General features: G+C 65.0%; 56 protein-coding genes and 1 pseudogene (2 of these 57 only partly in view). 30 read left to right on the top strand and 27 right to left on the bottom strand.

The window, feature by feature from the left end:
- From IPM20_10375 to IPM20_10345, 7 genes and pseudogenes are all read right to left on the bottom strand, one after another.
- Window positions 1-309, bottom strand: partial view of a diacylglycerol kinase gene (locus IPM20_10375; protein MBK9132021.1) — the 5' portion only. The gene continues 54 nt to the left of window position 1, outside the view; 309 of the gene's 363 nt are visible here — the first part of the coding sequence; it begins with the start codon at window positions 307-309; its stop codon lies off the left edge, out of view.
- A gap of 4 nt (window positions 310-313) precedes the next feature.
- Window positions 314-1,780, bottom strand: a complete 1,467-nt coding sequence (gcvPB, locus tag IPM20_10370) for an aminomethyl-transferring glycine dehydrogenase subunit GcvPB (GenBank protein ID MBK9132020.1) — start codon at window positions 1,778-1,780, stop codon at window positions 314-316.
- Window positions 1,781-1,813: 33 nt separating this feature from the next.
- Window positions 1,814-2,311, bottom strand: a complete 498-nt coding sequence (gene tpx / locus IPM20_10365; protein MBK9132019.1) for a thiol peroxidase — start codon at window positions 2,309-2,311, stop codon at window positions 1,814-1,816.
- A gap of 23 nt (window positions 2,312-2,334) precedes the next feature.
- Window positions 2,335-3,695 (bottom strand): annotated as a pseudogene (gcvPA, locus tag IPM20_10360) (aminomethyl-transferring glycine dehydrogenase subunit GcvPA).
- A 93-nt stretch (window positions 3,696-3,788) separates the two neighbouring features.
- Complete coding sequence (gene gcvH, locus IPM20_10355) at window positions 3,789-4,181, bottom strand: glycine cleavage system protein GcvH (protein MBK9132018.1); 393 nt, start codon at window positions 4,179-4,181, stop codon at window positions 3,789-3,791.
- A 54-nt stretch (window positions 4,182-4,235) separates the two neighbouring features.
- Complete coding sequence (gcvT, locus tag IPM20_10350; protein MBK9132017.1) at window positions 4,236-5,333, bottom strand: glycine cleavage system aminomethyltransferase GcvT; 1,098 nt, start codon at window positions 5,331-5,333, stop codon at window positions 4,236-4,238.
- Between the two features lie 229 nt (window positions 5,334-5,562).
- Window positions 5,563-6,570: a class 1 fructose-bisphosphatase gene (locus IPM20_10345; protein ID MBK9132016.1), complete on the bottom strand. Its 1,008-nt coding sequence runs from the start codon at window positions 6,568-6,570 to the stop codon at window positions 5,563-5,565.
- A gap of 158 nt (window positions 6,571-6,728) precedes the next feature.
- On the opposite strand from IPM20_10345, the gene IPM20_10340 reads away from it, so the two are divergent.
- The 4 genes from IPM20_10340 to folA are packed head-to-tail and all read left to right on the top strand — an operon-like array spanning window position 6,729 to window position 10,060.
- Window positions 6,729-7,919, top strand: a complete 1,191-nt coding sequence (locus tag IPM20_10340) for a class I SAM-dependent rRNA methyltransferase (protein ID MBK9132015.1) — start codon at window positions 6,729-6,731, stop codon at window positions 7,917-7,919.
- Between the two features lie 22 nt (window positions 7,920-7,941).
- Window positions 7,942-8,748: a prolipoprotein diacylglyceryl transferase gene (locus IPM20_10335; GenBank protein ID MBK9132014.1), complete on the top strand. Its 807-nt coding sequence runs from the start codon at window positions 7,942-7,944 to the stop codon at window positions 8,746-8,748.
- Window positions 8,745-9,539, top strand: coding sequence for a thymidylate synthase (locus IPM20_10330; GenBank protein ID MBK9132013.1), 795 nt, complete (start codon window positions 8,745-8,747; stop codon window positions 9,537-9,539). Before IPM20_10335 ends, IPM20_10330 begins: the two co-directional genes overlap by 4 nt.
- Window positions 9,540-9,541: 2 nt before the next feature.
- Window positions 9,542-10,060 carry a type 3 dihydrofolate reductase gene (gene folA / locus IPM20_10325; GenBank protein ID MBK9132012.1) on the top strand — a complete coding sequence of 173 codons (519 nt, stop codon included), beginning with the start codon at window positions 9,542-9,544 and terminating at the stop codon, window positions 10,058-10,060.
- On the opposite strand, the gene IPM20_10320 is transcribed toward folA, so the two are convergent.
- On the bottom strand, window positions 10,054-10,530 hold the full coding sequence (locus IPM20_10320; GenBank protein ID MBK9132011.1) for a DUF1043 family protein: 477 nt from the start codon (window positions 10,528-10,530) through the stop codon (window positions 10,054-10,056). The two genes, folA and IPM20_10320, sit on opposite strands and share 7 nt — an antisense overlap.
- 184 nt (window positions 10,531-10,714) lie before the next feature.
- On the opposite strand from IPM20_10320, the gene pgl reads away from it, so the two are divergent.
- Together pgl and IPM20_10310 are read left to right on the top strand one after the other, a co-directional pair.
- Window positions 10,715-11,458: a 6-phosphogluconolactonase gene (gene pgl, locus IPM20_10315; GenBank protein MBK9132010.1), complete on the top strand. Its 744-nt coding sequence runs from the start codon at window positions 10,715-10,717 to the stop codon at window positions 11,456-11,458.
- 1 nt (window position 11,459) lies between these two features.
- Window positions 11,460-12,464, top strand: coding sequence for a glucokinase (locus IPM20_10310; GenBank protein MBK9132009.1), 1,005 nt, complete (start codon window positions 11,460-11,462; stop codon window positions 12,462-12,464).
- Window positions 12,465-12,480: 16 nt separating this feature from the next.
- Here IPM20_10310 and IPM20_10305 read toward each other — a convergent pair whose 3' ends face one another.
- The 5 genes from IPM20_10305 to IPM20_10285 form a co-directional block, all read right to left on the bottom strand.
- Window positions 12,481-12,843 carry a hypothetical protein gene (locus IPM20_10305; protein ID MBK9132008.1) on the bottom strand — a complete coding sequence of 121 codons (363 nt, stop codon included), beginning with the start codon at window positions 12,841-12,843 and terminating at the stop codon, window positions 12,481-12,483.
- A gap of 110 nt (window positions 12,844-12,953) precedes the next feature.
- Window positions 12,954-14,183 carry a class II fructose-bisphosphate aldolase gene (locus IPM20_10300; protein MBK9132007.1) on the bottom strand — a complete coding sequence of 410 codons (1,230 nt, stop codon included), beginning with the start codon at window positions 14,181-14,183 and terminating at the stop codon, window positions 12,954-12,956.
- A gap of 81 nt (window positions 14,184-14,264) precedes the next feature.
- Window positions 14,265-15,200, bottom strand: a complete 936-nt coding sequence (gene cbbX, locus IPM20_10295; GenBank protein ID MBK9132006.1) for a CbbX protein — start codon at window positions 15,198-15,200, stop codon at window positions 14,265-14,267.
- 77 nt (window positions 15,201-15,277) lie between these two features.
- Window positions 15,278-15,712 carry a ribulose bisphosphate carboxylase small subunit gene (locus tag IPM20_10290; GenBank protein MBK9132005.1) on the bottom strand — a complete coding sequence of 145 codons (435 nt, stop codon included), beginning with the start codon at window positions 15,710-15,712 and terminating at the stop codon, window positions 15,278-15,280.
- 20 nt (window positions 15,713-15,732) lie between these two features.
- A complete protein-coding gene (locus IPM20_10285; GenBank protein ID MBK9132004.1) occupies window positions 15,733-17,211 on the bottom strand; it encodes a ribulose-bisphosphate carboxylase large subunit in 1,479 nt (492 codons plus the stop codon).
- Window positions 17,212-17,357: 146 nt separating this feature from the next.
- Here IPM20_10285 and IPM20_10280 point away from each other — a divergent pair, with 146 nt between their 5' ends.
- On the top strand, window positions 17,358-18,329 hold the full coding sequence (locus IPM20_10280) for a LysR family transcriptional regulator (GenBank protein ID MBK9132003.1): 972 nt from the start codon (window positions 17,358-17,360) through the stop codon (window positions 18,327-18,329).
- Window positions 18,330-18,360: 31 nt separating this feature from the next.
- Here IPM20_10280 and gyrB read toward each other — a convergent pair whose 3' ends face one another.
- The 4 genes from gyrB to dnaA all read right to left on the bottom strand — a co-directional run bounded on the left by gyrB (window position 18,361) and on the right by dnaA (window position 24,693).
- Window positions 18,361-20,778, bottom strand: a complete 2,418-nt coding sequence (gyrB, locus tag IPM20_10275) for a DNA topoisomerase (ATP-hydrolyzing) subunit B (GenBank protein ID MBK9132002.1) — start codon at window positions 20,776-20,778, stop codon at window positions 18,361-18,363.
- A gap of 34 nt (window positions 20,779-20,812) precedes the next feature.
- On the bottom strand, window positions 20,813-21,892 hold the full coding sequence (recF, locus tag IPM20_10270) for a DNA replication/repair protein RecF (protein ID MBK9132001.1): 1,080 nt from the start codon (window positions 21,890-21,892) through the stop codon (window positions 20,813-20,815).
- Between the two features lie 106 nt (window positions 21,893-21,998).
- Complete coding sequence (gene dnaN / locus IPM20_10265; GenBank protein MBK9132000.1) at window positions 21,999-23,099, bottom strand: DNA polymerase III subunit beta; 1,101 nt, start codon at window positions 23,097-23,099, stop codon at window positions 21,999-22,001.
- Between the two features lie 202 nt (window positions 23,100-23,301).
- Window positions 23,302-24,693, bottom strand: coding sequence for a chromosomal replication initiator protein DnaA (gene dnaA / locus IPM20_10260; protein MBK9131999.1), 1,392 nt, complete (start codon window positions 24,691-24,693; stop codon window positions 23,302-23,304).
- Between the two features lie 227 nt (window positions 24,694-24,920).
- On the opposite strand from dnaA, the gene rpmH reads away from it, so the two are divergent.
- The 21 genes from rpmH to IPM20_10155 all read left to right on the top strand — a co-directional run bounded on the left by rpmH (window position 24,921) and on the right by IPM20_10155 (window position 46,195).
- A complete protein-coding gene (gene rpmH, locus IPM20_10255; protein MBK9131998.1) occupies window positions 24,921-25,055 on the top strand; it encodes a 50S ribosomal protein L34 in 135 nt (44 codons plus the stop codon).
- Window positions 25,056-25,074: 19 nt separating this feature from the next.
- Window positions 25,075-25,437 carry a ribonuclease P protein component gene (gene rnpA, locus IPM20_10250; protein ID MBK9131997.1) on the top strand — a complete coding sequence of 121 codons (363 nt, stop codon included), beginning with the start codon at window positions 25,075-25,077 and terminating at the stop codon, window positions 25,435-25,437.
- Window positions 25,422-25,649: a membrane protein insertion efficiency factor YidD gene (gene yidD / locus IPM20_10245; protein MBK9131996.1), complete on the top strand. Its 228-nt coding sequence runs from the start codon at window positions 25,422-25,424 to the stop codon at window positions 25,647-25,649. Before rnpA ends, yidD begins: the two co-directional genes overlap by 16 nt.
- Window positions 25,650-25,661: 12 nt before the next feature.
- The gene (gene yidC, locus IPM20_10240; protein MBK9131995.1) at window positions 25,662-27,323 is read left to right on the top strand and encodes a membrane protein insertase YidC; all 1,662 of its coding nucleotides are present in this window, start codon (window positions 25,662-25,664) and stop codon (window positions 27,321-27,323) included.
- Window positions 27,324-27,366: 43 nt separating this feature from the next.
- Entirely contained in the window at window positions 27,367-28,725 is a 1,359-nt protein-coding gene (gene mnmE / locus IPM20_10235) for a tRNA uridine-5-carboxymethylaminomethyl(34) synthesis GTPase MnmE (protein MBK9131994.1), read from the top strand.
- Between the two features lie 194 nt (window positions 28,726-28,919).
- A complete protein-coding gene (locus IPM20_10230) occupies window positions 28,920-29,945 on the top strand; it encodes a GGDEF domain-containing protein (GenBank protein ID MBK9131993.1) in 1,026 nt (341 codons plus the stop codon).
- 144 nt (window positions 29,946-30,089) lie between these two features.
- Entirely contained in the window at window positions 30,090-30,482 is a 393-nt protein-coding gene (gene cheY, locus IPM20_10225; protein MBK9131992.1) for a chemotaxis response regulator CheY, read from the top strand.
- A 7-nt stretch (window positions 30,483-30,489) separates the two neighbouring features.
- A complete protein-coding gene (locus IPM20_10220; GenBank protein MBK9131991.1) occupies window positions 30,490-31,245 on the top strand; it encodes a protein phosphatase CheZ in 756 nt (251 codons plus the stop codon).
- Window positions 31,246-31,689: 444 nt separating this feature from the next.
- A complete protein-coding gene (locus tag IPM20_10215; GenBank protein MBK9131990.1) occupies window positions 31,690-32,046 on the top strand; it encodes an STAS domain-containing protein in 357 nt (118 codons plus the stop codon).
- Window positions 32,043-34,196: a chemotaxis protein CheA gene (locus tag IPM20_10210; protein ID MBK9131989.1), complete on the top strand. Its 2,154-nt coding sequence runs from the start codon at window positions 32,043-32,045 to the stop codon at window positions 34,194-34,196. Before IPM20_10215 ends, IPM20_10210 begins: the two co-directional genes overlap by 4 nt.
- A 63-nt stretch (window positions 34,197-34,259) precedes the next feature.
- Window positions 34,260-34,757, top strand: coding sequence for a purine-binding chemotaxis protein CheW (locus IPM20_10205; GenBank protein ID MBK9131988.1), 498 nt, complete (start codon window positions 34,260-34,262; stop codon window positions 34,755-34,757).
- 32 nt (window positions 34,758-34,789) lie between these two features.
- Entirely contained in the window at window positions 34,790-36,451 is a 1,662-nt protein-coding gene (locus tag IPM20_10200; GenBank protein MBK9131987.1) for a HAMP domain-containing protein, read from the top strand.
- Between the two features lie 75 nt (window positions 36,452-36,526).
- Window positions 36,527-38,158 carry a HAMP domain-containing protein gene (locus tag IPM20_10195; GenBank protein ID MBK9131986.1) on the top strand — a complete coding sequence of 544 codons (1,632 nt, stop codon included), beginning with the start codon at window positions 36,527-36,529 and terminating at the stop codon, window positions 38,156-38,158.
- A gap of 33 nt (window positions 38,159-38,191) precedes the next feature.
- The gene (locus IPM20_10190) at window positions 38,192-38,554 is read left to right on the top strand and encodes a response regulator (GenBank protein MBK9131985.1); all 363 of its coding nucleotides are present in this window, start codon (window positions 38,192-38,194) and stop codon (window positions 38,552-38,554) included.
- A 98-nt stretch (window positions 38,555-38,652) separates the two neighbouring features.
- Window positions 38,653-39,159, top strand: coding sequence for a chemotaxis protein CheW (locus IPM20_10185; GenBank protein ID MBK9131984.1), 507 nt, complete (start codon window positions 38,653-38,655; stop codon window positions 39,157-39,159).
- A gap of 58 nt (window positions 39,160-39,217) precedes the next feature.
- Window positions 39,218-40,996 carry a Tar ligand binding domain-containing protein gene (locus IPM20_10180; protein ID MBK9131983.1) on the top strand — a complete coding sequence of 593 codons (1,779 nt, stop codon included), beginning with the start codon at window positions 39,218-39,220 and terminating at the stop codon, window positions 40,994-40,996.
- A gap of 70 nt (window positions 40,997-41,066) precedes the next feature.
- On the top strand, window positions 41,067-42,770 hold the full coding sequence (locus tag IPM20_10175; GenBank protein MBK9131982.1) for a PAS domain-containing protein: 1,704 nt from the start codon (window positions 41,067-41,069) through the stop codon (window positions 42,768-42,770).
- Between the two features lie 55 nt (window positions 42,771-42,825).
- Complete coding sequence (locus tag IPM20_10170) at window positions 42,826-43,683, top strand: protein-glutamate O-methyltransferase CheR (protein MBK9131981.1); 858 nt, start codon at window positions 42,826-42,828, stop codon at window positions 43,681-43,683.
- A gap of 20 nt (window positions 43,684-43,703) precedes the next feature.
- Window positions 43,704-44,360, top strand: coding sequence for a chemoreceptor glutamine deamidase CheD (cheD, locus tag IPM20_10165; GenBank protein ID MBK9131980.1), 657 nt, complete (start codon window positions 43,704-43,706; stop codon window positions 44,358-44,360).
- Between the two features lie 57 nt (window positions 44,361-44,417).
- Window positions 44,418-45,518 (top strand): chemotaxis response regulator protein-glutamate methylesterase, encoded by a 1,101-nt coding sequence (locus tag IPM20_10160; protein ID MBK9131979.1) that lies wholly within the window; start codon window positions 44,418-44,420, stop codon window positions 45,516-45,518.
- Window positions 45,515-46,195 (top strand): hypothetical protein, encoded by a 681-nt coding sequence (locus tag IPM20_10155; protein ID MBK9131978.1) that lies wholly within the window; start codon window positions 45,515-45,517, stop codon window positions 46,193-46,195. Before IPM20_10160 ends, IPM20_10155 begins: the two co-directional genes overlap by 4 nt.
- Here the strand turns inward: IPM20_10155 and IPM20_10150 are convergent.
- From IPM20_10150 to IPM20_10130, 5 genes are all read right to left on the bottom strand, one after another.
- Complete coding sequence (locus IPM20_10150; protein MBK9131977.1) at window positions 46,192-46,458, bottom strand: cytochrome b/b6 domain-containing protein; 267 nt, start codon at window positions 46,456-46,458, stop codon at window positions 46,192-46,194. The two genes, IPM20_10155 and IPM20_10150, sit on opposite strands and share 4 nt — an antisense overlap.
- The gene (locus IPM20_10145) at window positions 46,425-46,712 is read right to left on the bottom strand and encodes a cytochrome b/b6 domain-containing protein (GenBank protein MBK9131976.1); all 288 of its coding nucleotides are present in this window, start codon (window positions 46,710-46,712) and stop codon (window positions 46,425-46,427) included. The genes IPM20_10150 and IPM20_10145 overlap by 34 nt, the downstream gene beginning before the upstream one ends.
- A gap of 26 nt (window positions 46,713-46,738) precedes the next feature.
- Window positions 46,739-47,404, bottom strand: a complete 666-nt coding sequence (locus tag IPM20_10140) for a class I SAM-dependent methyltransferase (GenBank protein ID MBK9131975.1) — start codon at window positions 47,402-47,404, stop codon at window positions 46,739-46,741.
- Window positions 47,405-47,473: 69 nt separating this feature from the next.
- Window positions 47,474-48,040, bottom strand: a complete 567-nt coding sequence (locus tag IPM20_10135; protein MBK9131974.1) for a polyisoprenoid-binding protein — start codon at window positions 48,038-48,040, stop codon at window positions 47,474-47,476.
- Between the two features lie 45 nt (window positions 48,041-48,085).
- The gene (locus IPM20_10130; protein MBK9131973.1) at window positions 48,086-48,910 is read right to left on the bottom strand and encodes a hypothetical protein; all 825 of its coding nucleotides are present in this window, start codon (window positions 48,908-48,910) and stop codon (window positions 48,086-48,088) included.
- 126 nt (window positions 48,911-49,036) lie between these two features.
- Between IPM20_10130 and IPM20_10125 the strand changes: the two genes are divergently transcribed.
- Window positions 49,037-49,924, top strand: a complete 888-nt coding sequence (locus IPM20_10125; GenBank protein ID MBK9131972.1) for a LysR family transcriptional regulator — start codon at window positions 49,037-49,039, stop codon at window positions 49,922-49,924.
- 196 nt (window positions 49,925-50,120) lie between these two features.
- Here the strand turns inward: IPM20_10125 and IPM20_10120 are convergent, their stop codons facing one another.
- From IPM20_10120 to IPM20_10105, 4 genes are read right to left on the bottom strand one after another with little or no spacing between them, the layout of a single operon-like run.
- Window positions 50,121-50,576, bottom strand: a complete 456-nt coding sequence (locus tag IPM20_10120) for a cyclic nucleotide-binding domain-containing protein (protein MBK9131971.1) — start codon at window positions 50,574-50,576, stop codon at window positions 50,121-50,123.
- A 57-nt stretch (window positions 50,577-50,633) separates the two neighbouring features.
- Window positions 50,634-52,616, bottom strand: a complete 1,983-nt coding sequence (locus tag IPM20_10115; GenBank protein ID MBK9131970.1) for a DUF3488 domain-containing transglutaminase family protein — start codon at window positions 52,614-52,616, stop codon at window positions 50,634-50,636.
- On the bottom strand, window positions 52,613-53,581 hold the full coding sequence (locus tag IPM20_10110) for a DUF58 domain-containing protein (protein ID MBK9131969.1): 969 nt from the start codon (window positions 53,579-53,581) through the stop codon (window positions 52,613-52,615). The genes IPM20_10115 and IPM20_10110 overlap by 4 nt, the downstream gene beginning before the upstream one ends.
- Window positions 53,582-53,599: 18 nt before the next feature.
- Complete coding sequence (locus IPM20_10105; protein ID MBK9131968.1) at window positions 53,600-54,553, bottom strand: MoxR family ATPase; 954 nt, start codon at window positions 54,551-54,553, stop codon at window positions 53,600-53,602.
- Window positions 54,554-54,724: 171 nt separating this feature from the next.
- On the opposite strand from IPM20_10105, the gene mnmG reads away from it, so the two are divergent.
- A complete protein-coding gene (mnmG, locus tag IPM20_10100) occupies window positions 54,725-56,620 on the top strand; it encodes a tRNA uridine-5-carboxymethylaminomethyl(34) synthesis enzyme MnmG (protein MBK9131967.1) in 1,896 nt (631 codons plus the stop codon).
- Window positions 56,621-56,635: 15 nt separating this feature from the next.
- On the opposite strand, the gene IPM20_10095 is transcribed toward mnmG, so the two are convergent.
- A protein-coding gene (locus IPM20_10095; protein MBK9131966.1) for a class I adenylate cyclase crosses the window boundary here: on the bottom strand, window positions 56,636-56,759 show its final stretch. Its footprint extends 2,717 nt past the window's final position; 124 of the gene's 2,841 nt are visible here — the last part of the coding sequence; its start codon lies off the right edge, out of view — the gene reads right to left on this strand; its stop codon occupies window positions 56,636-56,638.

Genomic DNA, 56,759 nt, shown 5'->3' with positions numbered 1-56,759 from the left:
CACCGCGGCGGAGCCGATGTCCTTGGCGCGGCCCGAGAGGGCGTGTTCCTCGTCGCTGATGCGATCGATCGCGGCCTCGACCGCGGAATTGAGCAGCTCCACCACCAGCACCAGCAGCACGCTGCCGATCAGCAGGGCACGCTCGACGCCGGTGTCGCCCAGCCACCACGCGAGCGGCGTGGTAATGATGAACAGCGCGACCTCCTGGCGGAAGGCCGATTCGAAACGCCAGGCCGCCACCAGCCCCTTGAAGGAAAAGCCGGTGGCATGGAACAGGCGCGTGAGCCCGGTGTAGCCGCGTTTGCCCATAAACTCAGCGCTTCCCGCCGACCGGTTTCCAGGCGAGATCGAGCTCGCGCGCGGCGCGCACGTCGTCGAGACGCCGCACCGGCATGGTGTGCGGGGCGCCCGTCACCGTGTCCGGCGTCGCCTCCGCCTCGGCGCGGATATCGCTCAGGGCATCGATGAAGGCATCCAGCGTGGCCTTGTCCTCGCTCTCCGTCGGCTCGATGAGCAGGCACTCGGGCACCAGCAGCGGAAAATAGGTGGTCGGCGCATGGAAGCCGTAATCGAGCAGACGCTTGGCGAAGTCCATCGCACTGACGTGCAATGTCTTGGCCTCGCGCCGCAGGGTGACGATGAATTCGTGGGTGGCGCGGCGCTGCGGGAAGGCCAGCTCGAAACCGCGTTCGCGCAGGCGCACGGCCATGTAATTGGCGTTCAGCGTGGCGTACTCCGCGACCCGCTTCATGCCCTCGCGGCCGAGCAGGCGCGCGTAGATATAGGCGCGCATCAGGATGCCGGCGTTGCCGGCGAAGGCGGACAGGCGGCCGATGGTCTGCGGACAGTCCTGTTCGGTGATCCAGTGGTAGCGGCCGTTCGTGAGCCCCACCATCGGCACCGGCAGAAACGGTTTCAGCTTCTCGCCCACGCCGACCGGACCCGCGCCGGGTCCGCCGCCGCCGTGCGGCGTGGAAAAGGTCTTGTGCAGGTTGAGGTGGATGACGTCGAATCCCATATCGCCCGGACGCACCTTGCCCAGGATCGCGTTCAGGTTGGCGCCGTCGTAGTACAGCAGTCCGCCCGCGGCGTGGACGATGCCGGCGATCTCCTTGATGCGGCGCTCGAACACGCCGAGCGTGGACGGGTTGGTGAGCATCAGGCCCGCGGTGCGCGGACCGACCGCCGCGCGCAGCGCCTCGATGTCGACGTCACCCTCGGCGTTGGTCGGGATCTCGCGCGCCTTGTAGCCGCACATCACGGCGGTGGCGGGATTGGTGCCATGCGCGGCGTCCGGCACCAGGATCTCGTCGCGGGCGAGATCGCCGCGCGCGGTGTGATAGGCGCGGATCATGGCGACGCCGGCGAACTCGCCCTGCGATCCCGCCATCGGCGTCAGCGACACCGCGCGCATGCCGGTCACCTCCTTCAGCATCTCCTGCAGCTCGTGCATGCAGGCGAGGAAGCCCTGGCTGAAGCGTTCCGGCGCGTGCGGGTGCCGGCGCAGGAAGCCCGGCAGGCTGGCCAGCGTGTTGCAGGCGCGCGGGTTGTACTTCATGGTGCAGGAGCCGAGCGGGTAGAAATGCGTGTCGATGGAGAAGTTCTTCTGCGACAGCCGGGTGTAGTGGCGCACCACCTGCAGTTCGGACACCTCGGGCAACAGCGGCGGCTCGGTGCGCAGCAGCGCGGCGGGGATGTCGGTGACGGCCGCGGGGTCCGCCGCCGGCGCCTGCAGCGCGGCGCGGCGCGCGGGGGCGGAGTGTTCGAATATCAGGTTCATGGTCGTCTTCGTGGTTGGGTGGGAATTCCGCGCTCAGCGCAGGGCCGCGACCGCCTTGTCGTAATCGGGATGCTGGGCGATCTCGGGCACGAGTTCGGTGTACAGGACGCGATTCTCCTCGTCCAGCACCAGCACCGCGCGCGCGGTCACGCCCGCCAGCGGTCCGTCCGTAATCAGCACGCCGTAATCCTCGGCGAACTTGCGCGAGCGCATCAGCGAGAGCGTGGTGATGTTCTTGAGATCCTCGGCATCGCAGAAGCGCTTGTGCGCGAAGGGGAGATCCGCCGAGATCATCAGCAGCACGGCATTGTTGCCGGTGGCCAGTTCGTTGAAGCGCCGCGTCGAGGCCGCGCACACCGAGGTGTCGATGCTGGGAAAGATGTAGAGCAGCTTCTTCTTGCCGGCGAACTCCGCCAGCGAGCGGTCGCGCAGCGCGGTGTCGGTCAGCGTGAACTCCGGCGCGCGACTGTCCCGCGCCGGCAACTCGCCGCTGGTATGCACTTCGGATCCTTTCAAGGTCACGGTCGCCATGGTCCCCTCCTCCCGCCGTCGGCTCAGCCCCGGGCGAACGCCCGCGCGCAGGCCTCCGCGTAACGCTGCAGATCCTCGGGCGACTTGGTCTCGGTGGCGCACACCAGCAGGGCTTCGCCGAGCTCCGGATAGTCGCGCTTCAGACTGTAACCGCCCAGGATGCCGTCCTCCGCCAGACGCGCGAGCACCGTGTCCACGTCGGCATCGAAGCGCAGCACGGCTTCGTGGAAGAACGGCCGCGTGAACACGGGCGTGACGCCCTTGATCGCGCACAGCGCGTCACGCAGACGGCGCGTGTTCGCGTGCGAGGCGCTCGCGACGCGGCGCAGTCCTCGGCGCCCAGCAAGGACATGAATATGGTGGCCGCGGTGACCAGCAGGCCCTGGTTGGTGCAGATGTTCGAGGTCGCCTTGGAGCGGCGGATATGCTGCTCGCGCGCCTGCAGGGTCAGCGCGAAGCCGGGCTTGCCGTCGAGATCGACGGTGCGCCCGATGATGCGGCCCGGCATCTGCCGCACGTGCTCCGATTTGCAGCACATGAAACCGAAATACGGCCCGCCCGAGGCGAGCGGCACGCCGAGCGGCTGGCCTTCGCCGCAGGCGATGTCGGCACCCTGCGCGCCCCAGGCGCCCGGCGGCTTGAGCAGGGCGAGCGACATCGGGTTGTTCAGGGCGATCACCAGCGCGCCGTGCGCGTGCGCCCAGTCGCACAGCGCGTCGGCCTCTTCCAGCACGCCGAAGAAGTTCGGCTGCGGGACCACCAGCGCGGCGAAGTCGCCGGGATTCGCCGGCAGCGCGGCGGGATCGATCGCGCCGCTGCGGGCGTCGAAATCGAGGGTTTCGATGACGATGCCCTGGTTGGACACGATGGCCTGCACCACGCGGCGATAGTCCGGATGCACCGTGCGCGGGATCAGCACGCGCTTCGAGTGCGCGCGGCGATTCGCCCGCACCGCCATCAGCACCGCCTCGGCCAGCGCCGAGGCGCCGTCGTAGAGCGAGGCGTTGGAGACGTCGAGCGCGGTCAGCCCGGTCATCATGGTCTGGTATTCGTACAGCAGCTGCAGCGTGCCCTGGCTCGCCTCCGCCTGGTACGGCGTGTAGGCGGAGTAGAACTCGCCGCGCGTGGCGATCTCCCACACCGCGGCCGGAATATGATGCTCGTAGGCGCCGGCGCCGATGAAGCAGAGCGGCGCGCCGTTGGCCGCGGCGCGCTCGGACAGCAGGCGCGCCGTCGCCATCTCATTCAGACCGGGCGGAACCGCCGCGATGTCGGGCGCGCGCAATCCGGCCGGGATCTCGTCGAACAGGGCGTCGATCGTGCCGATGCCGATGGCCTCGAGCATGGCGGCGGTCTCGCTTTCCGTATGCGGAATGAATGGCATAGATATCCTGAGAAGTGACTGTCGGTATGGAACGCCGGGAAAACCGGACGGTCCGGCCCGGACGCGCACACGCGCGTCCGGGCCGGTATGGCCTTATTCTTCTTCCTCGGTAATGAACGCGCCGTAATCCTCGGCATCAAGCAGGTTCGCGCCGAGGTCGCCGTCGAGCTGAATACGCATGATCCAGCCTTCGCCGTAGGGGTCCTTGTTGACCAGATCCGGGTTGTCCGCCAGCAGCTCATTCACCTCGACCACCTCGCCGGCGACCGGGCTGTAGACGTCGGAGGCCGCCTTCACGGACTCGACCACGGCGCACTCCTGCCCCGCCGTTACCGCACTGCCGACCTCGGGCAGCTCGACGAACACCATGTCGCCGAGCAGGTCCTGGGCGTGGTCGGTGATGCCGATCTTGACCGTGCCGTCGCCCTCGTCCTCGACCCACTCGTGGGTCTTGGTGTATTTCAATTCCGCGGGTATTTCACTCATGAGACCAACCTCTTGTTTATCTGCTGCTACACAATCCGGAAACTGTCTTCTGCGTCATGCCTGGAGCCCATCGATGCAGCTCTTGCCGTGACGCACGAAGGGCGGCGTCACCACCCGTACGGGCAGGCGGCGGCCGCGCACGTCCACCGCGCACTCGCCCGTGGTATTGCCGTCCACGCGCGCGAGCGCGACGGAGCATTGCAGGAACGGCGAGAAACTGCCGCTGGTGATCTCGCCGACCGCGCGGTCGCCGGCGTAGACCTGCTGGTGGGCGCGCAGCACGCCGCCCTCGCGCAGCACCAGGCCGATCATCTTGCGCGGCGGATGCGCGCGCTGCGCCTCGAGGACGGCGCGTCCGATGAAATCGCGCTCGGGCGGATTCCAGGCCACGGTCCAGGTCAGCCCGCATTCCAGCGGTGAAACCGCCTCGTCCATGTCCGAGCCGTAGAGCGCCATGCCGGCCTCCAGCCGCAGCGTGTCGCGCGCGCCGAGCCCGATGGGCCGGACGCCAGCCGCGTGCAGCGAGGCCCAGAACGCCGGCGCCTGCGCGGCGGGCACCAGGATCTCGTAGCCGTCCTCGCCGGTGTAACCGGTGCGCGAGACGAACACCGCCCCGATCTGGGTCGAACGAAATACCCCGAGCCCCGCGACCGCGGCGCGCGCGGTCTCATCCTTCAACACGGCGTGCACCTTGTCGCGCGCCTGCGGACCCTGCACGGCGATCAGGGCATAGTCCTTGTGCGCGTCCAATGTCACGCCGAAGTCGGCGGCGTGACGCATCAGCCAGGCCAGATCCTTGTCGCGCGTGGCGGCGTTGGTGATGAGGCGGAAGTGCTGCGTGTTCAGGCGATAGACGATGAGGTCGTCGATGACGCCGCCGCTCTCGTTCAGCATGCAGGTGTAGAGCGCCTTGCCGGCGTCCAGCCGCGCCACGTCGTTGGCGAACATGTGGCGCAGGAAATCGAGCGCGCGCGCGCCGCCGACGTCGCTGACGGTCATGTGCGAGACGTCGAACATGCCCGCGTCGGTGCGCACCTGGCGATGTTCCTCGAGCTGGGATCCGTAGTGCAAGGGCATGTCCCAGCCGGCGAAATCGACGATCTTCGCGCCGTGCCGCACGTGCTCGTTATAGAGAGGCGTCCTGTGACCCATGGAGATGGCTTCGCTTGCTGGATACCGCGCGGCCCCAACCGTCCCGCGCGCGTTTCAAAGAAATCATACTATACCCGGACTGCCCGTTCCGACAAAGCGCCCGCCGCGAGGAAATACGCGCGAAACCTGTACCCCGCGGCGCGGCGATGACCGGAATTTTTCTGGGGGTGAAGGCCCCTCCCGCCGCGGGCCGACGGTTCGCGCCGGCCCACGCGGGAGGCGGCGGGATTCAGGACATCTCTTTGTGGTAGGAGGCCACGCGCTCGACTTCCTGGCGGGAGCCGAGGATGACCGGGACGCGCTGGTGCAGGTCGCGCGGCTGGATATCCATGATGCGCGCGCGGCCGGTGGTGCTGACGCCGCCGGCCTGCTCGACGATGAAGGACATCGGGTTGGCCTCGTACATCAGGCGCAGGCGGCCTTCCTTGCCCGGATCCTTGGTGTCCTTCGGATACAGGAAGATGCCGCCGCGGGTCAGGATGCGGTGCACCTCGGCCACCATGGAGGCGACCCAGCGCATGTTGAAGTTCTCCTTGCGCGGGCCTTCCTTGCCGGCCAGGCATTCGTCGATGTAGCGCTTGACCGGCGGCTCCCAGAAACGGCCGTTGGAGGCATTGATGGCGAACTCCCGCGTGCTCTCCGGGATGCGCATATTGGTGTGGGTGAGGATGAACTCGCCGACGTTGCGGTCGAGCGTGAAACCGTTGACGCCCTGGCCGGTGGTCATCACCAGCATGGTGGCGGGCCCGTACAGGGCATAGCCGGCGCAGACCTGGCGCGTGCCCGGCTGGAGGAAGTCCTTCGCCGTCGGCTTGCTCACGCCCTCCGGACAGCGCAGGATCGAGAAGATCGTGCCGACCGAGATGTTGACGTCGATGTTGGAGGAGCCGTCCAGGGGGTCAAACACCAGCAGGTACTTGCCGACCGGATAGCCGTCCGGGATCGGATAGACGTCGTCCATCTCCTCCGAGGCCATGCCGGCGAGATGGCCGCCCCACTCGTTGCTCTTGATCATCATCATATTGGAGATGACGTCGAGCTTCTTCTGGGTCTCGCCCTGCACGTTCTCCTTCTCGGCGCTGCCGAGCACGCCGACCAGTGCGCCCTTGTTCACCGCGTTGGCGATCGCCTTGCACGCCGTCAGGGTATCGTTGAGCACGGCGGTGAAATCGCCGGTCCCGCCCACGCGCCGCTGTTCCTGGGTGATGAATTGTGTAATCGTCTCGCCGAGTTGCATGTGTCGTTACCCCTTACGCAGTGATTCGGTGCCGGTCCCGCCGGACGCCGGCGCCCGCCGCGTTCCGGGGCGGGAATCCGCGCCTGAAGAGCCGGATATTATGCTAGTATTTGCCCGCAAAATAAACCGGATACCCGGCCGGACACTGGCCACGCCCCATGCGCAAGACCTTGCAGTTACGGAAAAACGAGGAGCACCGGCTGCGCGCCGGGCACCTGTGGGTGTACAGCAACGAGATCGACGTGGCGGTCACCCCGCTGACGGCCTTTGAGCCGGGCGAGACGGCCCTGCTGAGGGATTACCGCGAGCGGCCGCTCGGCACCGTCTACGTCAACCCGCATTCCCTGATCTGCGCCCGGCTGCTCGACCGGTCCCCCGACGTGACGCCCGGGGCCGACTGGTTCGCCGGCCGCATCGCCACCGCGGCGGCGCTGCGCAAGCGCCTGTTCGAGCAGCCGTTCTACCGCCTGGTCTACGGCGAGAGCGATGGCCTGCCGGGCCTGGTGATCGACCGCTACGACCAGGTCTTCACGGTACAGCTGACCACCGCCGGCATGGAGCGCTGTCGCGACGCCGTGCTGGAGGCCCTGCATCGGGTGATGCAGCCGACGGCGGTGGTGCTGCGCAACGACGCGCCGATCCGCGCCCTCGAGGGGCTGTCTCCGTACGTCGAGGCGCTGCCCGCCGCGCCGGAGCGGGTCATGGTGGAGGAAAACGGGCTCCGCTTCGAGCTCGAACCGCTCACCGGACAGAAGACCGGCTGGTTCTATGACCATCGCCTGAACCGCGCGCGCCTGCCCGCCTACGTGCGCGGCCGGCGCGTGCTCGACGTCTTCAGCTACAGCGGGGCCTGGGGCCTCCAGGCCGCGGCCGGGGGCGCGCGGGAAGTGGTCTGCATCGACGAGTCGCGCCCCGCGCTCGACCTGCTGCTGCACAACGCGCGTCTCAACGACCTCGCCGACCGCGTCGAGGCGCGTCACGGCGAGGCCTTCGCCCTGCTGAAGGCGCTGCGCGAGGCCGGCGAGACCTTCGAGGTGATCGTGCTCGATCCACCCGCCTTCATCAAGCGGCGCAAGGACAAGGCGGCGGGGACGCGCGCGTATCAGCGCCTCAATCAGCTCGCGATGGAGCTGCTCGACGCGGACGGCATCCTGATCACCGCCTCCTGCTCCTTTCACCTCGCGGCGGACGAGCTGCGCGGCGCGCTGCAGCAGGCGGCGCTGCACGCCGACCGCATGCTGCAGATCCTCGAACAGGGCCACCAGGGACCGGACCACCCGGTCCATCCCGCGATCCCGGAGACGGCCTATCTGAAATGCTTCATCGCGCGCGTGTACCGCGCGAGCTGACCCGGTTGTTATACTGGGCCCCGTGCTGATCTACCCCGACATCGATCCCGTGGCGGTGCAGCTGGGCCCGCTCAAGGTCCACTGGTACGGCCTGATGTATCTGATCGGTTTCGCCGCCGCGTGGTGGCTGGGCCGGCGTCGGCTGCGGCTGTTTCCGTACCTCAATGCCCAGGACCTCTCCGATCTGGTGTTCTACGCCGCCCTCGGCGTGATCCTCGGCGGGCGCCTCGGCTATATCCTGTTCTATGACTTCTCCGCCTATCTGGCCGAGCCGCTCAACATCCTCAAGATCTGGCAGGGCGGGATGTCTTTTCACGGCGGCCTGCTCGGCGTGATCACCGCGATGGCGCTGTTCGCGCGCCGGCGCGGGCGGCGGTTCTTCGAGATCGCCGACTTCACCGCCCCGCTGATCCCGCTCGGCCTCGGCGCCGGCCGCCTCGGCAACTTCATCAACGGCGAACTGTGGGGCCGCGTGACGGACGTGCCCTGGGCCATGGTGTTTCCCGATCCGCGCGCCGGCGGCCTGCCGCGCCATCCCTCGCAGCTCTACGAGATGCTGCTCGAAGGCGTGCTGCTGTTCATCATCCTGTGGCTGTACGCGCGCAAGCCGCGTCCGACCATGGCGGTGTCCGCCCTGTTCCTCCTCGGCTACGGCACGTTCCGCTTCCTGGTCGAATTCGCCCGCACCCCGGACGAACAGCTCGGCTTCATCGCCGCCGGCTGGCTCACCATGGGCCAACTGCTCTGTCTGCCGATGCTCGCGGCCGGCGCCGTGCTGTGGTGGCTGGCGCACCGGCACAACTCCACGCGCGAGGCGCCCCTCCGATGAAACAATACCTCGATCTGCTGCGCCATGTGCGCGACCACGGCGTGCACAAGGAGGACCGCACCCGCACCGGGACGCTGAGCGTGTTCGGCTATCAGATGCGCTTCGATCTCGCCGCCGGCTTCCCGCTGGTCACCACCAAGAAGCTGCACCTGAAGAGCATCATTCACGAACTGCTGTGGTTCCTGCGCGGGGAAACCAACATCCGCTATCTGAATGAGAACGGGGTGACGATCTGGAACGAATGGGCCGACGAAAACGGCGAGCTGGGGCCGGTCTATGGCTCCCAGTGGCGCCGCTGGCCGGCCCGCGACGGCGGACATATCGACCAGATCCGCTGGGTGGCGGAGGAGATCCGACGCAATCCGGATTCGCGCCGCCTGATCGTCAGCGCGTGGAACGTGGCCGACATCGACCGCATGAAGCTGCCGCCCTGTCATGCCTTCTTCCAGTTCTACGTCGCCGACGGCCGCCTCTCCTGCCAGCTCTATCAGCGCAGCGCCGACATCTTTCTCGGCGTGCCGTTCAACATCGCCTCCTACGCCCTGCTCACGCTGATGATGGCGCAGGTGAGCGGCCTCAAGCCGGGCGAATTCATCCATACGCTGGGCGACGCGCATCTGTACCTGAACCACCTCGAACAGACGGAGACCCAGCTCGCGCGCGCACCCTACCCGGCCCCGACGATGCGCCTCAATCCGGCGCGCACCTCGCTGTTCGATTTCGTGTTCGAGGATTTCACCCTGACCGGTTACCAGGCCCACGCGCACATCAAGGCGCCCGTGGCGGTCTGACCATGATCGTTGCGCTGGTCGTGGCGATGGGGCGCAATCGGGTGATCGGGCGCGACAATGCGCTGCCCTGGCACCTGCCCGCCGATCTCCGGTATTTCCGCGCCGTGACGCTCGGCAAGCCGGTGGTGATGGGGCGCAAGACGCATGAGTCGATCGGACGGCCGCTGCCGGGGCGCGATAACATCGTGATCAGCCGCGATCCGGATTACCGTGCGGAGGGCTGCGTCGTGCTGGCCTCGCTCGAGGCCGCCTACGAACACTGCCGCGACCGGGACGAGGTGATGGTGATCGGGGGCGCGTCGATCTACCGGCAGGCGCTGGCGCGGGCGCGGCGGGTCTATCTGACGGAGATCGGCGCGGAGTTCGCCGGCGATACCGTGTTCCCTCCGCTGGACACCGCCGCATGGCTTGAGACGCGGCGCGAGGACCATCCCGCCGACGGCAAGAATCCCCACCCGTACAGCTTCATCGTGCTCGAACGGAAAATGGCGGCTATAGAGGACCGCGCGCGCGATCAGTAGCGCGGGTCTTCCTTGACGTAATCGCTGATCTCATCATCGGAGGCGGACTCCCGGTACCAGCCCTTGGTGTGGCCGGAAGGCGCCAGACGGGACGCGATGGACTTTTCCTCCGGGAGCGGCAGCGGGGTCAAGACGAGCGTGCGCTGGGCCGGGACCGCTTGGTCCTCGCCGCCTTCATTCACGCTGATGCCCTTGATGTTGGGTTCACGTCCGCCGCACAGTTCCTGCGCATCCTGCGTCATCTGCCGATGCAAGGCGGCGTAGTTCGCGGACAGCGCGTTGACGAGGTCGGCGGTGGAGGAAAAATGGGTGACGACCCGATCGCGGTAGCGCGCCAGTTCATCGCGCGTATCCCGCAGCTCACGGTCGGCCTTTCTGGACTGCTGCCCCTGCCCCCCGCCCCACCCGAGCAGGAAACCGCCCGCCAGGCCCAGCAACAGGACCGGGATCAACCATTCCCACGCAATCACTTCTCGCCCCCTCCGGCTAATTCTTGCGTACTAGGATTCTTGCGGCTAGCTTAGGCCGGGCCCGATACGCGGTCAAGCCGGCACATGTGACAAATTCCCCAGAATGACGCGGACTTGTCGGCTGGCGCGGACTTTTCTCGCCGCGGAAAGCCTGCTACTTTTAGCCGCACACCCAGGAGGCAGCATGGACGGCGACCGTCGCCTGCATATCCACACCGACACCGCGGCGCTGGCGCATGCCGCGGCGGCGCGCTTCGCGGCGCTCGCGCGCGCGGCCCAGGAGGACCATCGCGGTTTTCACGTCGCGCTCGCCGGCGGTTCCACGCCGCGCCTGCTGTACCGGACGCTCGCCACCGAATTCCGCGATGACATCGACTGGGACGCGACGCACGTCTACTTCGGTGACGAGCGCTGTGTCGCCCCCGATCACCCGGACAGTAACTACCGCATGGCGAACGAGGCCCTGTTGAGCCAGGTCGCGCTGCCGCCGGCGCAGATCCATCGCATCGAGGCCGAGGACCCCGATCCCCGCGCGGCCGCGCGACGCTACGCGGATCTCCTCCACCACCATTTGCCCCGCGCGCACGGCGAGGCAAGCGGGCGCTTTGACCTGGTGCTGCTCGGCCTCGGACCCGACGGCCACGTCGCCTCGCTGTTTCCGGACACCGCCATCCTCGACGAACGCCGCGCGTGGACCGCGGCGGTGCACGTCGACAAACTGCGGGCCTGGCGCATCAGCCTGACCTACCCGGTGATCGACGCCGCGCGCCACGTCGCGCTGCTCGTCGCCGGCGATGGCAAGGCGGACATCGTCCGGGATGTGCTCGGGAAGACGGGCGACCGTTATCCGGCCGCGCGCCTGCGGCCGCACGGCGAGCTCGAATGGTTCGTCGACCACGCCGCCGCCCGCCTGCTGCCGGGCGTCTGAGATGAAGCTGCTCGCGGCCGATATCGGCGGTACGAAGACGCTGCTCGCGCTGGCGGAACATACCGACGACGGGATCCGCGTCATTCGCGAGCAGCGCTACGACAGCGGCACGTACCCCGATTTCGAGACCGTGCTCGCCGATTTCCTCGCCCGCCTAGAACCCGCCCAGCGCGAGATCCGGCGCGCCTGTTTCGCGGTCGCCGGACCGGTGATCACGGCGGCGGACAGCGAGATGGCGCGTGTGACCAACCTGAGCTGGCGCCTCGACAACCGTCGCCTCGCCGCCACCTTCGCGCTGCCCTCGGTACGCCTGATCAACGACTTTCAGGCCGTGGGTCACGGCATCGAACTGCTGGGTGAGAACGATCTCGTGATCCTGCAGCCGGGACGGCCGCGGGCCGCGGCGCCGCGCGCCGTGCTCGGCGCCGGCACCGGCCTGGGCACGGCGCTGCTCGCCTGGGACGGCGCGCGCTACCGGGTGCTGCCCACCGAAGGCGGGCATGTCGACTTCGCGCCGAACGGCGCGGTGCAGCGCGATCTGCTCGTCTGGCTGGCGCAGCGCTACGACCATGTCTCCATCGAACGCCTGCTGTCGGGACCGGGCCTGGTCGCGATCCACGAATATCTGTGCGCGCGCCACCCGGACCGGGTCGATACCGACCTCGCGCGGCGGATGCAGAACCAGGACGCCGCCGCGGCCGTGACCGAACATGCGCTGACCCGCGGCGAGACGCTCGCGGGCGAGGCTCTGGAGCTGTTCGTCTCGATCTACGGCGCGCACGCCGGCAATCTCGCCCTGCTCACGCTGCCCTACGGCGGGCTCTACATCGCCGGCGGCATCGCCCCGCGCATCCTCCCGCGCCTGGCCGACGGCCGCTTCCTGGCGGCCTTCAACCACAAGGGGCGCATGTCGCACCTGACGGCGGAGATACCGATCGCGGTGGTGATCAATCCGAAGGTCGGACTGCTCGGCGCGGCGGGCTTCGCCGCGCATGCCGCCGGCTGAACCGGCGCGTGCCGGTTCAGCGTTGCTCCGCGTTACCCAGCGCATCCGCCGCCGCGCGCTCGATCGCGTCCAGGGCGGGACCCATCAGCAGGCCGGCATGAATATGATAGAGGCGCTGCTCGCAGCACACGTCCTCATGCAGGGCCCGGCCCGCGACGCGAAACCCGGTCCAGGCGATCAGGGGCAGATGATCGAGCCGGCTGTCGACACAGACCCAGGCCTCGCGCTCGAGGATACATTCAAGCAAACGCAGGCCCGGCACCTGCAGGCGCAGCGGCTCGCCCATGCGCAGCTGGGCCAGGCGCACGGTGTTGAAGCAGCTCGCCGGCAAGGCGCGCGGGAGGGTGCGCAGCGGTGTGAACTCATCGATCAGGGACATCGGCATGGTCTCCTCCCCCCGCGTATTTACCCGTCCGGTACGAGACACTCCAATGCCTCGCGGAATTTTCGCGTCGTTTCCGCAACGGCCGTCCGCTACGGGGCTGCCGATCAACCCGGCGCGCGCCGAACGGTCGCAGATCCCTGCGCCGGCGCGGGCGATGCGGGAACCGTTTCCAGATAATCGATACTGATCCGCCCGGCGGCCGCCAGCGGGCGGAACCGCGTATCGGCGAAGGCCGCATGGTCAGGGTGATCGCGATAGCTCTCGACGACCTTCGGATGGACGAAGCGCACCAGCCAGCAATAGCGGTATTTGCTCCCTTCCTTGAGCGCGCGGCCGGTGTAGACATGGCGCACACCGGGGATGGCGCCCAGCACGCGCCGACCTTCGGCCATCACCTCCTCCACCCGCGCGTCGTCCTCGCTGCTGTTGTAGAGGATGAGATGCTCCACCTCGTTCCAGGGCGCCACCTCGGCGAGGACCTCCGTCGCGCGGTCCGCGGCGCCCCAGATGCCCAGGCAGCGCTCGACCTCCCTGGCCACCCCCTCGACGACGCCGTGCGTCAGCGCGACGGCCCCGCCGGTCCGGTTCACCAGGCAGTTGCTGCGAATGCGCCGCGCCGCGATCTGGGACAGGCCGCTGTAATAATTGATCCGCGCGACGCCGCGATCGATCAGGCATTCGTACTGTGCATCGCTCAGTCCGCTGCCGCCGTGAATCACCAGCGGTATCCCGACCGCCTTGTTGATGCGCGTCAGCCGCTCCAGGTCGAGGTCATAGCGGTCGGCGCGCATGCCGTGCCCGGTGCCGATCGAAACAGCGAGGAAGTCCACCCGCGTCTGTCGCACGTACTGGCGCGCTTCGTCGGGCCAGGTATAGACGCCCCGCTCTCCTTCGGCCCGGGCATCCTCGGCATAGCCGGCGATGATTCCCAGCTCGCCTTCGACCGCGATCCCGCAGCCGTGGGCCGCCTGCACCACGGCGCGCGTCAGCTCGACGTTCTGCTCGAACGGCAGCCGGGAGCCGTCGATCATCACGCCATTGCAACCGTGGCGGATGCCGCGGATGACGCCATCGAGATCGCAGGCGTGATCCAGATTCAGCGCGACGGGCACGGGGCTGCGCCGCGCGCCCGCGACAGCGGCGGCGATGAGCAGCTCGAAATCATAGTGCTCGAACTGGGTCACGACGAAGTTGAGGATGACCGGCGCGCGGGATGCTTCCGCGCCCCGCAGTACGCCCTGCAGGAACTCCAGGCTGACGATATCAAAGGCGCCGACCGCGTAATGCTTGTGATAAGCATGGTAGAGCAGGTCGCGCATATTCACCAGGGCCATATGCCGCGCTCCATTGTTTGCCGTGGCCGCAGGATCCGCGCCGGCGCGACCAGCTCCGGTTCTTCGTCCCCGTCCCGCTGCTTAAATGTCGCCGGAATCCGCGCCGCTCCCGCGGTCGTTGAATATCCTGCTTGCCAGGACATCATCCGCCTCGATGGTGATCAGATCCGCCTTGCCGAGTTTCCTGCCGGCGTCGGCGAACAGACGGTTGGCCTGGCGCAGGCGCGCGCGATCGAGCGCGTTGCGCACCGAACGGGCGTTGGAAAAGTGCGGCTGCTTCATGCGCAGCTTGAGGTATTCCCTGAAAGCGGTTTCCCCATCCGCGCTGAACCGGTAGTTCTGGCGTTCGAGCATCAGCTTGGCGATCAGCAATAACTCGTCGGCCGTGTAATCCGGGAAGTCGATGTGGTGGGCGATGCGCGAGCGCATGCCCGGATTGCTCTGGAAGAACTTCTCCATCTTGTCCTTGTAGCCGGCCAGGATCACGACGAGATCGTCGCGATTGTTCTCCATGATCTGCAGCAGGATCTCGATCGATTCCTGACCGTAGTCGCGCTCGTTCTCCGGCTTGTACAGATAGTACGCCTCGTCGATGAACAATACGCCGCCCATGGCCTTCTTGATCACTTCCTTCGTCTTCGGCGCGGTATGCCCGATGTATTGCCCGACGAGGTCGTCGCGCGTCACGGTGACCAGGTGTCCCTCCCGCACGTAGCCGAGGCGCTTCAGGATCTCGCCCATGCGCATCGCCACCGTGGTCTTGCCGGTGCCGGGATTTCCCGTGAAGCACATGTGCAGCGTCGGCGTCTCGGACGACAGCTCGAACTTGCGCCGCAGGCGGTCGACCAGCAGCAGCGCGGCGACTTCCCGGATGCGCGTCTTGACGGGCTTGAGCCCGATCAGCTCACGGTCCAGCTTGTCCAGCACCTCCTGGACATTGGAGGCCTTGAACTCGGCCTCGAGATCCACCTGCCCCTCGTCGGCGCCGGTGGCCTGCACTTTTCTGTTTTCGCCCATAGCCAGTATTCCCATCGCAGGCTGAACAGGATGGGCGGCGGGTCTGCGCCCGCCGCCGCCCTTTACCGCACGAACCTTCAGTAGCGTTCGCCTTCCGGTTTATCGGTCGCGTAGCTGTGGATAGTGTAGTTGATATGCCGGCCCTCGACCTCCTGCCGCACCAGACCGAAGCCGGGTTCCTTCTTCGGCCGGTTGACGATGAACGACATCGTCGGCGACTCCACGCCGCGCGAGCTGTTGAATGCGGTCACGCGAATGTAGTGGTTCGGAAAGGTCTTGCGGCAGTTGTTGATCTCCAGCAGGATCCCGGCGGGATCCTTCAGGTCGAACATCGGCATGCCGAACATTTCCCAGTATGTATTACGCGGATGCGGATCGTCGGTGTACTCGACATTGACCGCCCAGTTGTTCTTCAAGGCATACTTGATCTGCGCCGTAATCTGCGCGTCGGTCAGATCCGGAAGGAACGAGAACTGGCCCTGCGTGACGCGGTTGCCCGTATTGGTCATCATGATGGCGTCTCCTCAATGCATCAGTTGCTGGCGGTGGTCGAAGGAACGAAGTCCGCGGTATCGGTGGAATCGTAGTTGAAGGTGATGTCCTTCCACGTGTCCAGCGCGGCCTTCAGCGGCGAACACCACTTGGCGGCCGCCTCGAGGATCTGCGGACCTTCCTTCAGGTAGTCGCGGCCTTCGTTGCGGGCCAGGATCATGGCCTCCAGCGCGACGCGATTGGCCGTGGCGCCGGCCTGGATGCCCATCGGGTGTCCGATGGTACCGCCGCCGAACTGCAGCACCACGTCTTCGCCGAGATAATGGATCAGCTGATGCATCTGCCCGGCATGGATGCCGCCCGATGCCACCGGCATGACCTTGTTCAGCGAGGCCCAGTCCTGCTCGAAGAACAGACCGGTTTCCAGGTTCTTCGGCGTATGGGTCTCGCGCAGGGTGTCGTAGAAGCCCTTGATCATCAGCGGATCGCCTTCCAGCTTGCCCACCACGGTGCCGGCATGGATGTGGTCGACGCCGGCCATGCGCATCCACTTGCAGATGACGCGGAAGTTCATGCCGTGGTTCTTCTGGCGCGAGTAGGTCGAGTTGCCGGCGCGGTGCAGGTGCAGGATCATATCGTTCTTGCGCGCCCACTTCGCCATTGACTGGATCGCGGTGTAGCCGATGACGAGGTCGATCATGATGATGACCGAGCCGAGGCTCTTGGCGAACTCGGCGCGCTCGTACATCTCTTCCATCGTGCCGGCGGTAACGTTGAGGTAGTGCCCCTTCACCTCGCCGGTCGCGGCGGAAGCCTTGTTGACGGCCTCCATGCAATACAGGAAGCGGTCACGCCAGTGCATGAACGGCTGGCTGTTGATGTTCTCATCGTCCTTCACGAAGTCGAGACCGCCCTTCAGCGCCTCATACACCACGCGACCGTAGTTGCGGCCGGACAGGCCGAGCTTGGGCTTGGTGGTGGCGCCGAGCAGCGGTCGGCCGAACTTGTCCAGACGCTCGCGCTCGACGATGACGCCAGTGGCCGGCCCCTGGAAGGTCTTCAGGTACGCGACCGGGATGCGCATGTCTTCCAGCCGCAAGGCCTTGACGGCCTTGAATCCGAACACGTTGCCGATGATGGACGCGGTCAGATTCGCGATCGAGCCCGGCTCGAACAGATCCAGATCGTAGGCGATATACGCGAAGTACTGCTGTTCGACCTTGGTGCCCGGACCGGTGTTGGGCACGGGCTCGCTCCGGAAGGCCTTGGCGCGGTACAGTTCGCACGCGGTCAGGCGGTCGGTCCATACCACCGTCCAGGTGGCGGTGGAAGATTCGCCGGCCACGGCCGCGGCGGCCTCTTCATGATCCACGCCCGGCTGCGGGGTGATGCGGAACATGGCGATTACATCGGTATCCTTCGGCTTGTAGTCCGGCTCCCAATACCCCATCTTCTTATAGGGGATAACGCCGGATTTATAGCGTTCCTTCCCTTCTGCCATCGTTTCTGATTTGCCCATGGAAATCACCTCCTGGTCTTGAATCTTGAATATGCGACAGAGCGCGTTTCGTGGTCTGTTCGCTGCGGAACAGGCTGGTCTAAGATGGAGCAATCATGTTATAAATAACAATCAAAAATAATCATATATATGATAGATTGGCATCTATGGATAAATTGCACCTGAGCCAGATCGCGCGGCATGCCAGCCTGCGGCAGCTGCAGGTCTTCGAATCCATCGCGCGCCTGGGCAGCTTCACGAAGGCGGCGGACGAGCTTGCACTGACCCAGCCCACCCTCTCGATCCAGATCAAGAAACTCACGGACGTTATCGGGATGCCGCTGTTCGAGCAGATCGGCAAGCGGGTGTATCTGACGAACTGCGGACGCATCCTGCTGCAGGCCACGCGTGAACTGTTCGATACCTTCTCGCGCCTGGACATGCAACTGGCCAATCTGAAAGGCCTGAAGAGCGGACACCTGAATCTGGCCGTCGTGACGACGGCGAAATACTTCGCGCCGCGCGTGCTGGGAGAATTCTGTCGCCGCTATCCGGGGATCGAGGTCGCCCTCAAGGTCACCAACCGCGAACGTCTCCTCGAACGCATGGCCGACAACATGGATGATCTCTACATCATGGGACAGCCGCCGGTTTCACCCGAGGTGGAGTTCGAGCCCTTCCTGCTCAACCCCATCGTGATCGTTGCGCCGCGCACTCACCCGCTCGTGACCGAGAAGGCCATCCCGCTGTCACGGCTCGCGCAGGAACCGTTCATCATGCGCGAGGCCGGTTCCGGCACGCGCATGGCGATAGAACGATTTTTCAAGGAACACGGCGTCGCGCTGAAGGTACGGATGGAGCTCGGCAGCAATGAAGCGATCAAGCAAATCGTGGCGAGCGGCATGGGCATCGCGGGTCTGTCGCAGCATGCGCTGATCTGGGAAGCGCCGATGGGAGAGATCGCACTGCTCGACGTGCAGGGCTTCCCGCTCGACTGGCACTGGTACGTGGGTTATCCCGCGGGAAAACAGCTCTCGGTGGTGGCGCGCGCGTTCCTCGCCTTCCTGCAGGAGGAAGGCAAGCACATGGCCGACCGGCGCAGCGACATCTTCACCCATCTCTATCGCGAGATCGCCTGAGGCACGTGCGCCCCGTGCGCGTGCGCGCGGATTACACGTCAAGATTCGCGACGGACAGCGCGTGTTTCTCGATGAACTCGCGGCGCGGCTCGACCTGATCGCCCATCAGCGTGGTGAAGATCTCGTCCGCCGCCACGGCATCCTCGATCTGTACCTGCAACAGGCGCCGGGTCTCGACGTTCATCGTGGTCTCCCACAACTGCTCGGGATTCATCTCGCCAAGGCCCTTGTAGCGCTGGATCTGCTGGCCGCGCTTGGCCTCCTCGATGATCCAGTCCATGGCCTGTTTGAAACTGGCGATCTCGAGGCGGCGTTCGCCACGCTGGATGACGGCGCCGGCACCGATCAGCCCGTCGAGTTGCCTGCCGAGTTCGACCATGCCGCGATATTCCGCCGAGGCGAAGAACTCCTGGGTCAGCTGACGACGCGTCGCGATGCCGTGCAGATTTTCGACGATCTCGGCGCGCCATGCACGATGCTCGGGATCCCGCTCGACCGTGATACCGAAGCGCAGCCCGGGCGCGCGGTCGGCGTTCAGCCGCGACAAGAGCTGCTGACACCACGACTCGACGAGCGCGGCGTTCCCGGCATCCTCGATGCCGAGTTCGGGCAGGTAGATCATCTGTTCCAGCACGCTGGCATTCCACCGCTTGGCCATGCGCCGGATCGTCGCCATGACCGCCATATAGGCCCCCGCGAGCGTTTCCAGGGCCTGGGCACTGATGGGCGGTGATTCCCCGTTCACGGACAATCGCGTATTTTCCAGTGCAGATTGCAGAAGATAGGCGTTAAGTTCTGCATCATCCTTGCCGTAGCGTTCCTGTTTGCCGCGCTTGATCTTGTACAGCGGCGGCTGCGCGATATAGATGTGCCCGCGCTCGACCAGTTCCGGCATCTGGCGGTAGAAAAACGTCAACAGCAGGGTGCGGATATGCGATCCATCGACATCGGCATCCGTCATGATGATGATGCGGTGATACCGGAGCTTGTCCGGATTGTATTCCTCCTTGCCGATGCCGCAGCCGAGCGCGGTGATCAGCGTGCCCACTTCCGCGGATGATAACACCTTGTCGAATCTCGCTTTTTCTACATTCAGGATCTTGCCCTTCAAGGGCAGGATGGCCTGGTAGCGGCGGTCCCTGCCCTGCTTGGCGGATCCGCCGGCGGAATCCCCCTCGACCAGGAAGAGCTCCGAGAGGCGTGGGTCCTTTTCCTGGCAATCGGCGAGTTTGCCGGGGAGCCCGGCGACATCGAGCACCCCTTTGCGACGCGTCATATCACGGGCCTTGCGGGCGGCCTCGCGTGCGCGCGCCGCATCGATGATCTTCGCGGTGATCGCCCTGGCCTCGCCGGGAGACTCGAGCAGGAATTCCTGGATCTTCTCCGCGGCGACCGATTCCACCACCGGCCGCACCTCGGATGACACCAGCTTGTCCTTGGTCTGGGAGGAAAACTTCGGATCGGGGCATTTGACGGAGATGACCGCCGTCAGTCCCTCGCGGGCATCGTCCCCGACCGTAGTGACCTTGGCCTTTTTGGCGAGCCCCTCATTCTCGATGTACTGATTGAGCGTACGGGTCAGCGCCGTGCGGTACCCGACCAGGTGCGTACCCCCGTCACGCTGCGGTATGTTATTGGTGTAGCAGAAAATATTCTCCTGATAGGAGTCGTTCCACTGCATCGCCACCTCGACCGAGATCCCCCCCTTCTGGCTGCTGAAGTAGATCACCGTAGGGTGCAGCGGGGTCTTGTTGCGGTTCAGGTGCTCGACGAAGGCCCGGATACCGCCCTCGTATTCGAAAACATCGGTTTTATCGCCACGCTCGTCATGGAGACGGATGCGAACCCCATGATTGAGGAAGGAAAGCTCACGCAGGCGCCGGGCCAGGATGTCGTAATGGAATTCAGTATCACTGAATATGCTCCGGCTCGGGAGAAAACGGACCTCGGTGCCGGTCAGATCGGTATCGCCGGTGGCTACCAGGGGCGCTACGGGCTCCCCCAACTTGTATTCCTGCTGATGGACGTGGCCATCGCGTCGGATGGTGAGCTTGAGGGACTCCGACAGGGCGTTCACCACTGACACGCCGACCCCGTGCAGACCGCCAGAGACCTTATAGGAATTGTCGTCAAACTTTCCACCCGCGTGCAGCACGGTCATGATCACTTCCGCGGCGGAACGCCCTTCTTCCGGGTGAATATCGACCGGGATCCCGCGCCCGTTGTCGGTTACTGTCACCGACCCGTCACGGTGTATCGTTACCGTGATCTCGGTGCAAAAACCCGCCAGGGCCTCATCGATGGAATTATCCACCACCTCGAACACCATGTGGTGCAGTCCCGTGCCGTCATCGGTATCCCCGATATACATACCCGGCCGTTTGCGCACGGCATCGAGGCCGCGCAGGACCTTGATCCTTGAGGAGTCATAGCTTTGCGACTCTTCCATCGATATCTCCATTGGCTCTCGAAAGGCTGGCGCATTATATCACTTCCGTGAATACGCCATGTTCCACGTGAAACATCTTGTGCGGGAGGTCCCGGACGTGATGACGAAAACCCGGGTCACTGGTGGTGATGATGGATTGAAACCCGAGGGCATTGACCCTGCCGACCAGTTGATCGATGTGCTGTCCATCCAGCTCCGCGGCCAGATCGTCCATCATGATCAAGGCGTGCCTGCCGGTGATCTCCGCCAGCGCGCGCGCCTGGGCCAGGTACAGGGCATGGACCAGGACCTTCATCTGCCCGCGCGAGAGCCGTTCACGAACCAGGGTGCCCTGAATCATGAACTCGATATCCGCGCGATGCGGACCGATACGGGTATAACCGAGGCGTTTGTCCCCCTCCAGGCCCTTCTCCAGCTGTTCGAGCAATTCCCGGCCGGCATCCCAACCCGATCGGTATTCGATTCCGATGGCGGCATCGACCCGCAGTATGGGCAACAGCTCTATAAATATGGGTGTAAATCTCCGGAGATACTGTCTCCGGTACGCGTCGATCTGCAGCCCGCTTTCCACCAACTCCCTGTCCCAGACCTCCGGTCTGGGCAAGGACCGCTGCAACAGCGTATTCCGCTGCCGGAGGGCTCGGCGATAGCGCTGCCAGGCCGGCACGAATAGAGGTTCCACGTGGAACACGCCCCAGTCCAAAAACGAGCGCCTGAAATCTGGGCCGTGGGTGAATACCCGGGGGCTTTCCTGGTGAATGGTGACGACGGGCAGGTAGGGGGCCAATTCGGACAGCTTGTGAACGGGACGTCCCCCCGCCTTGATCCGCAGCCCCCCCCGGTCCGCGTCATATTCCATCCCCAGCGTCGAGACCCCCGAGACCTCGCTGAACACCTCGGCGCTGAGCAGCATGTCGTGCATTCCGCGCTGCACGACATGGGCCAATTGATGAGTGCGGAAGGATTTACCGCAGGAAAGCAGATGAATGGCCTCCAGCAGGCTGGATTTGCCGCTGGCATTTTCCCCCAGAACCACGTTCAGGCCCGGTCCGGGCGCGAGATCGAGTGTTCTGAGATTCCTGAGGCCTTTGACCTTGAGCCTGGCCAGACTCATACCAGCGCGGGAGCAACTGACATCGGGTGATGTGGGAGGTGCGCCGCCCCACCATCGCGGCGGGACGGTTGACGGAAAATTGGGGGGGCTGACGGTACCGAGGGGCCTAAAGCCGCATCGGCATCACGATATACCTGCACGTCTTGTCGTCTACACCCTGGATCAGACAACTGCTGTTCGAATCCGTCAGGGTTAACGAGATCTGATCGGAATTCCCGGCCGACAAGGCATCCAGAAGATAGGTCACGTTGAAACCGATCTCCAGGTTGTCGCCGGTATAGTCGATGGTGAGTTCTTCCTCGGCTTCTTCCTGCTCCGGATTGTGCGCGAGGATGTGCATGATCCCGCTGCCGAGCTGCATCCGCACCCCGCGGTATTTCTCGTTGGACAGGATTGAGACGCGGGAGAGGGCCTGGCGCAACGCCTCCCGATCACAGACAGCGGACTTGTTGCCTCCCTTGGGGATCACGTTCTGATAATCGGGGAAACGCCCGTCGATCAGCTTGGTGGTAAAACTGATCTCGGCGGTCTTGACCTGGATGAAATTGCCGCCAACGCGAACCTCTACCTCGCTGTCCTCGTCGGAAAGCAGGCGATAAAGCTCCAGTACCGCCTTCCTTGGAATTATAAGGCTTTGATTTTTATCAATTTCCTTAGGGTATGGGGTTTCACAGAGGGCAAGACGGTGGCCATCGGTGGCGACCATGCGGATGATGCGATTCTCCAGTTCCATCAACAGGCCGTTCAGGTAATAGCGGACGTCCTGTTGCGCCATGGCAAAGTGGGTACGGGCAATGGCGTTTCTCAGGCTGCGCTGCGGGAGCTTGAGCTGGGAGACCTTCTGGTTCACCTCGATATTCGGAAATTCCGCCGCCGGCAGGGTGGACAGCACGAAACGGCTCTTGCCCGAGCGGATCGTGGCACGCTCGCTGCTGATGGAAATTTCCAGCACGGCATCGTCGGACAACGCGCGACAGATGTCGAGGAATTTGCGGGCGGGGAGAGTCGTGTCACCGTCCGTGGCCTTGCTGATTTCGGCATGCGTGAGCATCTCGATCTCGAGATCGGTGCTGGTCAGTGTCAGGGTTTCGCCTGAAACCTTGAGCAACACGTTTGACAGTATCGGCAGGGTCTGCCGCCGCTCGACGATCCCGCTCACCGTTTGCAGCGGTTTGATCAGAGCGTCACGTGTGATAGTAAATTTCATTTTATATTTCTTCCTGAAATCTATAATAGATTAGTCCCGGCGCAATCGTTGGATAACCTGCTTTATCGATTTCCCTTCAGTGAGTTGACGCCGCTGTTATCCTGTTGATGGTGTCTGTACCGGCGGCTGGGTATGTTGTGGATATCATGTGCGGTAATGGCGTTGTTTGTCGACCGGCTGAATTATCCACAGGCTGTTAACATCATGTCGTGAGCGTTCTCAACAGGTTTGTATAGTCCTCATTTGTCCGCACATCGCTTTTTCTCAGCTCCTGGATCTTGCGGCAGGCATGCAGTACCGTCGTGTGATCGCGGCCGCCGAAGGCCTCGCCGATCTCGGGCAGGCTGTGACTGGTAAGCTCTTTGGCCAGGGCCATGGCCAATTGCCGCGGCCGCGCCACCGAGCGCGAACGCCGTTTTGACAGCAGATCCGAATAGCGGATCTTGCAGTAGTCGGCGACGGTGCGCTGGATGTTTTCGATCGTTACCAGCTTGTCCTGCAGGGCGAGCAGGTCCTTGAGGGCGTCCTTGGCGAGTTCCAGCGTAATGGGGCGTCCCGTGAAGCGTGAACTGGCGATCACGCGGCGCAGCGAGCCTTCCAGCTCCCGGATGTTCGAGCGCACACGCTTCGCGATGAAGAAAGCGATCTCGTCCGGCAGATCGACGTTGCTCTGCACGGCTTTGCTCTTCAGGATCGCGACGCAGGTCTCGAGCTCGGGTGGATCGATGGAAACCGTCAGGCCCCAACCGAAACGTGATTTGAGGCGCTCTTCCAGGCCGCCGACTTCCTTGGGGTAGCGATCACAGGTCAGGATGATCTGGCTCTGACCTTCAATCAGTGTATTGAAGGTATGGAAGAATTCTTCCTGCGAGCGTTCCTTGTTGGCGAAGAACTGGATGTCGTCGATGAGCAGGGCGTCGACCGAGCGGTAGTAGCGTTTGAACGCGTCGATCGAGTTGTGCTGAAAGGCCTTGATCATGTCCCCCACGAAACGCTCGGAATGGACGTAGACCACGCGCGCCGCCGGGTTCTTCTGCACCATCTGGTTGCCGACGGCGTGCATCAGGTGGGTCTTGCCGAGGCCGACGCCGCCGTAGATGAACAGCGGATTGTATGAGCGGCCCGGATTTTCAGCCACCTGTGACGAGGCCGCGCGCGCCAGCTGGTTGGATTTGCCTTCCACGAAACTCTCGAAGGTGAATTCCGGCTGGAGGTTGCGAATGTGGTGGACGTCGTCATGATCGGTACGGCGGATGAAGCCGTTCGGGGCGGCGGCCGGCGGCCTTGCCAGCGGGGGCGAGGGGCGGCGCGCCACTGGAGCAGGCACGCGCGGGGGCGAGGACGGCGGCCGGTGGCTGCCCACCTCCAGCGAGACCTGCAGCGCATTCCCCGCCTTGAGCCGGGTGGTGATCTCCGAAATCTGGTCGATGAAGCGCTCGTTGACCCAGTCGAGCACGAACTGGTTCGGCGCCAGCAGACGCAGGCTGGTATCGTTTTCGATCGCCTGCAGGGGGCGTATCCAGGTGTTGAATTGCTGTGCGGTCAGCTCGGTTTCCAGATGGTCCAGGCACTTTTTCCAGAGCGAGCTTTCCACGGAACGACGTCCTCCCTTGAAAACCGGGTGCCGGGGGTAGTAGAGCGGATGAAGTCGGCAAGTGTATACCTGTTTATGGTGCTAATCCATACCTCGAAATAGGGGGTAGCGCGACATTTCGATTGACACGCGCGAGGGAAAATTGGTAATGTTTCCCCCTTTCGATTTTGGGCAGCAAAAAGCTGATTTTCTGGGAATTTCCCGCGGGTTTCTAGGCAGGGCGAGTCATGAAGAGGCCATTTCAACCGAGTGTTCTGAAGCGCAAGCGTACCCACGGCTTTCGCGCGCGCATGCAAACCGCCGCCGGGCGCGCGGTGCTTAGCCGCCGTCGCGCCAAGGGCCGCGCCAGGCTGTGCGCCTGAGCTCTATTGTCTGAACGGGTTGGCCCCGGTTCGCTATCGTTTCGGTAAGTCGCACCGGCTGCTGAAACCGAGTGAGTACCGGTTTGTATTCCAGCGTGCGCGCAAACGCGCCGCGCGGGGGTTCACTATATATATCTGTCCCAACACGCTCGGCCATCCCCGTCTGGGTGTAGCGATCTCGCGCAAGTGCGTGCCGGGCGCGGTGATGCGGAATCGTGTCAAGCGGATCATCCGCGAGAGTTTCCGCCAGCGGTCACACACCCTGGGGGGCGTGGACATCGTGTTTCTGGGCCGTCAGGGTCTGGCCGGGCAGAGCAGGGAAGAGCTGCGCGCCGTGGTGAACGCGCAACTAGCGGAGATCGAACAATGCGCAGGCTGCTGACGCTGTTAATCCGGGCCTATCGTTACGGGATCAGCCCATATCTGGGCGCGCATTGCCGCTTTGAACCCAGTTGTTCGCGTTACGCCGAGATCGCCATCACGCGTTACGGTGTCCTGCGCGGCGGCGGCATGGCCTTGCGGCGCCTCTCGCGCTGCCACCCCTGGCACGCCGGCGGCGTCGATCCGGTGCCGGAGCGCGGTGCTCAACGATAAGCCGACATTCCGATGGACAATCAGAAGATCATCCTGTTTTTCGCCCTCTCGTTCGTGCTGCTGCTGATCTGGCAGGCGTGGCAGCAGGATTACGGCCCCGATTCCCCGGCCACGACGGCTCAGACCACGCCGTCACCGACCGCCGATATCCCCGCCACCCCCGCAGCACCGGTCGCATCCGCCGCTGCCCCGGAGGCCGGTGTCCCCGCCGCCGCCGCCGTGGCGCCCGCGCGCGGATTCCAGCGCGGCGCCCGCGTGCGGGTCGTCACCGATCTGCTCGACGTTGAACTGGACACCACGGGTGGGGACCTCCGAACGGTCGCGTTGCTGGCCTATCCGGTGTCCACCCAGAAAAAGGACGAGCCGTTCCGCCTGATGCAGGACGAGGGGTCGCGCATCTTCATCGCCCAGAGCGGCCTGATCTCCCAGCAGAGCGCGCCCGATCACTACGCCCTCTACACCGCGGAGTCGAACGACTATCGCCTGCAGGGGGACGAACTGCGCGTGCCGCTGCGCTGGAGCGGCGCCGACGGGATCACGGTGACGAAGACCTATGTATTTCACCGTGACAGCTATCAGATCGGGATCGAGTACCGGATTGAAAACGCATCGGGCGCGCCATGGACGGGCTATCAGTACCGCCAGTTCCAGCGCAGCCTGCCAGGCGACGACGAGAAGACCGCCTTTCTGTATACCTATACCGGCGGCGTGATCCACAGCCAGCAGGAAAAGTACGAGAAGATCAAATTCGAGGACATGGACAAGGAGAACCTCGACCGCACCATCACCGGTGGTTGGGAGGCCATGATCCAGCACTATTTCATTGGTGCCTGGCTGCCGGATCCGCAGGAAACCAACCAGTTCTACAGCAAGGCGCCCAAGGGACAGCCCTACGTGCTGGGACTGTTGTCCCAGCCCATGACGGTCGCGCCGGGTGAAGCGGGCGAATTCAAGAGCCGGCTCTATGTCGGCCCGAAGGATCAGGCGCGCATGGAGAAGGCCGCCGAAGGCCTGCGCCTGACGGTCGATTACGGCGTGCTCACCATTCTCGCCCAGCCCCTGTTCTGGCTCATGAAGTATATCCATGGCGTGGTCGGCAACTGGGGCTGGTCCATCATCCTGCTGACGCTGATGGTCAAGCTGGTGTTCTACAAGCTGTCGGAGACCAGTTACCGTTCGATGGCGAACATGCGGGTACTGCAGCCCAAGCTGGTGCAGCTGCGCGAGCGCTACGGCGACGACCGCCAGCGCATGAGCCAGGCGATGATGGAGTTGTATAAAAAGGAAAAGATCAATCCCCTCGGCGGCTGTCTGCCGATGCTGGTCCAGATCCCGGTGTTCATCGCGCTGTACTGGGTGCTGCTCGAGAGCGTCGAGTTGCGCCAGGCCCCGTTCGTCCTGTGGATCCACGACCTGTCGACCAAGGATCCGTATTACATCCTGCCGCTGCTGATGGGCGCGACCATGTTCATCCAGCAGAAGCTCAATCCGCCGCCGCCCGATCCGATCCAGGCCAAGGTGCTGATGGCGCTGCCCTTCATCTTCACGCTGTTCTTCGCCTTCTTCCCCGCGGGCCTGGTGCTCTACTGGGTGGCGAACAGCGTGCTGTCCATCCTGCAGCAATGGAACATCACGCGCCGGATCGAAAAGTCGGGCAAGCCCGCCAAGGCCTGAGCCCGGTCGCGCCGGATCCGCGGTTCGCGCGGACGGTTTTTCCATGAATGATCGCATCGACACCATCGCGGCGATCGCCACCCCGGCGGGGCGCGGCGGCGTCGGGGTGGTGCGCGTGTCCGGGCCGCGCGCGGCCGGGATCGCCGCCGCCGTCCTCGGCCGGGTGCCGGAGCCGCGCCGCGCCGAGTACCGTGTGTTCCGGACGGAGGAGGGCGAGGCGCTCGACACCGGTCTGGCGCTGTTCTTCCCGCGCCCGCATTCCTTCACCGGCGAGGACGTGCTGGAACTGCACGGCCATGGCGGCCCCGTGGTGCTGGATCGATTGCTGCGCAGATTGCTGGCGCTCGGCGCGCGTCACGCCCGTCCCGGTGAATTCTCCGAACGCGCGTTCCTGAACGACAAGATCGATCTCGCGCAGGCTGAGGCGATCGCCGACCTGATCGACAGCGCTTCGGAACAGGCGGCGCGCGCGGCGACGCGCTCGCTCTCCGGTGAGTTCTCCGCGCGCGTGCATGCGCTGGTCGAAGAACTGACGGCACTGCGCGTGTATATCGAGGCGGCTATCGACTTTCCCGAGGAGGAGATCGATTTCCTCGCCGATGCGGAGCTGCGCCGGCGGTTTCTCGCGCTGAGGCACGGACTGGATGCGGTCATCGGCGCTGCGCGGCAGGGCTGCCTGCTGCGCGAAGGGATCCGCGTGGTGATTGCCGGGCGGCCCAATGCCGGCAAGTCCAGCCTGCTCAACCGGCTCGCGCAGCGCGAGACCGCGATCGTCTCCGAGATCCCCGGCACCACGCGCGACGTGCTGCGCGAGTACATCGCCATCGACGGTCTGCCGCTGCACGTGATCGACACCGCCGGCCTGCGCGACAGCGAAGACCCGGTCGAGCGCATCGGCATCCATCGCGCCTGGTCCGAGATCGAGGCTGCCGACCGCATCCTGCTGGTGAGCGACAGCGCGTGTTCCGATGCGGACGAGGACCTCGCGCTGCTGAAGGACCGGCCCGCGCTGCGGGCGCGGCTTACACTGGTCCACAACAAGATCGACCTCAGCGGGCGCCCGCCCGCGCTGGACACCCGCGACGACGGCCGGGTGGAGGTCTGGCTCTCCGCCACGACCGGCGCCGGCATCGAACTGCTGCGCGCGCATCTCAAGGCCTGCATGGGCTATCAAGCTGCCGGCGAGGGCGTGTTCAGCGCGCGCCGGCGCCACCTTGACGCGCTCGCGCGCGCCGACCGGAACCTGTCCGAGGCCCTGCGCCAGATCGAGGAGGCGCGCGCCGGGGAACTCGCCGCGGAGGAACTGCGCCAGGCCCAGCAGGCCCTGGGTGAGATTACCGGGGCGGTCACCAGCGACGAGTTGCTCGGGCACATCTTCTCGAGTTTTTGCATCGGGAAATAACTTCAGGGGTTTATCAAATGGCATGGCTGCACCCGCTGCGGCGGCCATGCATGTCATACGAACGCCATTTCTGATCCCGGGATCACTTGAAAGATTTAATGTTTTTATCAGCGCCTGCCGATGAATCAGTCGCGAGTATGGATTTTTGATCATTTAGGAAAATGGCAAATAACAAAAAATAGCCGGGAACACCTATGGAAAACCCCTATAACGACGGTCCCGATCAGGCCGCGGAATATCTCCGCTTGGCCTTGCTGCTCCTTTCGAAACACAAGCTTCCAGTTTCCCCGCTGCATTACCGGATGGCCTATGACAGCGCCGCCGGCAGCAACGAGGTGCTGAAAGAGGCGCTCGACGAGGCGGCGGTGTTTCCCGACAAGACCCTGACGGATCACCTGTGGGAGACCTACCGGCGCTGCTACATCCAGGACGACGAGACGCTGGACAACATCCGGCAGGAACTCAAGCTGCTGATCACCAACATGCAGCAGGACATGGACCGCTCCGGCGGCGCCTTGCAGAATTACTCGGAGCGTTTGAGCCGGTTCCTGGGCATGCTCGGCGCCTCGCCGTCACCGCAGGACATGGAGATCGAGGTCAAGCGCGTGATCGACGACACCCGGGCGGCGGAAAAAACGCATCGGGAATTCGAGGCCCAGATCAGCCAGATCTCGGGCGAACTGGAGTCATTGCGCAACGAATTGATGCAGGTCAAGCAGGCCTCACTGATGGATTCCCTGACCGGCATTGCCAACCGCGCCGCGTTCGACGCCTACCTGGAGCAGGCGCTGGACAAGACAGAGCGGGAAAATTCCCGCGTATGCCTGCTGTTGGCTGACGTCGATTATTTCAAGAAGGTCAATGATTCCTATGGCCATCTGGTGGGCGACAAGGTACTGCGATATGTCGCCGCCACGCTGAAGCGCTGCGTGAAGGGCAGCGATTTCGTCGCCCGCTTCGGCGGCGAGGAATTCGCGGTGCTGCTCCCGGATACCGACATCGACGGGGCGTACACCGTCGCCGAGCAGATTCGCCAGGCGATCTCCAGCGGGCGTTTGAAGGACATGAACTCGGGCAAGGCGTATTCCCGCGTGACCATCTCCATCGGCGTAGCCGTGTCCACCCAGGCCGATCTGCCCGGCAACCTGATCGAGCGCGCCGATCGCATGCTCTATCGGGCGAAAATGAGTGGACGCAACCGCTGTGAGAAGGCCGCCTGAAACGCTTGCCGGGACGCTACTCAGATGTCTCAAGTTTGGCGCCGCGGTCGCCGATCATATCAGCGTACCGAACAAAAGATTCAGCCGCCCATGCCGCGCGCATCCAACGCGACGGCATGACGCGCAGAGGGAAGGAGGGCAGTGGTGAACAAGGATCTGAAATTTCTGATCGTCGATGACTTCTCCACGATGCGCCGCATCGTGAAGAATCTCTTGCAGGATCTGGGCTACACCAACATCACCGAGGCCGACGACGGCAAGACCGCGCTGCCGATGCTGCAGGCGGGCGACTTCGAGTTCCTGATCACGGACTGGAACATGCCGGGCATGCCGGGCATCGAGCTGCTGAAGGCGGTGCGCGCCGACGCCCGGCTGGCCAAGCTGCCGGTGCTGATGCTGACGGCGGAGGCCAAGCGTGAGCAGATCATCGAAGCGGCGCAGGCCGGGGTGAACGGCTATGTCATCAAACCCTTCACCGCCGCCACGCTGAAGGAAAAGCTCGACAAGATCTTCGCTTCCCTGGCGGCCGCCGCCTGAGGAATCCATGTCCGCCGCCAGCCACGATTTCCGGCTGCAATATGCCCCGCTGGTGGCCGACCTCGCCGGCGCGCTGGAAAGAAACGACGAAGACGCCTTCTACTACGCTCTCGACGGTATAGCGCGTTTGCGCGAGGACTGTGTGCTCGGCGAGCTCGACATCGTTACACAGGACATCCAGTCCGCGCTGGCGCAGTTCTGCAGCGAGTCCCGCATGAGTGATCTGGCGGAAAAGGAAGTGCCGGATGCACGGCTGCGGCTGGAACACGTGCTCAAGCTCACCGATGAGGCGGCGCATCACACCATGGATCTGGTGGAGCAGGCGCACGCCCCGGCGGAGCGCGCGAGCCGCCACCTGGCCCAACTCGTGCCCCTGTGGCAGAAATTCCGTGCGGCCGGCGCCGAGTTGTCCGCGCCGGAAGCCCCGGATCTGGTTCAGGCGCTGGATGCCTTTCTGGAACACGCGTCCGCGGATGCCGAATACGTACAGAAAAACCTGAAGGAAATGATCCTGGCGCAGGGCTACCAGGATCTGTCCGGACAGATCCTGCGCGGCGTCATGAAGCTCATCGTCGAACTGGAGCAGGCCCTGGTATCGCTGGTCCGAATGACGCAGGGTGCTGGCCGGGAGGAATCGCAGATGTCCGCGCCGCCGGGCGCCCATTCGCATGGACACGGCCCGGTGGTCCCGCAGGTCAATGACACCGGGGTCGTGAGCGCGCAGGACGATGTCGATGACCTGCTGTCCACGCTGAACATCTGAGTCCATCCCCGTTCGATCCCTCCTGGCGCCGGAATATTGGCGAATCCCCGCGCATTACCCGTCCCGGCGCCTGTCGTGCAGCCCGTGCCCATTACCACCCGAATTCCTGTATCTAATTGTTTTCTGAGTAAATTCATTTCAGGCCACGCCAGAACCCCCCACCTCCCCCGGCGCATCAGCACGATAACAGGCACGCAAGCTGCATTTGCCCGCCACAGGCTCGGTGACGGTCCCATTTGCGTTCATGCGCGAAGCGCGTCACGAAACGCGGCGCCGGATCGTTGACTTTAAAGCTGAATCGTGCATCGCCGATACAGGACAGGGGTTACGGGACGCAGGGGAACCCGCATACGCGGATCGATGAGACCGGGAAGGCGCTGAGTCGACCTTCACGGGCTCCGCTCTCCCATTCGGTTCAGTGGATATAAGACGAAGGCACGCACAATGACAATGGAAAATATACCGGCCGGTGAACACGCCGCCGCGCCCGCGGGCAACGCCCCGCGCAGGCTCGTGCTCGGGGCGAGCTGCACCATCGAGGATGTCGCGCAGTTGCGCACCGATCTCCTCGCACATCTGGAGGCGAACAAGCCCGTCATCATCGACGCCACCCGGCTGGAGCGCATCGACGCCGCCGGGGTGCAGCTGCTGGCGGCATTCACCATCGACTGCCTGGAGCGGGGGACCGCCTTCGCATGGAAACCGCGGCCGGCGGTGCTTGAAGAGGCGATTCGTCTCCTCGGACTGGGGGCCCTGATGGAAAGTCCGGGCGAGGTACTCGATATCGAGGGGGCGGCATGACAATCGATCTGGCACAGTTTCACGAAATGTTCTTCCAGGAGAGCGCGGAGGCGCTCGACACCATGGAGCAGACCCTGCTCCAGATCACCGATGGATCGGTGGAGAAGGAACAGATCGACACGATCTTTCGCGTGGCGCACTCGATCAAGGGCGGCAGCGCGACCTTCGGGTTCACCGGCATCGCCTCCTTCACGCACACGATCGAGACGCTGCTCGATCTGGTTCGTACCGGCCGCATCGGCATTACCCCGAACGAGATGGACCTGCTGCTGCGGTCGGTGGATGTGATGCGCGAGATGCTGTCGGCAGAGCAGCATAAACGCCCGCTGGATGAACAGGCGGTGGCGGAACTGCAGGACAGCGTCAAAGCGGTCATCGCCCGCTCGAGCGGGGTCGCGAGCGCGCCGGCAGCGGCGGTATCCGCGCCCAGCGGCGTCCCCACGGTCTCCACGCCCGAGCCCGAGCCCGAGCCGTCCAAGCCGGCCACGGCACCTGGCGCGGAGCGCTGGCAGATCGATTTCCGGCCGGGGGAAAACCTGCTCACGCGCGGGAACGATCCGCTGCGCATCTTTCGCGAGCTTTCCCGCCTGGGAGATCTGAACGTACGGGTAGACGCGGCCAGACTGCCGCCGCTGGCCGAGCTCGATCCCCATCGCTGTTACCTCAACTGGCATATGGAACTCGCCGGTCCGGACGATCGCGAGACGCTGGACCAGGTGTTCGACTGGATCAGCGACGACGCGGAGATCCGGATCACCGCCCCGGCCGGTTTGACGGCGCCCGCCGCGGCGCCGGCACCCGTGGCGCAGGAATCCGTCCCGGCGCCTGTCGCGCCGCCTGCGCAAGCGCCGACCCAGACCCCCCCGGCAGCGGTCAAGGCGCCGGAGACGCGCGCCGCGGCGGGCGAGGCGCCCAAGGCCGCATCCAGTGAGTCGACCTCGATCCGGGTCAGTATCGAGAAGATCGACGAGCTGATCAACACCGTGGGCGAGCTCGTCATCACGCAGTCCATGCTCAGTCAGCAGATGGTGCACATGGACGGCCCGCAGTCCGAGGAACTGCGCAACGGCCTCGGACACCTCGAACGCCAGATGCGCGCGCTGCAGGAGAGCGTGATGCGCGTGCGCATGCTGCCCATCAGTTTCGTCTTCAATCGCTTCCCGCGCATGGTGCGTGACCTCAGCCAGAAGCTTGGCAAGAAGATCGAGCTGAAGATGACCGGCGAGCATACCGAACTGGACAAGACGGTGCTGGAGAAGATCGGCGACCCGCTCGTGCACCTGGTGCGCAACAGCCTCGATCATGGCATCGAGTCGGTGGAAAAGCGCAAGGAGGCCGGCAAGTCCGAGGTCGGCACGATCCATCTGAACGCCTACCACAAGGGCGGCAACATCATCGTCGAGGTCATCGACGACGGCGCCGGCCTGAACCGCGACCGTATCATGACCAAGGCGCGCGAACGTGGACTGATCGGCCCCGACGAGGAGTTATCCGACGATCGGATCTACAACCTGATCTTCCAGCCCGGTTTCTCGACCGCGGAGAAGGTCACCGATGTTTCCGGGCGCGGCGTCGGCATGGATGTCGTGCGACGCAACATCATGGAGCTGGGCGGCAACGTCCAGATTTTCTCGAACGCGGATCACGGCAGCACGGTGCGTATCCGGCTTCCGCTCACGCTGGCCATTCTCGACGGCCAGCTCGTGCGCGTCGGCCGTGAGGTCTATGTCATTCCGCTGGTGTCGATCGTCGAGACGATCCAGGTCCGGCGCGAGCAGATCAATTCGGTCGCGGGCGGGCGCGCGGAGCTGCTGCGCCTGCGCGAGGAGTGCATACCGATCATCCGGCTGTACCAGTTGTTCGAGGTGGAGGCGGACACCACGGAACTGGATGACGGCCTGCTGACCATCGTCGAGTCCGACGGCCAGCGGATGGGCATCTTCGTGGACGAACTGCAGGCACAGCAGCAGGTCGTGATCAAGAGCCTGGAAACTAACTTCCGCCAGCTGACCGGCATTTCCGGGGCGACCATGCTGGGCGACGGCCGCGTTGCGCTGATCCTTGACGTGCCCGGGCTGATCTCCCTGTTCGAGAGCCGCGAAAAGCAGTCGCACGATGAGAGACAGGCCGCGGTACGGCACGCTGCGTGACGGGCGGCGGACGGACCGGATAGAGAACGAACCGAGGTAGTTACGATGCAGACGAGCGCGGTGATGAGTGACAACGCGATGGGCGTGGGGGAGTTCACCACGGACGAGGCGGAGAGGGGATCGCAGTACCTCACCTTCATTTGCGCTGGCGAGGAATACGGTATCGACATCCTGCGCGTGCAGGAGATCAAGGGCTGGGAGGGCGCCACTCACGTGCCGCATACGCCGGCCTATGTGCTGGGGGTGATGAATCTGCGCGGGCTGATCGTGCCGGTGATCGACCTGCGCACGCGCTTCAACTTCGAACAGCGCGCCTTCAATGCCTCCACCGTGGTGATCGTGGTACGGGTGCAGTGCGCCATGGCGGAGAAGACCGTCGGGGTGGTCGTCGATGCGGTATCCGAGGTCTATACCTTTCCGGGCGAGGCCATATTGCCGCCGCCGGAGATGGGCGAACGCATGGATGGATCCTGCATCAGCGGGCTGGCGAGCGTGGGCGACAAGATGGTCATGCTGCTGGACATCGATCCTCTGATCGCCTCGAGCATCGAGAACATATAGCAAGATCCGCCGGTGTTCCGGAAGGAGGAGAGATGAAAATCAACGTTCGGATGAAGCTGTTGGGCATGGCGCTGCTGAGCGCGGTCATGCTGGCTGTCGTCGGGCTGGCCGGGTACTGGGCGAGTGAACGCCAGAGCGAGGCGATGCACGAGGTGTCGATCACCCTGGCCGCCATGCGAAATCATCTCACCGCCGACATGATGCACGATGCCCTGCGTGGTGACGTGCTTTCGGCCATCATCAAACAGGACCTTTCCCAGGAAGGCGTCGCCTACAAGGAAGATCGGGAGATTCTGCAGGATCTGAGCGAGCACGTGGTCTTGTTCCGGGACATGCTCAAGGAGAACTCCGGCATGGATCTGAATCCCGAGATCATGGCCAGCCTGAACCAGGTCCAGCCAACGCTGGAGGCGTACATCCAGAGCGCGAACCGACTGACCGAGCTTGCGTTGCACGATCATCTTGCCGCCGTAAAACAGATCAACGGCTTCTTTGCGGACTTCGAGCGGCTGGAAGGTGAAATGGAGAAGCTGAGCGAGGAAATCGAACAAGGTGCTACACGGGCACAAGAGCGCGCGACCAAGGCTGCGACCGATTCCCATATCCTGATGGCCGCGGCGACCGGGATATCGCTTGCCATTCTGCTCACTGTATCGATGATGCTGGCAGGACGTTTCACGCGCTCGCTGCAGCATCTGCTGGAGAGTTCACGCAGGATCGCCGCCGGGGATCTGAGCTCGACGATCGAAGTGCGAAATCGCGACGAGATCGGTGACCTGGCGAACGTAATGAACGGGATGCGTGACAAGCTGAAGGGCATCGTGACAGTGGTCAAGGACGGCGCCGCGCATATCTCCGGAGGGGCGACCGAGATATCGCATGGCATCAACAATCTCTCGCAGCGCACCGAGGAACAGGCCTCCAGCCTGGAAGAGACCGCATCGTCCATGGAGCAGATGACGTCCACGATCAAACAGAGTGCCGACAGTACCCATCAAACCGATGCCCTGGCGCGCGCCGCCCTGCAGGAGGCGAAACAAGGGGGAGATATCGTCCATCAGACGGTGGCGGCGATGTCAGACATCAATGTTTCAAGTAACAGAATCGCCGACATCATCGGCGTCATCGACGAGCTTGCCTTTCAGACCAATCTGCTGGCATTGAATGCCGCGGTCGAGGCGGCGCGTGCCGGTGAGCAGGGCAAGGGATTTGCGGTGGTCGCCGCCGAAGTGCGCAATCTGGCCCAGCGCAGTGCAGAGGCGGCCAGGGAGATCAAGACATTGATTGAAGACGGCGTCGTCAAGGTCAAGACCGGGACTGAACTGGTGCAGCAATCCGGCGAGACGCTGACACGGATCATCGAAAGCATCAACAAGGTTGCCAGCATCGTCGCCGAGATATCCGCGGCGAGCCAGGAACAGTCGGCCGGGATCGAGCAGATCAACCGGACGGTGATGCAGATGGACGAGATGACACAGCAGAATGCGGCGCTGGTCGAACAGGCCTCGGCCGCGAGCAAATCGATGGAAGAACAGGCGCGACGACTGCTGGACCAGATCGGGTTTTTCCGCGTGGCGCAGGGTGACACACCGCCCGCGGCGTTATCCCCGAGCGGGATACGAGCGGCCAGAAGCGAAGCGGCGCAACGTGGACATACCGAGGTCGCGCCCGCTCTCATGCGGAGCGCGGCCTGATGCGGCTGTATCAGGTGTGCATCGACCTGGTCTGTTCTGATGAGTGAGCCCAGTCAAGGGAAAAAGGAAGCGATCATGAGTTTTACATGGAAGCGCACGATCAAGGTCAGGGTCATGGAGGCGTTCGGGGTGCTCATCGTCGTGGTGGCGACGCTGCTGGCCAATATGTACGTCAGGTTGGGGGACATCGCCGGCGCGCAGGAACATCTCGACCGGGTACACACCCTGGCGCAGGAGGCAGAACGACTGCGGTCTGCCGTGCTCGACATGCAGACCGCCATCGCCGGCGCCGCGCTGAGCCGGGACCACGAGATGATGGGGCGCGGCGCGAGGGCGGATTACGAGCGGGCGCTGGGCGCGTCCAAACGCATGACTGAACTGGAACGGCGATTCGCCGGTGCTGCGCCGTCTGCGATCGGGGCCGTGGGGACCGATCTCGAGCTGATGTATCAGGTCGGGGAACGCATGGTCGCGGCATACGCGCGGGGGCGGGACCCGGGAGAGAAAGCGGCGGTGGAATATAACGCGATCCGCGTCGCCGTGCTCGGGGTGATCGATGACGGCATGGAAGATCTGGACCGATTGTACGCGGAAGGTTCGATGGCCCTGTCGCGGTCGACACGCGGACTCGGCATGACCCTGCTCGGCAGCGTGGCGGCCATCCTGCTCGCTGGCGTCTGCGCGGCGTTCATGCTCGCGCGCCAGCTCGCGCGCCCGCTCCGGCTGGTGCGGGAGTCCGTCGAGCGGCTTTCCGAGGGCGATCTGACCCATCGGGCGGATTTCAGGGACAGCGGCGAGCTCGGCGACCTGGTGACCCGGATCAACGGTCTGACGGATCAACTGAAGAACGTGGTCACCGGGATGATCGACAGCGCCGCGAACATCTCCAGCGGCTCCAGGCAGGTTGCGCGCGGTGTCGACGATCTTTCCCGCAGCGCGGATGAACAGTCAACCCGCCTGGAAGGCGCGGCCACCTCCATGCAGGCGGCGGGTTCCGCGGCGCGGCAGGGCGCGGATGACGCCGCCGGGATGGACCGGCTGATCAAAGAGGCGCTGGAGGCGATGGCGGCGGGTGGGAGCCTCGTCAATGATGCGGCCGTGGCGATGGTGGACATCGACGAGTCCGGTGACAGGATCGCCGGCATGGCCGAGGCCATGGACGGGATCGCCTCGCGCGCGAATCTGCTCGCGCTCAAGGCGGTGGTGGAGGCCGCGCGCGCCGGCGATCGGGACGGCGATTTCGCCGAGGTGGCCGCCGAGGCGCATGAACTGGCCCAGCGGAGCGCCGCCCTGACGAAGGAAATCAAGGGACTGATCGCGAACAATCTGGAAAAGGTCAAGCTCGGCAGGCAACTGGTCGATCAATCCAGGGAGACGCTGCACAGGGTCATCACGAGCGTCGGCGAGGCGGCAGGGAATGTCGCGGACGTATCCGAGTCCAGCCGCGAACAGTCGGCCGGACTCGGCAGGATCAACCAGGCGATGGTGCGGATGGACGAGATGGCCCGCCAGAACGCGCTGCTGGTCGACCAGGCCGCCGCCGCCACCCGCATGATGGAGGAAGAGGCGTGCAGGCTGCTGGAGCGCATCGCCTGCTTCAAGATGCATCGCAGCCCGCCTGCTGTCGCGGCGGGAGGCAGAAAACGGCGCTTCGGCTTCGTGCGGCGCCTGGGTCGGAACGAGATGATCGGGGCCTCCGCGCTGTAGCGGCGGCGAGTCGAAAAAGATCGGGGATAAAGCATGGCAACGATTATGGCAGTGGATGATTCGGCCTCCATGCGCCGCATGGTGACGTTCACGCTCAAGGGAGCGGGTCATGAGGTGATCGAGGCGGAGGACGGCGTGGCGGCCTTCAGCGCCGCCAAGGACCGGAAGGTCGACCTCGTCCTGACCGACGTGAATATGCCGAATATGGACGGCATTACTCTGGTGAGGGAGTTGCGCGCGCTGGCGACCTACCGCTTCACGCCGATCCTGGTGCTGACCACGGAGTCGTCCGATGCCAAGAAACAGGAAGGACGCGCGGCCGGCGCCACCGGCTGGATCGTCAAGCCGTTCAGCCCGGACCAGCTGATCGCCACCATCCGAAAGGTATTGGGATAACACGAAGGCCGTACGGAGATGTACGCCCTGGTCGATGACACGAGACAGCAGCTGAGGAGAGAAAGACGATGAGCGCGGCAGAGGCATTGAACCACGGGATGGACGCGGAGGCACGGATCGACGACGCCACTGATCAATATTTGACCTTTGTCCTGGCGGGGGAACATTACGGGGTAGATATCCTGCGCGTGCAGGAGATCCGCGGCTGGTCGCAGGTGACCCACATACCGAACACGCCGGACTACATCCACGGCGTGTTGAACCTGCGCGGCACGATCGTTCCGATTGTCGACCTGCGCATGCGCTTCGGCATCGAGCGCGCCGCGAACAGCCGGACCACGGTCATTGTGGTGCTCAGGCTGGTCCAGGGTGAGCAGCAGCGAACCATCGGACTGGTGGTCGACGCAGTGTCTGATGTGTGCAACGTGGGCGCCAGTGAGCGCAAGCCCGCACCCGACTTCGGCGCCTCGGCGCAAACCGAATTCATCAGCGGTATGGCCGCCATCGACGACAGGATGGTGATCCTGCTTGATGTCGATCGTTTGTTCCACAGCGATGAACTGGCGGTGGTGGACACCGCAGCCGGATCGCGTCGATCCGTTTGACTCGACGCATATGTAAATGACTCCCGATGACGGGCGGATAAAAAAGGAAGGGGCGATCATGTTCAAGAACATATCGATTAAGGCACGCTTGGTATTCGTGCTCGGGATGCTTGCCGTATTGCTGATGGTCAACGGCGGCTTCGGTCTCTATGGCCTGAAACAAACCAACGGAAACCTGCAGAAGGTGTACGAGCGGGACACCGCGAATGTGCTTCTGCTGTCGGATATCGAGCGCATGCTGCTGAAGAACCGCATTGCGCTCTTCATCGCGACATCGGATCCGTCGGAGGACACGATCCGGCTGCGGACCGCGGAAGTGGAAAAGAACATCAGCGAGATCAACCGCCTGTGGGATGAGTACAGCAAGACCGAGATGTCGACGGAAGACCGGGCACTGGCCGACGATTTCGCCACGATACTGCCGCGCTTCATCCAGGAAGGCGTGCGCCCTGCGGTGGCGCAGCTGCGCGAGGGCAAGGTGGAAGACGCCAGCCGGCACCTGGTCTATGTCCTGTTCGCCCTGTCGCTGGCGCTGGAGCCGCGCATGGATGCCCTGATGGGCGTTCAGCAGGAACACGCCAAGCAAAGCTACGAGGCATCGCAGGCGACCTACTCCCAGGCGCAGCTCATCGCCTTCGGTTGCATCGGTGTCGGTCTGCTGGTGGCCGTCGTGGTCGGCTTCATGCTGGTGCGCGCCATCGTCAACCCGCTCAACGAGGCAGTGCGGGTCGCGCATGACATCGCCAACGGCGACCTGACCAAATCGATCCAGGTACGCACCAGGGACGAGACCGGCAAGCTGCTCGGCGCGATGAAGCAGATGAGCATGAAGCTCGCCGAGATGGTCGGCAAGGTAAGCGAGGCGAGCGTGTCTGTCGCCACCGGGGCGCGCGAGATCGCCGCCGGCAACATCAATCTGTCACAGCGCACCGAGGAACAGGCGTCCTCCCTGGAGGAGACCGCGTCCTCGATGGAAGAACTCACCTCGACGGTGAAGCAGAACGCCGACAATGCGCGCCAGGCGAACCAGCTTGCCAACGCGGCCCGTGAGGTCGCGGAGAAGGGCAGCGATGTGGTCGCGCGCGCGATGAATGCGATGCAGGACATCAATGCCTCCTCCAAGAAGGTCGAGGACATCATCGGGGTGATCGACGAAATCGCGTTTCAGACCAACCTGCTGGCGCTGAACGCGGCGGTCGAGGCCGCGCGCGCGGGTGAACAGGGCCGCGGCTTCGCGGTGGTCGCCGCCGAGGTGCGCAACCTGGCCCAGCGCAGCGCCACCTCCGCCAAGGAGATCAAGGACCTGATCAGTGATTCGGTGCGGAAGGTCGACGACGGCGCCCATCTGGTCGACCAGTCGGGCAAGACGCTGGAAGAGATCGTGTCCAGCGTGAAGAAGGTAACGGACATCGTCGCCGAGATCGCGGCTGCGAGCCAGGAGCAGTCGTCCGGCATCGAGCAGGTCAGCAAGGCGGTGATGCAGATGGACGAGATGACGCAGCAGAACGCGGCCCTGGTGGAACAGGCCTCGGCGGCGAGCCGTTCCATGGAGGAGCAGGCCACGGTCATGAGCGACCTGATGACCCGTTTCAAGATCAACGGCGGCACCGCGTCAATGGCGACAACACCGATGGCGCCGACCGCGCCGGCGCCCCGGGCCGAGGCGAAATCCTCCGGCAAGGAATCCAAGGGCATCAAGGTGCGCCTGCCGGCGGCCGCCCGCCGCAGCCAGGAGCAGAACGTCGCGCAGGACGACGAGTTTTCGATGCCATCGCCGGCGGCCCGCGTCAATGGCAAGGTCAATGGCAGCAGCGCGGAAGAATGGCAGGAGTTCTGACAGGACGAGTTGCGGAGAGTTTTCAGGGCAGGGAAGCCTGCCAATAATTACACGGATCGAGGAATAAGCCATGCGTAACAACGGGCCGGTAAGCAATGTCGAACGCCACTTCGGCGACCACGAACGGATCGTCTCGAAGACCGACACCAAGGGCCGCATCACCTATGTGAACCGTACCTTCGAGGACATCAGCGGCTTCAGCAAGGAAGAGCTGATCGGCAAGGCGCACAACATCGTGCGCCACCCCGACATGCCGCCGGAGGCCTTCGAGGACCTGTGGAATACCCTCAAGGCCGGCAAACCCTGGCGTGGCCTGGTGAAGAACCGCTGCAAGAACGGTGACCACTACTGGGTCGAGGCCAATGTCAACCCGATCGTCGAGAACGGCGAGATCGCCGGCTATGTGTCGATGCGCTCGCGTCCGACCCGCGAGCAGGTGGAATGGGCGGAGAACACCTATCGCCTGGTACGCGAGGGGCGCGCCAATCATTTGCGCATCAAGGAAGGCCACGTGGTGCATCGCGGGCTGCGCGGCTGGCTGGGAAAACTGGCCACACCGAGTGTGAAGGCGCGGCTGAACATCGGCATCGCGCTGCTGACCTTCACCGCAATCGGCCTGTCGTTCATGGGGGTGCCGACCGGCGTCATGGTTGGCGTGAACATCGCCCTGCTGATCGCGATGGAACTCTATATGACGCGCCTGATCGTGCGTCCCTTGCGCGAGGCGGTGCGGGTGGCGAACGCGATCACCGCCGGTGATCTCAACGTCGAGGTAACGGCCGGTCGCAAGGACGAGTTCGGCGACCTGCTCTATGCCCTCAACATCATGAAGGGGACGCTGCAGGGCATCGTCGCGGACGTGGTGTGCAAGGCCACTGGTTTCAATCATACCGCGAGCGGCATCGCGGCCGGCAATGACAGCCTGTCCCAGCGCACCGAACAGCAGGCCTCGTCACTGGAGGAGACCGCCTCCAGCATGGAGGAACTCACCTCGACCGTGAAGCAGAACGCGGACAACGCCGCCCAGGCCAGCCGCCAGGCAGAGGAGACGCGGCGGTCGGCCGAGAAGGGCGGTGAAGTGGTGGCCAAGGCGGTCGACGCCATGAGCGGCATCAACCAGGCGAGCAAGAAGATCGCCGACATCATCGGGGTGATCGACGAGATCGCCTTTCAGACCAACCTGCTGGCGTTGAACGCGGCGGTCGAGGCCGCGCGCGCGGGCGAGCAGGGCCGCGGCTTCGCGGTGGTGGCGGGCGAGGTGCGCAACCTGGCCCAGCGCAGCGCCACCTCCGCCAAGGAGATCAAGGACCTCATCAACGACAGCGTGCTCAAGGTCGAGGCGGGCACCGAACTGGTCAACGCCTCCGGCCGCACCCTGACCGAGATCGTCGACGGCGTCGCCAAGATGACCGCGATCGTCGCCGAGATCGCGGCGGCGAGCCGTGAACAGTCGGCCGGCATCGAGCAGGTCAACCAGGCGGTCATGCAGATGGACGACCTGACCCAGCAGAATGCCACGCTGGTGGAGGAGGCGGCGCAGACCAGCCGGACCCTGGAGCTCGAGTCCAAGGGCCTGATCCAGATGATGGACTTTTTCCAGATGGCCTGCGCCCCCGGCGCCCGCGGCGCGGTGCCGCGTGTCCGTCCGTCCGCCGGTGCGCCGGCAAAGGTTGTGCGTCCGCGCCCTGAGGCTGCCGTGGAAGAGGTCCCGGCGGCACTCCTGACGCAGGCGCGTCGTTCTTCCGGAGCAAGTTCGGAGTGGTCCCAGTTCTGATGGACCGGACAGTGGCAAGACGGATATCCAGACAATCGAGCGAACGAGGTGGGAGATGGCGGCGGGAGGGCAGGTCAGGACGGGTATCTATGAGCGGGATCTGGTGTTCACCGACGGAGACTTCGATTTCATCCGCCGCGTGGTCGTCGAGCAGACCGGCATCACCTTGTCGGAGCAGAAGCGCGAGCTGGTCTACGGCCGGCTCGCCAAGCGCCTGCGTACACTGGACCTGCAGAGCTTCGCGCAGTATTGCAGCTATCTCGAGCAGAGTCCGGACGAACTCCACGAACTGGTCAACGCCATCACCACCAACCTGACCTCGTTCTTCCGCGAGCCGTATCACTTCGATTATCTGCGCGAAAACCTGCTGCCCGAGCTGCTGCGCCGCAACGCGCAGAGCCGTCGCATCCGCATCTGGTCGGCGGGGTGCTCGACCGGCGAGGAACCCTATTCGATCGCCATGGTGCTGCGCGACGCGCTGCCGGCCGGCCAGGGCTGGGACGCCAAGATCCTCGCCACCGACATCGACTCGAACGTGCTGGCCAGGGCGCAACAGGGCATGTATGCGCAGGAGCGCGCGTCCGGCATACCCGAGCGCTATCAGCGCCGCAGCTTCCACAAGGGCCAGGGCGACAATGCCGGTATGCTGCGGGTCAGTGACGAGGTACGTTCGCTGATCACCTTCCGCCAGCTCAATCTGATGCAGGAATGGCCGATGAAAGGGCCGTTCGACGTGATCTTCTGCCGCAACGTGGTGATCTATTTCGACAAGCCCACCCAGCGGCGACTGTTCAATCGCTACGCGGACCTGCTCGTGGACGGCGGACATCTGTTCATCGGTCATTCCGAGACCTTGTTCAAGGTGTGTGACCGGTTCACCCTGATCGGGCGCACCATATATCGCAAGCTCTGACGGCCGGGGAATCCAACGCAATGAACGCGAGCAGTCCCGCGAGCCGCAAGGATCCCGCCGAACTCCCGCCGGCCCTGCCCGGATTCGAGCACGTCAACCGTTACTGGGACGACATGCACAAACAGTTCGCCGCCAAGATCCTGCCGGGTGAGTACTACGTGACGCAAGGCCGGGAGATGGTGGTCACCGTGCTGGGCTCCTGCGTGTCGGCGTGCATTCGCGACGTGGTCACGGGCGTCGGCGGCATGAATCACTTCATGCTGCCGGTCGGCGCGGGCAGCGGCGGCAGCTGGGACGCCGCCGGGCTCGGCACCTCGACCCGCTACGGCAATTATGCGATGGAAAAACTGATCAACGATATCCTGAAACACGGCGGCCGGCGCCCGAACCTGGAGGTCAAGGTGTTCGGCGGCGGGAAGATCCTCGCCAATATGACCGATATCGGGGACAAGAACATCAGTTTCGTGCGCGCCTACCTCAACGCGGAGGGGTTCCGGCTGGCGGCCAGCGACCTGGGGGACATTCATCCGCGCAAGGTCTATTACACGCCCGCCACCGGCAAGGTCTTCATGAAAAAGCTGCGCGCCCTGCACAACAACACCATCGTGGAACGCGAGACGGCGTACATGGAAGCGATCGTGCACAAACCGGTGGAAGGCGATATTACACTGTTCTGAGTTCCGCCGCGGCGCGCCGCGGGTCTGGATGCGGTATCAAACGGGGAAATGACAGCCATGAGCAAAATACGCGTACTGATCGTCGACGACTCGGCCCTGGTGCGGCAGCTCCTCACCAAGATGCTCGACAGCGATCCACAGATCGAGGTGGTGGGCACGGCGCAGGATCCGTATGTGGCGCGCGAGAAGATCAAGGCGCTCAATCCGGACGTGCTGACGCTGGATGTCGAGATGCCGAAGATGGACGGGGTGACGTTCCTGTCCAATCTGATGCGTCTGCGCCCCATGCCGGTGGTCATGGTATCGTCACTGACCGAACGGAGCGCGGACATCACGCTGCGGGCGCTTGAGCTGGGCGCGATCGACTTCGTTTCCAAACCGAAGATCGATCTGGCGCACACACTGGAAGAGTACCGCGATGAGATCATCGCCAAGGTAAAGATGGCGGCGCACGCCCGCCCGAACACCAAGGGACCCGGGATCGCGCCGCAGGATATTCCGCCGCGACTGAGCGCCGATGCGGTGCTGAAGCGCGAGCGACCGCAGCATTTCCGCACCACCGACCGCCTGATCGCGATCGGTGCTTCCACCGGCGGCACCGAGGCGATCAAAGAGGTGTTGATACGCATGCCGCCCGACGCGCCCGGCATCGTGATTTCACAGCATATCCCGGAGGCCTTCAGCCGTCCGTTCGCGATGCGCATGAACCGCGAATCGCAGATGACGGTGAGCGAGGCGGTCGATGGGCAGCACATCGTGCCGGGGCATGTGGTGATCGCGCCCGGCAACCGCCACCTGGTGATTGAACGCGACGGCGCCCGCTATGTCTGCCGCCTGAGCGACGGCCCGCCGGTGAACCGGCATCGACCGAGCGTCGATGTGATGTTCCGCTCGGTGGCGCAAAACGCGGGACCCAATGCCATCGGCGTGATCCTGACCGGGATGGGCGATGACGGTGCGCGCGGCCTGAAAGAGATGCATGAAGCGGGCGCCTATACGCTGGCCCAGGACGAGAAGAGCAGCGTGGTGTGGGGCATGCCCGGCGAGGCGGTGAAACAGGGCGGGGTGGACGAGACCGTGGACATCTACAGGATGACCGAGGCCATCCTGCGCGCTGTCACGCGCGGCGAGGCCAAGGCCTACGGAAAGGCGGGATGATGCATTCGGTCTCGACCGGTACGGACACCGCTGTCGCGCGGCGACCCGGGTGCTGGACGGCCTGGGCGCTCAGCGCCGCCGCGCTGGGTACCGCCGTCATGCCGGGCGGCGCCCTCTGGGCAGCCCCCCTGTTCGCGCTCGCCATCGCCCACTGGGCCTGGCTGGCGTACGGGGCGCGGGCGGGGCGCGATGCCGAAGCGATTCACGATGCGCGCCTGACCGAACGGATCCTGGCCGTGAGCCGCACGGCCGGGAGCGATCTGCGCGCCTTGCGCGCCGATCTCAGGCAGGTGCGGATCCTGGTGCATGACGCCGCGGTGACGCTGGGGGATGGATTTCAGGGACTCAGTGAAACGATGCGGCGGGAGGGCGCCGCGGCGGTGGGCACGGCGGGGACGGAGAGCATCGAGGTGCTGGTGCGCTCGCTGCAGTTCGAGGACGTGGCGCGCCAGCTGCTCGAATATTGCGATCACCAGGTGGCCGGGCTGGAGGCTTGCGCCGATGACCTGGCCGCCCTGCTCGCTGACGCGACATCGCATGGCCGGCCGACGGAACGGGAATCCAGGTTGATCGCGATCTGCGAGCGATATCTCGAGGACAGCCGCCTGTGGGCGGCGCGCCGCGAGCGCCATATCACGCAGACCTCGGTGCAGGCGGGCAAGGTCGAGTTGTTCTAGCGCGGGATTCGTCCCCACATGCGGCGCACGGCGTCGTCGCCATTCACGGTGTGCCGGATCGCGCCGATGACGTGCACGGTGACCAGGCCCATCAATGTATAGGCGGCGGCGACATGCACGCCTTCCAGCCCTTCATGCAGATCCTCCAGCTTCGGCAGCGGACTCGGCAGCGCGAACCAGTCGAATACCTCGAGCGGGCGCGCCAGCGTCCACACGATGAAAGGCCCGGTCAGTATCGCCCCCAGTGCCAGCGCGTGGTGCACGCGGCCCCGCGGTGCTGTTCGACCGCGCGCGGAAAACCCCGCATCAGTCGCCAGCAGACACGGAAAAACAGGAACAGGAACAACAGGACGCCGAACGAGATGTGCAGCCCGAACCAGAAGCTGCGCGCGTCGCCGCGCGGCAGCCCGCTGAAATAGAGGCCGATCGCGAACATCACGCAGACCGCGGCGGCGCCCAGCCAGTGATTGAAACGCGAGACGCCCCCGTAGCGGTCGTCCTTGTCCAGCAGGGTCATCCGGGTTTCTCCTGTGTCACAAGAAGTCAGGCGCGCTTGCGCGCCAGGGTGAGACCGTCGCCGATCGGCACCAGGCTGAGGTCCACGCGCGCATCCTGGTGGAGGCGCCGGTTGAAGTCGCGTATCGCGCGGGTCGAATCGCTCTGGTCGGCGGGGTCGGCGACGCGTCCGCCCCACAGCACGTTGTCGACCGCGATGAGGCCGCCAGGGCGCAGCAGGCTCAGGCACGCCTCGTAATAGTCGAACAGGCCGACCTTGTCGGCGTCGATGAAGGCGAAGTCGAAACACCCGCCCTCGCCCGCTGCGATCAGTCCGTTCAGGGTCTCCAGCGCCGGCGCCAGCCGCAGTTCGATGAGATGGGCGAGCCCCGCCCGTTCCCAGTAGCGGCGCGCGACAGCGGTCCATTCCGCGCTGATGTCGCAGGCCACGAGCCGGCCATCAGGCGGCAGGCCGCGAGCGATTGCCAGTGCACTGTAACCGGTAAAGGTGCCGATCTCGATGGCGCGCCGCGCGCCCAGCAGACGCACCAGCAGGGTCATGAACTGGCCCTGGTCCGGGGCGATCTGCATTCTGCCGTGCTCGAGCGCGTCGGTCTCCGCGCGGAGCGCCCGGTCCAGTTCGGTGTCGCGCAGGGATACCGACAGCAGATAGTCATACAGCCGGTCGTCGAGCGGGAGTGTGTGTTTTCCCATGACGGGTATCACCAGGGTGGTCGGACCCGCGCTCGCCCATGGGCGAGCGCGGGTCAACCGGGTGGAGTATCAGTCCTTCACGGCCTCGACTTCGAGCGTGATCTGCATCTCGTCGCCGACGGCCGGCAGCGCGTAGTTCACGCCGAAATCGGAACGCTTGATCGTCGCCGTCGCGTTGAAGCCGCACATCTCCTTCTTGTTCATCGGATTGGCCCCGCACTGAATGTGATCGACGGCGAGCGTCACCGGCTTGCTGACGCCCATGATGGTCAGGGTACCGTCCACCGTGGCGCTGGAATTGTCGCTGATGACCACCTTGCTCGATTTGTAGGTGATGACGGGGAATTCCGCCGCGTTCAGGAAATCGGGTGAACGCAGGTGATCGTCACGCTTCTGAAAACCGGTGTCGACCGAATTGGCGTCGATCTTGATGTCGACCGCACCCGTCTTGCCGGCCAGATCCACCGTGATCTTGCCCTCGGTGGCGTTGAAGCGGCCGTGCATGGTGGAGAAGCCCAGGTGGTTGATCGTGAAGTGCGGGAAGGTGTGGGCGGGATCCACCGTGTAGGTGCCGGGGGCCGCGAAGCCGACCGCGGGCAGGGCGGACACGGCGATCATGAGCAGGGTTTTACGCATGGTTTGACTCCTTTCTGGGTTTGCGTGGGTTGATGATGCTGGATTTCAGATCGGGGGCGCGCCGGCGACGGCCAGGGTGATCAGGATGGCGGCGGCGGCGGCGGGCAGCGTGTAGAGGGCGGTCAACACGATCGGAATGAAGCGGTTACGCCCCGCCGGCACGGGCAGCCGCGCCAGCAGCGGGATTAGCGTGAGCGGTGCCAGGCTGTACCAGGGCAGGCGCGCGAAATGCAGGGCGGCCACGCCAAGCAGGGCGCACAGCAGCGTGGCCGGCAGGATCAATGTGCGACCCGGGGAGAATTCCCCGCGCCACAGGAATACCAGCAGGTAGGCGCCGACGGCGGCGGCGACCGCGCCGCCCAGCTGGCCCATCAGCGCGGTGGCCCCCAGCAGGGCGCTGATCCCGGTCCCGGTGGCGAGCATCAGGACGGCGATGACCGATCTGACCGGCCGGGACTCCAGGGTATCGGTGCCCCATATGAGCCAGGCGGTATAGGCGAGGGCCGGGACGACCACCCCGGCGAGCGCGGCGCCCTCGGTGCGGGTCACCACCGGCCAGATGACCCACAGGGCGATCGCCGCCGCCGCCGCGGCGGGCAGCCACTGACGTATGCGGCGGTCACGCACCAGGGTGTCGAGGATCAGGGCGACGATGACCGCCCCCGCGCCCGCCAGCAGGATCTTGCGCGTGCTGGTCAGCGGCAGAAACTGGAATCCGGCGATGAGGTAGGCGGCGGCACCGAAGGCGAGCGGGAAACCCAGGCCGGCCCACGGCGCGCCGGCGCGCCGCAGGACCAGGGCGGCGACCAGGGCGACCACGAACGGGATAACCGCCGATTGCACGAACACATTGTCCAGCCATGGACTCACGACGAAACTCCCGCTCCGGACCTTGGAATAGTGATAAGCGTTCTCACCGTGAAATGATAGGGGAGCACGATAAGTTTATAATCGGGTCTGGTATTACAACATTGTTTCCAATCGTGGACAAATCCTATGGAACCGATCGACGATATGCGCCTGTTCGCCCGGCTGGTGGAGCTGCGCAGCTTCACGGCCGTCGCCGCCGCCGAGCAGATGGCGCGCTCCCTGGTGAGCAAGCGCATCACCCGGCTGGAGGACCATCTGGGCGTGCAACTGCTGAATCGCACGACGCGGCGGCTCGAGCTGACCGAGGCCGGCCGGACCTATTATCAGTATTGCCAGCAGGTCGACGTGATCCGGCAGGAGGCCGAAGCCGCGGTAGGCGAGATCCGGCAGCGACCGAAGGGGATGCTGCGGCTCAATGCCCCGGTGATGTTCGGCCAGATCGTGCTGCCGCGCATCATCACCGGTTTCCTCGCCCAGTTTCCCGATGTCCATGTGGTGCTGAGCCTCAATGATCAGTACGTGGATGTGATCGAGGGCGGTTACGACCTGGTGATACGCATCGGCAACCTGAAGAGCTCCACCCTGCGCGCGCGCAAGGTCGGTACGACCCGGCTGCGTGTTTATGCGCATGAACGGTATCTGGCGGCACATGGGACGCCGCGTCAGCCGCAGGACCTCAGGGGGCACAACTGCCTGCTGTATCAGCACCAGATCAGCGGACCCAACGGCTGGGAATTCCAGGGCCCCTCCGGCAAGGAGACCGTCGAGGTGAGCGGCAACTTCAGCGCGGAGAACAGCGTGCCCCTGTATCAGGCGGCGCGCGACGGGCTTGGCATCACGCGGCTGCCGAGTTTCATCGAGGAGGTCTTCGGCCGCGCGGGCATGGTCAACCTGCTCGGGGAATATGAGCCGGAGGTCGACATTCACGCGGTCTACGCCACCACGCGGAAGCCGCCGCTCAACACCCGCGTGTTTATCGACTACCTGGCCGAGCGCCTGTCCGTGCGCGATTGAAAACAGGGACTGAGGACTTAGGACCGAGGACTGAGAAAAACAGAAGACCGTCGCCCGGATGGAGCGCAGCGGAATCCGGGAATCCAGTCTCCCCGGATTCCGGCACCACGCGCCTCCATCCGGGCTACATTGATACCCATCCGCATCGCAAGAGTTTAGGGGGTTTAACTTAGTCCTAAGTCCTCACTCCTGTGTTTCAGAGGTGATCGATCAGCTTGCCGGTGGTCTGGCGCAGGCGCTGGCTCAGCATGATGGCGATCTTGAACAGCAGTCTGTTACCGATGCGGGGCCGTTCCTCGCAGATGCGTATCAGATTCTCGCGCGACAGCAGAACGAGCGCCGACGGGGCCGAGGCGACCACGGTGGCCGAGTAGGGCTGGCCGTCGATCACGGAGATCTCGCCGATCAGCTTGCCCGGCGTGACGTCGGTGATCTTCTTCAACTGGCCGCCCTGGCCGCCTTTGAGCACTTCGAGCCGGCCCTCGAGCAGCAGGCACAGGTGCGCGGTGCGCTCGCCCTCGCGGAAGATGACGGCGCCCTGATCCACGCGCTGGCCGACCAGATAGCCGGCCAGCAAGGTGGTTTCCTCGCGCTTGAAGTCCTCGAACATCGCCATGCGTTCGAGTTTGGGGATCAGTTCATGCTTGTGCATAGTGTCGATGAGCGCTGGGGACTGGCTTTGCAGACGTACCCGTTTCGATGGCCCGCATCACGGGCGGAATGCCGCGACCGCGCGGCGCAGCCGTTTGATCTGGTCCGCAGAATAGTGGCTTTCATAGCGTATTGCGATATACAGGTGGTTGATGAAGGTGATCGTATCGCGCAACTTGGGCAATTGCCGTTCCGCGCGGGCGCCGAACGCGGCCGGTCCCTCCGCCGGCGCCCGTACCAGGCCGCGTCGGGCCAGTTTTGCGCAGAAGCGTTGATAGTGGCGCAGCGCGGGATCGATCCGGCGCCGGCGCCGGTACATCAGTCCGCCGCCGAGTACGGCCAGCACCAGAATAATGCCGGCCAGCACCGTCAGCGCCGTCGTGGCCCAGGAATGCAGGCCGAGGCGTGCGAGCACGGCGGCCTGATTCTCCGGCCCATAGGCGAGCACCCACTGGTTCCAGCGGTTGTTGAGGGTATCCAATACCAGGCGTGAGCGTTGCCATAGCGCGCCGAGGGCGCCGCTCCCGAAGTCGCGCAGCAGACCGCTCTGCTGCGCCGGCAGTACGCTGTCGATGCCGTGTTCGATGCGCTGCGGCGCGACCGCTGCCGTAGGATCCACGCGTGCCCAGCCGCGTCCTTCCAGCCAGACCTCGCTCCAGGCATGGGCATCGCGCTGGCGTACGATCAGGTAGTCGTCGAGCGGATTGAGTTCGCCGCCCTGATAGCCGGTCACGACGCGGGCCGGAATGCCCGCCGCGCGCATCAGCACGGTGAAGGCGGAGGAATAGTGTTCACAGAAGCCGCGCCGCGTCTGGAACAGGAATTCGTCGACGGCATTGCCGGACAGCGGCGGCGGTTCGAGCGTGTAATAAAAAGGTTCCGTGCCGAAGTATTCCAGCGCCCGTTCGACGATCGCCTGGTCGTCGCCCCCCTGTGCGCGCCACTGTGCGCCGAGCGCCTGTGCCGCGGGATTGGCCGCCGGCAGCTGCAGCGCGCGGGCGCGTTCCGCCGCGCTCAGTGTCGCGGTACGGTAATGCGGGGATGAAGTGATGCTGTAGCGGGTGAGCTGGCGCACCGGCTTGTCGGCGACCAGGAACAGGTCGCGGGTGCGGTGCGCGCCGGCGGGCACGGTAAGTGGCAGATCGAGCGCGTAGAGCCAGTTGCGACTGTGCGGTTCCAGCGTCACGCTGTATTCCAGCGTGGCATCGTCGAGCGGGGTGAAACCGAGGCCGGTCATCGGGGGCGGTACGGTCTTGTCGCGATCGGCCTTCCAATTGCGGCCGTCGGTGTACCACAGCACGGGGCCGCGCCAGTAGAGCTGCTGCGACGGCGGCGGGGCCGCGTCGTTGAATGCCACCCGGAAGGCCACCGCGTCCGAGCGACTCAGGTGTGTGATGCTGCCGGGGGACATCGAATCGTCGAGCCCGCCCGAACCGCCGCCATCCTGCGGCAGGCCCCACAGTGGTCCGGGAAGGCGCGGAAACAACACGAACAGCAGCAGGGCGAGCGGGATCGCCTGCGCCATCAGGACGCCGGCGCGGCGCAGTATCGCGCGCAACGGCGCGTGCCCGCGTGTCGGCTGGTTCAGCTCGATCAGGGCCGCGGTGATCACCACCAGCACCAGCGCCAGATAGATCAGAACGGGGATGGATTGTGAATACAGTACTGCTGCGATTCCCAGGAAATAATCCAGGAACAGCACCACCACCGCGTCGCGGTAGCAGCGTGTCTCGAGCAGCTTGAGGCCGAGCATGAGCGTGAGCAGGCTGGTGCCGGCGTCGCGCCCGAGGACGGTTCCGAACACCAGCGCGACGCCGCCCAGCGCGGTCAGCGTAAGCAGGGTGCGCGCGAGCACGCCGGGCAGGGCCCAGGCGTAGTGGGCGGACATCCAGCGCCACAGCGCGAAGACGGCGCAGAACAGGGGAATGAAGAGCGGAAGATACGGCAGATGCGGCAGCAGTGTCAGTCCGGTGGACAACATCAGCAGATCGACCGCGCGGCGGTCGAGCGGCAGATCGTCGGGCGAGAACCGGTGGTTCATGGCGCGCCCTCGAACAGCGCCAGCGCCTTCAGGCAGCGGTGCCGGTGTTCCTCGCCATGGCCGGCCCTGATGATCGCGCCGGGCAGCCTGAGACCGTAGCTGTAGCCGGATTCCTCCGCCCACAGGATGCCGCGGCAGAGCAGACCGAGGCGGGTGTCGGTGTCGGGCGCGGGATGATCGTTCCAGTCCAGCCACAGCTCCTCGCCCAGCGGGTCGCAGAACATCTTGGTCACCATCTCCCGTCCGCGCGCCGCCGCCTTCCAGTCCACGTGCCGTGGCGAGTCGCCGTGATGATAGGCGCGCAGTCCCATGAAATCGTCGCTGCCCGGGCGTTGATCGCGGCGCGTGCCGTTGCCGGGGCGACGCGCCGGAATCGCGAGACCCGGCGCCGGCGCCGGATATACCAGGCAGTGCGCATCCAGACGGAGCTGGGACCAGGCGCGGAACAGGCCGAGGGGGTAGCGCGTGAACACCGTCAGGCTGCCGATCGGAAGCCAGCCACGCCGCGCGGTGGACAGCGCCAGTTCGACGGTGGTACGACCCCCGGCGGGGACGTCGGTGAAGACGGGCGCCTGTCCCGCGAGGTTGAGTCCGATGCCGATGCGTGCGGGTCCGCCCGTGTTGTCGATCACCACGCTGAACAGGGCGGCCTCGCCGCAGAACACCGCGCCGGCGCGACCCGCCTGGATACTCAGCCGCAGCATGTTGTGATAGGCGTGCAGCATCGAGACCAGCGCGGTGCCGATGAGGAGGAAGCTGAGCAGGAATCCGGTGCTGTTGTTGTAGTTGGTCGCGCCGATCAGCATCACGAAGGTAAGCAGGCCGAACAACAGTCCGTAGCGCGTCGGCAGGATGAAGATGCGCCGTTGCCCGAGTTCGACGGCGCCGCCGCGTCCGGTGCGCCGGCGCTCGATGCCGAGCAGCCGGTGCAGCTTGTGCGGCAGCGTGGTCAGCGACAGGTGCATGGCGCCCGTCCGCCCGGATCAGGGAATGGGCACGGTGGCGAGCTGCGACACCAGTTCGGCGGTGGCGTGCGCGGACTGGCCTTCCGCGGGTTGCAGTCGGTGACCGATCACGCTGGGCAAAACGCCCTGCACGTCTTCCGGGAGGGCATGGCCGCGTCCGTCCATCAATGCGCTGGCCTGGGCGCTGCGCAGCAGGGCGAGCCCGGCGCGCGGCGACAGGCCGTTCTGGCACAACGGCGACTCGCGCGAGTGGGCGAGAATGGCCTGCAGATAGTCGATCAGCGCGGCGGAGGTGTGCACCAGCGTTACGCCGGACTGGATCGCGATGAGCTCATCGGTGCTGATGGCGGCGGGAAGCTGTTGCAGCAGTTCCCGGCGGTCGGTGCCGAGCAGCAGCTCGCGTTCGGCCGCGCGGTCCGGATATCCCATGCGGAGGCGCATCAGGAAGCGGTCGAGCTGGGATTCCGGCAGCGGGAACGTACCGATCTGGTAGGTCGGATTCTGGGTCGCGATGACGAAGAAGGGCTGCGGCAGCGCGTGGGTCTCGCCTTCGATGGTGACCTGATGTTCCTCCATCGCCTCGAGCAACGCGCTCTGCGCCTTGGGGGTGGCGCGGTTGACCTCATCGGCGAGGACCACCTGGGAGAACACCGGCCCCGGATGAAATTTGAAGGCGCCGGCGTCACTGTCGTACACCGAGACCCCGAGGATGTCGGCCGGCAGCATGTCGCTGGTGAACTGGACGCGCTGGAACCTCAATCCGAAGGCGCGCGCCAGGACGTGCGCCAGCGTGGTCTTTCCGACCCCGGGCAGGTCCTCGATGAGCAGATGGCCGCGCGCGATCAGGCAGGTCACGGCCAGCCGGATGACCTCATCCTTGCCCAGGATGACGCGGCCGATGCCGGCGATGACCTTGTTCAACAGCGGGCTGAAATCCCCGGCGGGCGCGGGGGCGGCGGCATGTGGTCGCATCGTCCTCTGTCTATCGCTTGGTGATCTTGATATGATGCCGGCACCCTGTCCGTGACGCCGGCGTTCTTGTGACATGGTTAGCGGCACGCGGGCGCCCCGACTTTATCTCAAGCCTCAAATTTTGCTCCGTTTTTCCCGTGTACGACGGACCCGTCGCGCAAGGGGGGTGGGATGGAATTCAGCGACAGTTTCGACGTCATCGTGGTGGGCGGCGGGCATGCCGGCGCCGAAGCGGCACTGGCCGCGGCGCGCGCGGGCGCCAGCACCCTGCTGCTGACGCACAATTTCGACACCCTCGGCCAGATGAGCTGCAATCCCGCCATCGGCGGCATCGGCAAGGGTCATCTGGTGAAGGAAATCGATGCCCTTGGCGGCCTGATGGCGCGCGCCGCGGATCAGGCCGGCATCCATTTCCGCACGCTCAACGGCAGCAAGGGGCCGGCGGTGCGCGCCACCCGGGCCCAGGCCGACCGCATGCTGTATCGGCGCACGGTGCGCCGCGCGCTCGAGGCGCAGCCGAACCTGCGCCTGTTCCAGCAGGCCGTCGACGATCTGGTGGTGGAAGGTGGCGCGGTGCGCGGCGTGGTGACGCAGGGCGGTCTGCGTTTCCGCGCGCGCGCGGTGGTGCTGACCGTGGGGACCTTCCTCGGCGGCCGCATCCACGTCGGCCAGGCCCAGCACGCGGGCGGCCGCGCCGGCGATCCGCCGTCCATCGCGCTGGCGCAGCGTCTGCGTGAGCTGCCGCTGCGCGTCGGCCGCCTGAAAACCGGCACACCGCCGCGTATCGACGGCCGCACGCTCGATTACAGCGTCATGCGCGAGCAGCCCGGCGACGATCCGCGCCCGGTATTTTCCTATCTTGGCTCGGTCGCTGACCATCCGCGCCAGGTGTCGTGCTTCATCACCGCCACCAGTGAGCGCACGCACGACATCATCCGCGCCGGGCTCGACCGCTCGCCGCTGTTCACCGGGGTGATCGAGGGCGTGGGGCCGCGCTACTGTCCATCGATCGAGGACAAGGTGGTGCGCTTCGCCGACAAGACCTCGCACCAGATCTTCGTCGAGCCGGAGGGACTGGACGTCCACGAGATCTATCCCAATGGCATCTCGACCAGCCTGCCCTACGATGTGCAGCACGCGCTGGTGCGTTCCATCCGTGGCTTCGAGCATGCCCACATCACACGGCCAGGATACGCCATCGAATACGATTATTTCGATCCACGCGACCTGAAGCCGACGCTGGAGACCCGCGTCATTTCCGGGCTGTTTTTCGCGGGCCAGATCAACGGCACCACCGGGTACGAGGAGGCGGCGGCGCAGGGACTGATCGCCGGCCTCAATGCCGCGCGGGCCGCGCAGGGGCTGGAGGGCTGGAGCCCGCTGCGCGACGAGGCCTACATCGGCGTGCTGATCGACGATCTGATCACGCGCGGTACCACCGAACCCTACCGCATGTTCACCAGCCGAGCCGAATACCGCCTGCTGCTGCGCGAGGACAACGCCGATCTGCGGCTCACGCCCAGAGGACGCGAGCTCGGTCTGGTGGACGACGAGCGCCTGCGTCGCTTCGAGGCCAAGCGCGCGGCGGTGGAGCGTGAACAGCAGCGTCTGCGCGCGACCTGGCTGCGGCCCGCCGCGGTGGCGGACGCCGCCGTGCCCGTGCTCGGCGCGCCGCTGGCGCGCGAGTACACCCTGCTGGAGCTGTTGCGTCGGCCCGGGGTCGGTTACCGCGCGCTGATGTCGCTGCCCGGCGCCGGTCCGGGCGTGGACGACGCGGCGGTGGCGGAGCAGGTGGAGATCCAGGCCCGCTACGCCGGTTACATCGAGCGGCAGCAGGACGAGATCGAGCGGCAGCGCCGCCACGAGGAGACGCGGCTGCCGGAGAGTCTGGATTATTCCTCTGTGAGCGGCCTGTCCACCGAGGCGCGTCAGAAGCTGGCCGCGGCGCGTCCGGCGACCCTCGGTCAGGCGGCGCGCATCCCCGGTGTGACGCCCGCGGCCGTGTCCCTGCTGCTGCTGCACCTCAAGCGATTGGCCGTCCGTCCGGGCGCGCGCCAGTCCGCCTGAGTCTGGCGCGGCGGATCAGCCCGCCAGGTCCGTCGCGTTCTCTTCGAGCAATGCCGCCAGCGCGCGGTTCAGCCCTTCCTCGATCGTTTTCTTGTATTCCAGGTAATGCACGGTCTGCAGCTGGTCGGCGCCGGCGACC

Source organism: Gammaproteobacteria bacterium, assembly GCA_016716465.1.
Lineage (GTDB): Bacteria > Pseudomonadota > Gammaproteobacteria > SZUA-140 > SZUA-140 > JADJWH01.
Note: the sequence above shows the minus strand (reverse complement) of the source record. Positions and strands in the feature narration are given on the sequence as shown.

Coding starts and splice junctions, on each gene's coding strand:
- gcvPB (MBK9132020.1), bottom strand. CDS start 1,780: ATGAACCTGATATTCGAACACTCCGCCCCCGCGCGCCGCGCCGCGCTG.
- tpx (MBK9132019.1), bottom strand. CDS start 2,311: ATGGCGACCGTGACCTTGAAAGGATCCGAAGTGCATACCAGCGGCGAG.
- gcvH (MBK9132018.1), bottom strand. CDS start 4,181: ATGAGTGAAATACCCGCGGAATTGAAATACACCAAGACCCACGAGTGG.
- gcvT (MBK9132017.1), bottom strand. CDS start 5,333: ATGGGTCACAGGACGCCTCTCTATAACGAGCACGTGCGGCACGGCGCG.
- IPM20_10345 (MBK9132016.1), bottom strand. CDS start 6,570: ATGCAACTCGGCGAGACGATTACACAATTCATCACCCAGGAACAGCGG.
- IPM20_10340 (MBK9132015.1), top strand. CDS start 6,729: ATGCGCAAGACCTTGCAGTTACGGAAAAACGAGGAGCACCGGCTGCGC.
- IPM20_10330 (MBK9132013.1), top strand. CDS start 8,745: ATGAAACAATACCTCGATCTGCTGCGCCATGTGCGCGACCACGGCGTG.
- folA (MBK9132012.1), top strand. CDS start 9,542: ATGATCGTTGCGCTGGTCGTGGCGATGGGGCGCAATCGGGTGATCGGG.
- pgl (MBK9132010.1), top strand. CDS start 10,715: ATGGACGGCGACCGTCGCCTGCATATCCACACCGACACCGCGGCGCTG.
- IPM20_10310 (MBK9132009.1), top strand. CDS start 11,460: ATGAAGCTGCTCGCGGCCGATATCGGCGGTACGAAGACGCTGCTCGCG.
- IPM20_10305 (MBK9132008.1), bottom strand. CDS start 12,843: ATGTCCCTGATCGATGAGTTCACACCGCTGCGCACCCTCCCGCGCGCC.
- IPM20_10300 (MBK9132007.1), bottom strand. CDS start 14,183: ATGGCCCTGGTGAATATGCGCGACCTGCTCTACCATGCTTATCACAAG.
- cbbX (MBK9132006.1), bottom strand. CDS start 15,200: ATGGGCGAAAACAGAAAAGTGCAGGCCACCGGCGCCGACGAGGGGCAG.
- IPM20_10290 (MBK9132005.1), bottom strand. CDS start 15,712: ATGATGACCAATACGGGCAACCGCGTCACGCAGGGCCAGTTCTCGTTC.
- IPM20_10285 (MBK9132004.1), bottom strand. CDS start 17,211: ATGGGCAAATCAGAAACGATGGCAGAAGGGAAGGAACGCTATAAATCC.
- IPM20_10280 (MBK9132003.1), top strand. CDS start 17,358: ATGGATAAATTGCACCTGAGCCAGATCGCGCGGCATGCCAGCCTGCGG.
- gyrB (MBK9132002.1), bottom strand. CDS start 20,778: ATGGAAGAGTCGCAAAGCTATGACTCCTCAAGGATCAAGGTCCTGCGC.
- recF (MBK9132001.1), bottom strand. CDS start 21,892: ATGAGTCTGGCCAGGCTCAAGGTCAAAGGCCTCAGGAATCTCAGAACA.
- dnaN (MBK9132000.1), bottom strand. CDS start 23,099: ATGAAATTTACTATCACACGTGACGCTCTGATCAAACCGCTGCAAACG.
- rpmH (MBK9131998.1), top strand. CDS start 24,921: ATGAAGAGGCCATTTCAACCGAGTGTTCTGAAGCGCAAGCGTACCCAC.
- yidD (MBK9131996.1), top strand. CDS start 25,422: ATGCGCAGGCTGCTGACGCTGTTAATCCGGGCCTATCGTTACGGGATC.
- yidC (MBK9131995.1), top strand. CDS start 25,662: ATGGACAATCAGAAGATCATCCTGTTTTTCGCCCTCTCGTTCGTGCTG.
- mnmE (MBK9131994.1), top strand. CDS start 27,367: ATGAATGATCGCATCGACACCATCGCGGCGATCGCCACCCCGGCGGGG.
- IPM20_10230 (MBK9131993.1), top strand. CDS start 28,920: ATGGAAAACCCCTATAACGACGGTCCCGATCAGGCCGCGGAATATCTC.
- IPM20_10220 (MBK9131991.1), top strand. CDS start 30,490: ATGTCCGCCGCCAGCCACGATTTCCGGCTGCAATATGCCCCGCTGGTG.
- IPM20_10215 (MBK9131990.1), top strand. CDS start 31,690: ATGACAATGGAAAATATACCGGCCGGTGAACACGCCGCCGCGCCCGCG.
- IPM20_10210 (MBK9131989.1), top strand. CDS start 32,043: ATGACAATCGATCTGGCACAGTTTCACGAAATGTTCTTCCAGGAGAGC.
- IPM20_10205 (MBK9131988.1), top strand. CDS start 34,260: ATGAGTGACAACGCGATGGGCGTGGGGGAGTTCACCACGGACGAGGCG.
- IPM20_10200 (MBK9131987.1), top strand. CDS start 34,790: ATGAAAATCAACGTTCGGATGAAGCTGTTGGGCATGGCGCTGCTGAGC.
- IPM20_10195 (MBK9131986.1), top strand. CDS start 36,527: ATGAGTTTTACATGGAAGCGCACGATCAAGGTCAGGGTCATGGAGGCG.
- IPM20_10190 (MBK9131985.1), top strand. CDS start 38,192: ATGGCAACGATTATGGCAGTGGATGATTCGGCCTCCATGCGCCGCATG.
- IPM20_10185 (MBK9131984.1), top strand. CDS start 38,653: ATGGACGCGGAGGCACGGATCGACGACGCCACTGATCAATATTTGACC.
- IPM20_10180 (MBK9131983.1), top strand. CDS start 39,218: ATGTTCAAGAACATATCGATTAAGGCACGCTTGGTATTCGTGCTCGGG.
- IPM20_10175 (MBK9131982.1), top strand. CDS start 41,067: ATGCGTAACAACGGGCCGGTAAGCAATGTCGAACGCCACTTCGGCGAC.
- IPM20_10170 (MBK9131981.1), top strand. CDS start 42,826: ATGGCGGCGGGAGGGCAGGTCAGGACGGGTATCTATGAGCGGGATCTG.
- cheD (MBK9131980.1), top strand. CDS start 43,704: ATGAACGCGAGCAGTCCCGCGAGCCGCAAGGATCCCGCCGAACTCCCG.
- IPM20_10160 (MBK9131979.1), top strand. CDS start 44,418: ATGAGCAAAATACGCGTACTGATCGTCGACGACTCGGCCCTGGTGCGG.
- IPM20_10155 (MBK9131978.1), top strand. CDS start 45,515: ATGATGCATTCGGTCTCGACCGGTACGGACACCGCTGTCGCGCGGCGA.
- IPM20_10145 (MBK9131976.1), bottom strand. CDS start 46,712: ATGACCCTGCTGGACAAGGACGACCGCTACGGGGGCGTCTCGCGTTTC.
- IPM20_10140 (MBK9131975.1), bottom strand. CDS start 47,404: ATGGGAAAACACACACTCCCGCTCGACGACCGGCTGTATGACTATCTG.
- IPM20_10135 (MBK9131974.1), bottom strand. CDS start 48,040: ATGCGTAAAACCCTGCTCATGATCGCCGTGTCCGCCCTGCCCGCGGTC.
- IPM20_10125 (MBK9131972.1), top strand. CDS start 49,037: ATGGAACCGATCGACGATATGCGCCTGTTCGCCCGGCTGGTGGAGCTG.
- IPM20_10120 (MBK9131971.1), bottom strand. CDS start 50,576: ATGCACAAGCATGAACTGATCCCCAAACTCGAACGCATGGCGATGTTC.
- IPM20_10115 (MBK9131970.1), bottom strand. CDS start 52,616: ATGAACCACCGGTTCTCGCCCGACGATCTGCCGCTCGACCGCCGCGCG.
- IPM20_10110 (MBK9131969.1), bottom strand. CDS start 53,581: ATGCACCTGTCGCTGACCACGCTGCCGCACAAGCTGCACCGGCTGCTC.
- IPM20_10105 (MBK9131968.1), bottom strand. CDS start 54,553: ATGCGACCACATGCCGCCGCCCCCGCGCCCGCCGGGGATTTCAGCCCG.
- mnmG (MBK9131967.1), top strand. CDS start 54,725: ATGGAATTCAGCGACAGTTTCGACGTCATCGTGGTGGGCGGCGGGCAT.